Origin of the sequence: Arthrobacter sp. Bi83, assembly GCF_918698095.1 — a bacterium.
Taxonomy (GTDB): domain Bacteria; phylum Actinomycetota; class Actinomycetes; order Actinomycetales; family Micrococcaceae; genus Arthrobacter.
Window position 1 is genome coordinate 113,995 of sequence record NZ_CAKKLY010000001.1, and the last position, 55,565, is coordinate 169,559.

The 55,565-nt window shown below is 64.6% G+C and carries 54 protein-coding genes, 7 tRNA genes and 1 riboswitch (1 of these 62 running past the window's edge); of the genes, 23 read left to right on the forward strand and 38 right to left on the reverse strand.

Translation table 11 applies throughout. The features are described from left to right. The 10 genes from kdpB to LQ144_RS00565 form a co-directional block, all read left to right on the forward strand. A protein-coding gene (gene kdpB, locus LQ144_RS00520; RefSeq protein ID WP_230116620.1) for a potassium-transporting ATPase subunit KdpB crosses the window boundary here: on the forward strand, window positions 1-2,134 show its 3' portion. Its footprint begins 5 nt before the window's first position; the window shows 2,134 of its 2,139 coding nt (coding positions 6-2,139); its start codon lies off the left edge, out of view; the stop codon is at window positions 2,132-2,134. Between the two features lie 12 nt (window positions 2,135-2,146). After that, a complete protein-coding gene (locus LQ144_RS00525; protein WP_230116621.1) occupies window positions 2,147-2,746 on the forward strand; it encodes a potassium-transporting ATPase subunit C in 600 nt (199 codons plus the stop codon). A 43-nt stretch (window positions 2,747-2,789) separates the two neighbouring features. Further along, window positions 2,790-5,441, forward strand: coding sequence for a DUF4118 domain-containing protein (locus LQ144_RS00530; RefSeq protein WP_230116622.1), 2,652 nt, complete (start codon window positions 2,790-2,792; stop codon window positions 5,439-5,441). Further along, window positions 5,438-6,112: a response regulator gene (locus LQ144_RS00535; RefSeq protein WP_230116623.1), complete on the forward strand. Its 675-nt coding sequence runs from the start codon at window positions 5,438-5,440 to the stop codon at window positions 6,110-6,112. The genes LQ144_RS00530 and LQ144_RS00535 overlap by 4 nt, the downstream gene beginning before the upstream one ends. A gap of 209 nt (window positions 6,113-6,321) precedes the next feature. Continuing rightward, window positions 6,322-8,301 carry an amino acid transporter gene (locus LQ144_RS00540; protein WP_230116624.1) on the forward strand — a complete coding sequence of 660 codons (1,980 nt, stop codon included), beginning with the start codon at window positions 6,322-6,324 and terminating at the stop codon, window positions 8,299-8,301. Window positions 8,302-8,569: 268 nt separating this feature from the next. Beyond that, on the forward strand, window positions 8,570-8,935 hold the full coding sequence (locus LQ144_RS00545) for a hypothetical protein (protein WP_230116625.1): 366 nt from the start codon (window positions 8,570-8,572) through the stop codon (window positions 8,933-8,935). Between the two features lie 281 nt (window positions 8,936-9,216). Further along, complete coding sequence (locus tag LQ144_RS00550; protein WP_230116626.1) at window positions 9,217-9,567, forward strand: PadR family transcriptional regulator; 351 nt, start codon at window positions 9,217-9,219, stop codon at window positions 9,565-9,567. 2 nt (window positions 9,568-9,569) lie between these two features. Further along, window positions 9,570-9,965 carry a DUF1048 domain-containing protein gene (locus LQ144_RS00555; RefSeq protein WP_230116627.1) on the forward strand — a complete coding sequence of 132 codons (396 nt, stop codon included), beginning with the start codon at window positions 9,570-9,572 and terminating at the stop codon, window positions 9,963-9,965. After that, a complete protein-coding gene (locus LQ144_RS00560) occupies window positions 9,962-10,792 on the forward strand; it encodes an ATP-binding cassette domain-containing protein (RefSeq protein ID WP_230116628.1) in 831 nt (276 codons plus the stop codon). The genes LQ144_RS00555 and LQ144_RS00560 overlap by 4 nt, the downstream gene beginning before the upstream one ends. After that, window positions 10,789-11,553 carry an ABC transporter permease gene (locus LQ144_RS00565; RefSeq protein ID WP_230116629.1) on the forward strand — a complete coding sequence of 255 codons (765 nt, stop codon included), beginning with the start codon at window positions 10,789-10,791 and terminating at the stop codon, window positions 11,551-11,553. The genes LQ144_RS00560 and LQ144_RS00565 overlap by 4 nt, the downstream gene beginning before the upstream one ends. Window positions 11,554-11,668: 115 nt before the next feature. Here the strand turns inward: LQ144_RS00565 and LQ144_RS23035 are convergent, their stop codons facing one another. From LQ144_RS23035 to LQ144_RS00575, 3 genes are read right to left on the reverse strand one after another with little or no spacing between them, the layout of a single operon-like run. After that, window positions 11,669-12,043: a DUF6262 family protein gene (locus LQ144_RS23035; protein ID WP_354962061.1), complete on the reverse strand. Its 375-nt coding sequence runs from the start codon at window positions 12,041-12,043 to the stop codon at window positions 11,669-11,671. Beyond that, a complete protein-coding gene (locus tag LQ144_RS00570) occupies window positions 12,033-13,970 on the reverse strand; it encodes a tyrosine-type recombinase/integrase (protein ID WP_230116630.1) in 1,938 nt (645 codons plus the stop codon). Before LQ144_RS00570 ends, LQ144_RS23035 begins: the two co-directional genes overlap by 11 nt. Next, window positions 13,970-15,106: a site-specific integrase gene (locus LQ144_RS00575; protein WP_230116631.1), complete on the reverse strand. Its 1,137-nt coding sequence runs from the start codon at window positions 15,104-15,106 to the stop codon at window positions 13,970-13,972. The genes LQ144_RS00570 and LQ144_RS00575 overlap by 1 nt, the downstream gene beginning before the upstream one ends. A 198-nt stretch (window positions 15,107-15,304) precedes the next feature. On the opposite strand from LQ144_RS00575, the gene LQ144_RS00580 reads away from it, so the two are divergent. Beyond that, window positions 15,305-15,589 (forward strand): hypothetical protein, encoded by a 285-nt coding sequence (locus LQ144_RS00580; RefSeq protein WP_230116632.1) that lies wholly within the window; start codon window positions 15,305-15,307, stop codon window positions 15,587-15,589. 69 nt (window positions 15,590-15,658) lie between these two features. Continuing rightward, a complete protein-coding gene (locus tag LQ144_RS00585; protein ID WP_230116633.1) occupies window positions 15,659-16,171 on the forward strand; it encodes a hypothetical protein in 513 nt (170 codons plus the stop codon). Between the two features lie 101 nt (window positions 16,172-16,272). Here LQ144_RS00585 and LQ144_RS00590 read toward each other — a convergent pair whose 3' ends face one another. From LQ144_RS00590 to LQ144_RS00620, 7 genes are all read right to left on the reverse strand, one after another. Then, the gene (locus LQ144_RS00590; RefSeq protein WP_230116634.1) at window positions 16,273-17,157 is read right to left on the reverse strand and encodes a TIR domain-containing protein; all 885 of its coding nucleotides are present in this window, start codon (window positions 17,155-17,157) and stop codon (window positions 16,273-16,275) included. Further along, window positions 17,154-18,137, reverse strand: coding sequence for a TIR domain-containing protein (locus LQ144_RS00595; RefSeq protein WP_230116635.1), 984 nt, complete (start codon window positions 18,135-18,137; stop codon window positions 17,154-17,156). Before LQ144_RS00595 ends, LQ144_RS00590 begins: the two co-directional genes overlap by 4 nt. Before the next feature lie 331 nt (window positions 18,138-18,468). Next, on the reverse strand, window positions 18,469-19,494 hold the full coding sequence (locus tag LQ144_RS00600) for a hypothetical protein (RefSeq protein WP_230116636.1): 1,026 nt from the start codon (window positions 19,492-19,494) through the stop codon (window positions 18,469-18,471). A gap of 274 nt (window positions 19,495-19,768) precedes the next feature. After that, a complete protein-coding gene (locus LQ144_RS00605; protein WP_230116637.1) occupies window positions 19,769-20,302 on the reverse strand; it encodes an NlpC/P60 family protein in 534 nt (177 codons plus the stop codon). Further along, window positions 20,299-20,829, reverse strand: a complete 531-nt coding sequence (locus LQ144_RS00610) for a hypothetical protein (RefSeq protein ID WP_230116638.1) — start codon at window positions 20,827-20,829, stop codon at window positions 20,299-20,301. The genes LQ144_RS00605 and LQ144_RS00610 overlap by 4 nt, the downstream gene beginning before the upstream one ends. 59 nt (window positions 20,830-20,888) lie before the next feature. After that, window positions 20,889-21,212: a hypothetical protein gene (locus tag LQ144_RS00615; protein ID WP_230116639.1), complete on the reverse strand. Its 324-nt coding sequence runs from the start codon at window positions 21,210-21,212 to the stop codon at window positions 20,889-20,891. A 452-nt stretch (window positions 21,213-21,664) separates the two neighbouring features. Beyond that, complete coding sequence (locus LQ144_RS00620; protein WP_230116640.1) at window positions 21,665-22,447, reverse strand: sigma factor; 783 nt, start codon at window positions 22,445-22,447, stop codon at window positions 21,665-21,667. 311 nt (window positions 22,448-22,758) lie between these two features. Here LQ144_RS00620 and LQ144_RS00625 point away from each other — a divergent pair, with 311 nt between their 5' ends. Continuing rightward, window positions 22,759-23,082: a helix-turn-helix transcriptional regulator gene (locus LQ144_RS00625; protein WP_230116641.1), complete on the forward strand. Its 324-nt coding sequence runs from the start codon at window positions 22,759-22,761 to the stop codon at window positions 23,080-23,082. Here the strand turns inward: LQ144_RS00625 and LQ144_RS00630 are convergent. After that, window positions 23,036-23,539, reverse strand: a complete 504-nt coding sequence (locus LQ144_RS00630; RefSeq protein WP_230116642.1) for a hypothetical protein — start codon at window positions 23,537-23,539, stop codon at window positions 23,036-23,038. The two genes, LQ144_RS00625 and LQ144_RS00630, sit on opposite strands and share 47 nt — an antisense overlap. A 229-nt stretch (window positions 23,540-23,768) precedes the next feature. On the opposite strand from LQ144_RS00630, the gene LQ144_RS00635 reads away from it, so the two are divergent. Both LQ144_RS00635 and LQ144_RS00640 read left to right on the forward strand, forming a co-directional pair. Then, entirely contained in the window at window positions 23,769-24,044 is a 276-nt protein-coding gene (locus LQ144_RS00635) for a winged helix-turn-helix domain-containing protein (protein WP_230116643.1), read from the forward strand. A gap of 57 nt (window positions 24,045-24,101) precedes the next feature. Further along, complete coding sequence (locus LQ144_RS00640) at window positions 24,102-24,347, forward strand: hypothetical protein (RefSeq protein ID WP_104174899.1); 246 nt, start codon at window positions 24,102-24,104, stop codon at window positions 24,345-24,347. Window positions 24,348-24,364: 17 nt separating this feature from the next. On the opposite strand, the gene LQ144_RS00645 is transcribed toward LQ144_RS00640, so the two are convergent. Both LQ144_RS00645 and LQ144_RS00650 read right to left on the reverse strand, forming a co-directional pair. After that, window positions 24,365-25,495, reverse strand: coding sequence for a site-specific integrase (locus LQ144_RS00645; protein WP_230116644.1), 1,131 nt, complete (start codon window positions 25,493-25,495; stop codon window positions 24,365-24,367). Between the two features lie 88 nt (window positions 25,496-25,583). Then, window positions 25,584-25,665, reverse strand: a tRNA-Leu gene (locus tag LQ144_RS00650). A 205-nt stretch (window positions 25,666-25,870) separates the two neighbouring features. On the opposite strand from LQ144_RS00650, the gene LQ144_RS00655 reads away from it, so the two are divergent. Beyond that, window positions 25,871-26,476 carry a response regulator gene (locus LQ144_RS00655; protein WP_056625858.1) on the forward strand — a complete coding sequence of 202 codons (606 nt, stop codon included), beginning with the start codon at window positions 25,871-25,873 and terminating at the stop codon, window positions 26,474-26,476. A gap of 157 nt (window positions 26,477-26,633) precedes the next feature. Here the strand turns inward: LQ144_RS00655 and pyk are convergent, their stop codons facing one another. The 11 genes from pyk to hisI all read right to left on the reverse strand — a co-directional run bounded on the left by pyk (window position 26,634) and on the right by hisI (window position 42,173). Then, a complete protein-coding gene (gene pyk / locus LQ144_RS00660; RefSeq protein WP_230116645.1) occupies window positions 26,634-28,124 on the reverse strand; it encodes a pyruvate kinase in 1,491 nt (496 codons plus the stop codon). Between the two features lie 70 nt (window positions 28,125-28,194). Next, complete coding sequence (locus LQ144_RS00665; RefSeq protein ID WP_230116646.1) at window positions 28,195-29,652, reverse strand: glutamate synthase subunit beta; 1,458 nt, start codon at window positions 29,650-29,652, stop codon at window positions 28,195-28,197. Next, the gene (gene gltB / locus LQ144_RS00670) at window positions 29,645-34,261 is read right to left on the reverse strand and encodes a glutamate synthase large subunit (RefSeq protein ID WP_230116647.1); all 4,617 of its coding nucleotides are present in this window, start codon (window positions 34,259-34,261) and stop codon (window positions 29,645-29,647) included. Before gltB ends, LQ144_RS00665 begins: the two co-directional genes overlap by 8 nt. Window positions 34,262-34,526: 265 nt before the next feature. After that, window positions 34,527-35,906 (reverse strand): prolipoprotein diacylglyceryl transferase, encoded by a 1,380-nt coding sequence (lgt, locus tag LQ144_RS00675; protein ID WP_230116648.1) that lies wholly within the window; start codon window positions 35,904-35,906, stop codon window positions 34,527-34,529. A 9-nt stretch (window positions 35,907-35,915) separates the two neighbouring features. After that, window positions 35,916-36,704 (reverse strand): tryptophan synthase subunit alpha, encoded by a 789-nt coding sequence (trpA, locus tag LQ144_RS00680; RefSeq protein WP_230116781.1) that lies wholly within the window; start codon window positions 36,702-36,704, stop codon window positions 35,916-35,918. An 11-nt stretch (window positions 36,705-36,715) separates the two neighbouring features. Next, complete coding sequence (trpB, locus tag LQ144_RS00685) at window positions 36,716-38,044, reverse strand: tryptophan synthase subunit beta (RefSeq protein ID WP_230116782.1); 1,329 nt, start codon at window positions 38,042-38,044, stop codon at window positions 36,716-36,718. Between the two features lie 105 nt (window positions 38,045-38,149). Further along, window positions 38,150-38,968, reverse strand: a complete 819-nt coding sequence (trpC, locus tag LQ144_RS00690; protein WP_230116649.1) for an indole-3-glycerol phosphate synthase TrpC — start codon at window positions 38,966-38,968, stop codon at window positions 38,150-38,152. Window positions 38,969-38,970: 2 nt separating this feature from the next. Next, entirely contained in the window at window positions 38,971-39,258 is a 288-nt protein-coding gene (locus LQ144_RS00695) for an HGxxPAAW family protein (RefSeq protein ID WP_230116650.1), read from the reverse strand. A gap of 98 nt (window positions 39,259-39,356) precedes the next feature. After that, window positions 39,357-39,992, reverse strand: a complete 636-nt coding sequence (locus tag LQ144_RS00700) for a Trp biosynthesis-associated membrane protein (protein ID WP_230116651.1) — start codon at window positions 39,990-39,992, stop codon at window positions 39,357-39,359. Beyond that, on the reverse strand, window positions 39,992-41,662 hold the full coding sequence (locus LQ144_RS00705; protein ID WP_230116652.1) for an anthranilate synthase component I: 1,671 nt from the start codon (window positions 41,660-41,662) through the stop codon (window positions 39,992-39,994). The genes LQ144_RS00700 and LQ144_RS00705 overlap by 1 nt, the downstream gene beginning before the upstream one ends. A 67-nt stretch (window positions 41,663-41,729) precedes the next feature. Next, window positions 41,730-42,173, reverse strand: coding sequence for a phosphoribosyl-AMP cyclohydrolase (gene hisI, locus LQ144_RS00710; protein ID WP_230116653.1), 444 nt, complete (start codon window positions 42,171-42,173; stop codon window positions 41,730-41,732). 112 nt (window positions 42,174-42,285) lie between these two features. Here hisI and LQ144_RS00715 point away from each other — a divergent pair, with 112 nt between their 5' ends. Beyond that, window positions 42,286-42,930 (forward strand): TIGR03085 family metal-binding protein, encoded by a 645-nt coding sequence (locus LQ144_RS00715; RefSeq protein ID WP_230116654.1) that lies wholly within the window; start codon window positions 42,286-42,288, stop codon window positions 42,928-42,930. 104 nt (window positions 42,931-43,034) lie between these two features. Here the strand turns inward: LQ144_RS00715 and hisF are convergent, their stop codons facing one another. The 14 genes from hisF to LQ144_RS00785 form a co-directional block, all read right to left on the reverse strand. Continuing rightward, window positions 43,035-43,811, reverse strand: coding sequence for an imidazole glycerol phosphate synthase subunit HisF (hisF, locus tag LQ144_RS00720; RefSeq protein ID WP_230116655.1), 777 nt, complete (start codon window positions 43,809-43,811; stop codon window positions 43,035-43,037). A gap of 60 nt (window positions 43,812-43,871) precedes the next feature. Further along, window positions 43,872-44,732 carry an ATP phosphoribosyltransferase gene (hisG, locus tag LQ144_RS00725; protein WP_230116656.1) on the reverse strand — a complete coding sequence of 287 codons (861 nt, stop codon included), beginning with the start codon at window positions 44,730-44,732 and terminating at the stop codon, window positions 43,872-43,874. Window positions 44,733-44,791: 59 nt separating this feature from the next. Then, entirely contained in the window at window positions 44,792-45,055 is a 264-nt protein-coding gene (locus LQ144_RS00730) for a phosphoribosyl-ATP diphosphatase (protein WP_230116657.1), read from the reverse strand. A gap of 130 nt (window positions 45,056-45,185) precedes the next feature. Further along, entirely contained in the window at window positions 45,186-45,668 is a 483-nt protein-coding gene (ribH, locus tag LQ144_RS00735; RefSeq protein WP_230116658.1) for a 6,7-dimethyl-8-ribityllumazine synthase, read from the reverse strand. Between the two features lie 16 nt (window positions 45,669-45,684). Then, window positions 45,685-46,386 (reverse strand): GTP cyclohydrolase II, encoded by a 702-nt coding sequence (gene ribA / locus LQ144_RS00740; protein ID WP_230116659.1) that lies wholly within the window; start codon window positions 46,384-46,386, stop codon window positions 45,685-45,687. Further along, window positions 46,383-47,093 (reverse strand): 3,4-dihydroxy-2-butanone-4-phosphate synthase, encoded by a 711-nt coding sequence (gene ribB, locus LQ144_RS00745; protein WP_230116660.1) that lies wholly within the window; start codon window positions 47,091-47,093, stop codon window positions 46,383-46,385. Before ribB ends, ribA begins: the two co-directional genes overlap by 4 nt. Next, the gene (locus LQ144_RS00750) at window positions 47,090-47,728 is read right to left on the reverse strand and encodes a riboflavin synthase (RefSeq protein WP_230116661.1); all 639 of its coding nucleotides are present in this window, start codon (window positions 47,726-47,728) and stop codon (window positions 47,090-47,092) included. Before LQ144_RS00750 ends, ribB begins: the two co-directional genes overlap by 4 nt. Then, complete coding sequence (ribD, locus tag LQ144_RS00755) at window positions 47,728-48,843, reverse strand: bifunctional diaminohydroxyphosphoribosylaminopyrimidine deaminase/5-amino-6-(5-phosphoribosylamino)uracil reductase RibD (protein WP_230116783.1); 1,116 nt, start codon at window positions 48,841-48,843, stop codon at window positions 47,728-47,730. Before ribD ends, LQ144_RS00750 begins: the two co-directional genes overlap by 1 nt. 184 nt (window positions 48,844-49,027) lie before the next feature. Further along, a riboswitch (FMN riboswitch) is annotated at window positions 49,028-49,174 on the reverse strand. A gap of 155 nt (window positions 49,175-49,329) precedes the next feature. Continuing rightward, window positions 49,330-49,986: a ribulose-phosphate 3-epimerase gene (gene rpe, locus LQ144_RS00760; RefSeq protein ID WP_230116662.1), complete on the reverse strand. Its 657-nt coding sequence runs from the start codon at window positions 49,984-49,986 to the stop codon at window positions 49,330-49,332. A 41-nt stretch (window positions 49,987-50,027) separates the two neighbouring features. Continuing rightward, complete coding sequence (locus LQ144_RS00765) at window positions 50,028-51,620, reverse strand: transcription antitermination factor NusB (RefSeq protein ID WP_230116663.1); 1,593 nt, start codon at window positions 51,618-51,620, stop codon at window positions 50,028-50,030. Beyond that, window positions 51,617-52,537, reverse strand: coding sequence for a methionyl-tRNA formyltransferase (gene fmt / locus LQ144_RS00770; RefSeq protein ID WP_230116664.1), 921 nt, complete (start codon window positions 52,535-52,537; stop codon window positions 51,617-51,619). The genes LQ144_RS00765 and fmt overlap by 4 nt, the downstream gene beginning before the upstream one ends. Further along, window positions 52,534-53,136, reverse strand: a complete 603-nt coding sequence (gene def, locus LQ144_RS00775) for a peptide deformylase (RefSeq protein ID WP_230116665.1) — start codon at window positions 53,134-53,136, stop codon at window positions 52,534-52,536. The genes fmt and def overlap by 4 nt, the downstream gene beginning before the upstream one ends. 175 nt (window positions 53,137-53,311) lie before the next feature. Then, complete coding sequence (locus LQ144_RS00780; protein WP_230116666.1) at window positions 53,312-54,157, reverse strand: cytochrome; 846 nt, start codon at window positions 54,155-54,157, stop codon at window positions 53,312-53,314. Window positions 54,158-54,256: 99 nt separating this feature from the next. Then, a tRNA-Val gene (locus tag LQ144_RS00785) sits at window positions 54,257-54,328 on the reverse strand. 252 nt (window positions 54,329-54,580) lie between these two features. Between LQ144_RS00785 and LQ144_RS00790 the strand changes: the two genes are divergently transcribed. The 6 genes from LQ144_RS00790 (at window position 54,581) to LQ144_RS00815 (ending at window position 55,538) form a co-directional block, all read left to right on the forward strand. Continuing rightward, window positions 54,581-54,653 (forward strand) — tRNA-Gly (locus LQ144_RS00790). Between the two features lie 47 nt (window positions 54,654-54,700). Then, a tRNA-Cys gene (locus tag LQ144_RS00795) sits at window positions 54,701-54,771 on the forward strand. A gap of 38 nt (window positions 54,772-54,809) precedes the next feature. Beyond that, a tRNA-Val gene (locus LQ144_RS00800) sits at window positions 54,810-54,884 on the forward strand. Between the two features lie 56 nt (window positions 54,885-54,940). Next, window positions 54,941-55,013, forward strand: a tRNA-Gly gene (locus LQ144_RS00805). Between the two features lie 51 nt (window positions 55,014-55,064). Beyond that, a tRNA-Val gene (locus tag LQ144_RS00810) sits at window positions 55,065-55,136 on the forward strand. Window positions 55,137-55,298: 162 nt separating this feature from the next. Beyond that, a complete protein-coding gene (locus LQ144_RS00815; protein ID WP_230116667.1) occupies window positions 55,299-55,538 on the forward strand; it encodes an antitoxin in 240 nt (79 codons plus the stop codon). Window positions 55,539-55,565 lie beyond the last annotated feature (27 nt).

Below are 55,565 nucleotides of genomic sequence, written 5' to 3' on the forward strand. Positions count from 1 at the left end.
CCCGCAACGGGCAGATCTCCTCGTACCCACCCTCGCCGACGGCAATCCCCTCGGTACTCCGGGCGAGCACAAGCACCACACCAAGAAGCCGGCCCGGCTGACCCTAGCCTCCGTCCTGGAGGCCCTCCCATTGGCGGTCCGCAAACTCGCGCCGCGCCAGATGGTCCACTCACCGGTTATGTTCACGGTCCTGGCCGGGGCGGTGCTGTGCACTGCGATATGCATCGTCCGGCCGACGTTCTTCGGCATCGCCGTGACCGCCTGGCTGTGGCTGACCGTGCTGTTCGGAACGCTCTCGGAGGCCATCGCTGAGGGCCGCGGCAAGGCACAGGCCGACAGCCTGCGCGCCAGCCGGCAGGGCGTGATCGCCCACCGGCGCCTCGATGACGGTTCCACCGTGGACGTCGCCGGAACCGATCTGACGAAGGGCGACCTGGTGGTCTGCGAGGCAGGGGACACCATCCCCTCCGACGGCGAAATCATCGAGGGCCTGGCCAGCGTGGACGAATCCACCATCACCGGCGAATCCGCCCCGGTGATCAGGGAATCCGGCGGCGACCGCTCCTCAGTCACCGGCGGCACCAGGGTCCTGTCCGACCGGATCGTGATCCGCATCACGGCCGAACCCGGCCAGACCTTCATCGACCGGATGATCAGGCTGGTCGAGGGCGCCGTGCGGCAGAGAACCCCCAACGAAATCGCGTTGAACGTGCTGCTGGTCTCCCTGACCATCGTCTTTGTCCTGGTCACCATGGCCCTGGCCCCCTTCGCGGCGCTGGCCGGAGCGACACCGTCGCCCATCGTCCTGGTCGCGCTGCTGGTCTGCCTGATCCCGACGACCATCGGCGCCCTCGTGCCGGCCATCGGCATCGCCGGAATGGACCGGCTGGTCCAGCACAACGTCCTGGCCACCTCCGGGCGTGCCGTCGAAACCGCCGGCGACATCACCACCCTCCTGCTGGACAAGACCGGGACCATCACCTACGGCAACCGCCGGGCCGTGAACTTCCTCGCCGCCGAGGGCACCGGCAAGGAGACGCTGATCAGGATTGCCCGGCTCTCGAGCCTGGCCGACGCCACGCCGGAGGGCCGCTCCATCATCGATCTGGCCGCCGAGCAGGGAATCACCTCACCGTCGCTGGAAGAGCTGCAGCGAACCACGGACGGCTTCGACGTCGCAGAGTTCAGCGCCACCACACGGATGAGCGGCTTGGACCTGGACGGACAGATGATCCGCAAGGGGGCAGGTTCGGCCGTGACGGCCTTCGTCAAGGAATTCGGCGGGTCCGTTCCGCCGGAGATCGACGGCTACGTCCAGGCCATCTCGGCCCAGGGCGGTACCCCGCTCCTGGTCGCCCGCATTGATCCCGCCGTGCACGACGGCGCCCGGGCCCGGGTGCTGGGGGTCATTCATCTGGCCGATGTGGTCAAGCCCGGCATGCGGGACCGTTTCACCGAGCTGCGCCGGATGGGCATCAGGACCGTCATGATCACCGGCGACAACCCGGTGACCGCATCCGCCATCGCCGCCGAGGCCGGCGTGGATGACTACCTTGCCGAGGCCACACCGGAAGACAAACTCGCCGTCATCAAGAAAGAGCAGGACGCAGGACGCCTGGTGGCGATGACCGGAGACGGCACCAACGATGCCCCCGCGCTGGCAGCAGCCGACGTCGGGGTGGCCATGAACTCGGGAACCCCGGCCGCCAAGGAGGCGGCCAACATGGTGGATCTGGATTCAGACCCGACCAAGCTCATCAACATTGTTGGTATCGGAAAGCAGTTGCTCATCACGCGCGGGTCACTGACTACCTTTTCCGTCGCGAACGACGTCGCGAAGTATTTCGCCATCGTCCCCGCCCTGTTCACTGCCACGTTCCCGGGGCTGGGCCTGCTGAACATCATGGGCCTGTCCACGCCCGCCTCGGCCATCCTCTCGGCGGTGATCTTCAACGCCCTGATCATCATCGCCCTGGTCCCGCTGGCCCTGAAAGGGGTCAGGTACCGCGCCGTCTCGGCGCAGCAGGCCCTGGCCCGGAACCTGCTGATCTACGGGCTCGGCGGCCTGATCGCACCGTTCATCGGCATCAAGATCATCGACCTGTTCATCTCTCTCATCCCCGGCATCGGCTAGGAGCAACGCACCGTGAACACCTTTCTCGGCTACCTCAGGCAGGCAGGAACCGCCGTCCGGTTCCTGGCCCTGGCAACCCTTGTCCTGGGCCTGCTCTACCCGATCTCGGTCTTCGGCCTGGGCCAGGTCCTCGCCCCGGCCCAGGCCAACGGCTCGATCTTGAAGGATCCCGCCGGGCACCCGGCCGCGTCCGCCCTGATCGCCCAGACGTCCGCGGACGATCAGGGCGCCCAGGACCCGAAATGGTTCCACGCCCGCCCGTCCGCGGTGAAATGGGATCCGGCCTCATCCTCGGCCAGCAACCTCGGACCCAACGACCCGAACCTGACGAAGAATATCGAAGCCGCCAGGAAGACTGTTGCCGCTGCTGAGGGCACCGACCCGGCACGGGTGCCCGCCGACGCGGTCACCGCCAGCGGCTCCGGGCTGGACCCCTCCATCTCGGTGGCCTACGCACGCCTGCAGGTTCCCCGGGTCGCAGCGGCACACAGGCTAAGCGATGGCGACCTCCTGGCCCTGATCCAACGGAACACCACCTCTGGACTCGAAGCCTTCCTGGGCCAGCCTTCGGTGAACGTCACGACCCTGAATCTCGACCTCGCCGCCCGTTAACGGCCAGCACAAACCAACAAGCCACCAGTGAAAGAATGACGGCATGGCACGTGGAACGCTGCGGATCTTCCTCGGGGCAGCCCCCGGGGTCGGCAAGACCTTCGCCATGCTCGAAGAGGCCCACGGCCTGCAGGCTAAGGGCCACGACGTCGTCGTTGCGCTGGCGATGGACCACGGCCGCGCCGCCACCAGGGCGCTGCTGGCGGGCCTGGAAGTCGTCCCGCCCAAGGTTCTGACCTACAGGGGATCCGCGTTCGAAGAGATGGACATCGACGCGGTACTGGCCCGCCGACCAGCCACCGCGATCGTGGACGAGTACGCGCACTCCAACATCCCCGGCAGCCGCCACGATAAACGCTGGCAGGACATTGAAGAACTCCTGGGCGCCGGGATCAACGTCCACTCCACCGTGAACGTCCAGCATCTGGCCTCCCTCGGGGACGTGGTCAGCGCGATCGCCGGGGTCAAACAGGCCGAGACGGTCCCGGACGAGATCGTCCGGCGGGCGGACCAGATTGATCTGGTGGACATTTCTCCTGAACTCCTGCGCCAGCGCCTAAGCGAGGGCCTGATCTACGCCGCGGACAAGATCGATGCCGCGCTTTCGAACTACTTCAGGCTGGGCAACCTGGCTGCGCTGCGTGAACTGGCCCTGCTGTGGCTCGCGGACCGGGTGGACGAAGGGCTCTCCCGCTACCGCGCCGAGAACAACATCGACGCGACCTGGCCGGCCCGGCAGCGGATCGTCGTGGGACTGACCGGCGGCCCGGAGGGTGAGGTGCTGATCCGCCGCGCCGCCCGTGCCCTGATCCGGGTCAGCGGCGGGGACCTGCTCGCCGTCCATGTCCGGGACTCCGACGGCGTCACGAGTGAATCGCCGCAGTCGATTGAGGCGCAGCGCCAGCTCGTGGCGGACCTCGGGGGCAGCTTCCACACGGTTGCCGGCGACGACCCGGCGCAGGCGCTGCTGGACTTCGCCCGCAGCGTCAACGCCACCCAGATCGTCATCGGCGTGTCCCGGCATAAGGCCATGTCACGGTTTTTCGCCGGTGCCGGCATTGGAGCACGGGTCGTCCGGGGATCCGGGGACATTGACGTGCTTATGGTCTCCCACCCGCTCGGAGCCCAGGGGACAGGGGCCCGGCCCCGCGGGGCGCTGGGCCGGGCGCGGGTCGGAGCCGGATTCGCCCTGGCCGTGTTTCTGCCGGTCCTGCTGCAGCTGGTGCTCGGGCTGGCCCCGGAGCACAATGTGGCCACCGCCGCGCTGCTCCAGCTGACCGGTTCAGTCGCCGTGGCCCTGGTGGGTGGGCTGTGGCCGGCCGTCCTGGCCGCCCTGTGGAGCAGCCTGCTGGTGAACTACTTCTCCACCCCTCCCGTGGGCACACTGACCATCAGCGACCCCCAGAACGTTCTCGCCCTCCTGATATTCGTCGCAGTATCCGCCGCCGTGGCCCTTGTCGTGGACTATTCAGCCCGCCGCTCCAAGGAAGCAGCCCGCGCCCGAGTCGAAGCCATCACCCTCACTGAACTGGCACGCGGCGCGGTACGTTCCGCCGATTCACTGACCGCACTGCTGGAACAGGCCGTGGACGTCTTCCAGGTCCGCAGTGCAGCCCTCTTCACTGCGGCTTCCGGGGGCAACCAGGGCGCCCCCGCCGGGAGCGACGCCGCGTGGCAGCGTGTTGCCGTTGCCGGCGACAATCCCCCCGAGTCACCGACCGAAGCTGAAAATGTCGAGCCCATCGACGCCGCCACCGCGCTTGTCCTCGCGGGCCGGACCCTGCCAGCCAGCGACAGGCGCCTCCTGGGCGCATTCGCCGCCCACGTGACTGCGCTTCGGGAACGTCAGCAACTGAGCGTCAGCAGGCGCGAGAACCTCCGCCTGGCGGAGGGCAACACCATGCGCACCGCAATCCTCCGTGCCGTCTCCCACGATCTGCGCACACCCCTGACCGGGATCAAGCTTGCCGTCAGCAGCCTGCGCCAGACCGGTGTCCGTTTCACCCCTGCGGAGGAGGAAGAAATGCTGGCCACCATCGAGGACTACACCGACAGGCTGGACCAGCTCGTCGGGAACCTGCTGGATATGTCGAGGATCACCAGCGACGCAGCCAATCCGCTGCTCCGGCCACTGCGCTGGTACGAGGTCCTCCCCGCCGCCCTGCGGGGCGTCCCGGAGGGAACGGTGCGGGTGGACCTGGCACCAAACCTGCCCGAAGTCGACGCCGACGCCGGGATGCTCGAGAGGGTCATCGCCAACATCGTCGAAAACGCGCATAAATACGCACCCGACTCGGACATCGTTATCGTCGGGACCGCCGGGGGGCTGGGCAGCGCCACGATCGACGGCCGGCCAACCGGTGAGCTGCGAATCATCGACCACGGGCAAGGCATCCCCGCCGAAAGCGTCGTGGCGATGTTCAGACCCTTCCAGAGGCTTGACGACATCCCCTCCACCACCGGAGTCGGCCTCGGTCTGGCCGTGGCCAAGGGATTCCTTGAAGCCATGGGAGGCACCCTCACCGCAGAGCAGACTCCCGGCGGTGGTCTCACCATGGTCATCCGCCTGCCCCTGTCCACCGGCGCACCCTGGGAGGGCACACCGGACGCGGCAGCAGCCCGGCCACAATCAGGGCTCAAACCTTGGAATACACCGGAGCTTCATCTGCCCGGAGAGGTGAAAAACACCCCATGATCTCGGTGCTGATCGTCGATGACGAGGCGCAGATCCTGCGCACCCTGGAAATCAACCTGCGCGCCCGCGGCTACACCGTCTACACCGCCGACGACGGTGCCTCGGCCCTGCACGAAGCCGCCCGCCACCCGGTGGATGTCATCATCCTGGACCTGGGACTCCCTGACATCGACGGGGTAGAGGTCATCCGGAGACTTCGCAGCTGGACCCCGACGCCCGTCATCGTCCTCTCAGCACGCCACGGCTCGGACGACAAGGTCGGCGCCCTGGACGCCGGGGCCGATGACTACATCACCAAACCCTTCGGCCTGGAGGAACTGCTGGCCCGGCTGCGGGCCGTGTCCCGCCGCACGGCCGAAACCCAGGACATGCCACCCGTCACCACCGCGGCATTTACCGTGGACCTTGCCCGCCGCCGCGTCAGCCGGGACGACCAGGAGATCCGTTTGACACCCATCGAATGGAGCATTCTGGAAATACTCATTCGCAACCCCGAAAAGCTGGTCACCCAGCAACAGCTCCTGACACAGATCTGGGGCCCCACCTACGTCAGGGAAACGCAGTATCTGCGCGTTTACATGGCCCAGCTGCGGCGCAAACTCGAACTGGAACCGGCCACCCCCCGGCATCTGCTGACCGAAGCCGGCGTCGGCTACCGGTTCATCCCCTGACCACAAGCGTCCTTTGACGGACGCCGCGCCGGCGTCCGTCAACCTGCCTGGTCTCGGGCCGCTCCGGAGCCGAACATGCCGGGGCTCAGGGGGGCGTTAAGAATGCGTTAGGCGGGCATCAAGAAAGCGTAAAGAGCGGCGTCCCGTCGCTCGGGCGGTGTTACGGTCGGCAGTGATCGCGGCGCGGTGCGCCGCGCGGAAAGGCACAAATGACCACGTTGAGCAGGCCCCCCGCGGACCCCTCGGCCCGGCGGCCGACAGGAATGGCCTCGTTGAGGGGCTGGCTCCTGTTCGGTCTCCAGGACAGCAAGGGAACCCATCAGGGCCCCGGCGCCGTGAGCGACGCCCACCTGAAAAAACATTCGTGGTGGCAGGTCATGTGCCTTACCGGCGTGGACTACTTCTCCACCCTCGGCTACCAGCCCGCCATCGCCGCCCTGGCCGCCGGGGTAATTTCCCCGCTGGCCACCCTCGTGCTCGTCGCCGTCACCTTGCTCGGCGCCCTTCCCGTCTACCGCAGGGTCGCGGGCGAAAGCCCCCGCGGCGAGGGATCCATCGCGATGCTCGAACGCCTGATGCCGCGGTGGGGCGGAAAACTTGTCGTCCTGATCCTGCTGGGGTTCGCCGCGACGGACTTCATGATCACCATGACCCTCTCCGCAGCAGACGCCACCGCACACCTCATCCAGAACCCCATTGTTCCGGGCTGGCTGCAGGGGCAAAACGTCCTGGTCACCCTCTTTCTGCTGGCTCTGCTGGCCGCGGTGTTCCTGCGCGGCTTCAAGGAAGCCATCGGCGTCGCCGTCACCCTGGTGGTGCTCTATCTGGGCCTGAACGTCGTGGTCGTGGCCGTGACGCTCTTCGAGGTTTTCACCCATCCCTTGTCCGTCGGCGAATGGTGGCGGGCACTGTCTACCTCGCACGGTGACTGGTTCATGGTGGTCGGCATCGCACTGCTGGTCTTTCCGAAGCTCGCCCTTGGCCTGTCAGGTTTCGAGACCGGTGTTGCCGTCATGCCCCAGATCCAAGGCCGCCCGGAGGATACCGAGGAAAGCCCTGCAGGCCGGATCAAAGGCGCCCGGCGGCTGCTGACCAGCGCAGCGGTCATCATGAGCGCGTTTCTGATCACGACCAGCTTCATCACCGTCGTCCTGATCCCCGCCCAGGAGTTCGAACCCGGCGGGCAGGCCAACGGCCGTGCCCTGGCGTTCCTGGCGCACGAGTACCTTGGCGTCGGGTTCGGGACGGTCTATGACATCAGCACCATCGCCATCCTCTGGTTCGCCGGCGCCTCCGCCATGGCCGGGCTGCTCAATCTTGTCCCGCGGTACCTCCCCCGCTACGGCATGGCCCCAGGCTGGGCCAAAGCCGTCCGCCCGCTCGTCCTGGTATTCACCCTGGTCGGGTTCCTCATCACCTTCCTCTTCGATGCCGACGTCGACGCCCAGGGCGGCGCCTATGCAACCGGTGTGCTGGTACTGATGACCTCAGCGTCGGTCGCGGTGACCTTGTCGGCCCGGCGCCGGAAACAGCCCAAGCGCACAGTAGGCTTCGGGATTATCTCCGTGGTGTTCATCTACACAACCATCGCCAACATCTTTGAACGGCCAGAAGGTATCCGTATCGCCGCCGTGTTTATCCTCAGCATCATCGTGATCTCCTTGCTGTCCCGGGTTCGGCGGTCCTTCGAACTGCACGCTACCCACGTCCATCTGGACCGGGAAGCCCTGGAGTTTATGTCCGAGGTGCTGGACGGGCCACTGGCCATCATTTCCCACGAACCGCTCCGCCTGAGTGCGGAGGCCTACCGGGAGAAGCTGAGCTCGGCGGTCGAGGTCAGTCACCTGCCCGTGGACCAGCAGCAGGCACTGTTCCTGGAAGTGATTGTGGACGATTCCTCCGACTTCGAAACGGCACTCGAAGTCCGGGGCGTGGTCCGCCACGGCTACCGGATCCTGGAGGTCCACGGACCGGTGGTGCCGAACACCATTGCCTCCGTACTCCTGCACATCCGGGACGTGACCGGGCTGATGCCACACATCTACTTCCGCTGGACCGAAGGCAATCCCGTCATCAACCTTCTGCGATTCCTGTTCCTGGGTGAGGGGGAGATCGCCCCCGTCACCCGGGAAGTGCTGCGCGAAGCCGAACCTGACGTGACCAAACGCCCCTGGGTCCACGTCGGCTGACTACAGACCAGCACATGCCATCACCATGGTCCGGGGCGGCTTCGGAGTCGCCGGCCGGCCGTGAACCCACTAAAGCCGGAGTCCATTGGCCGACGTCTGGGGCCAGCACCAGCAAACCCAAGGGACAGGGCTCTCCATGGGTCATCGGACGTCTGCCGTGAACTGGGGGGATGTGGGCGCTGCCCTGTTTTTCGTGGGAACAACCGGATTGGTGATCTGGCTTGTCGTTTCCCTCATCCGTTCAACCAAGTAGAGGCGGAGCTTGCCGATGGACTGGCATCAAGGGGATGCAGAGGGTGGAGTGAGGTTCGCTGCGCCGCCTGACGCCGTGGAGGGTTACGATGGCCGCGGAGTGGAGGGCGCCGCATACCGGCCCCGGGCGGGCTATCTCTTCAGGGACGAGGCCGGAAACACTTGGTGGATTATTTTCCAGATAGCTCCTGGCCCGGGTTCCCACGGATCCAAAGTTCGTGGAGATGTCCTGGCCTGCAGCGCAGCCTACGACGAGCTCGTTCACGTGCGGGTGCTGGCTCCCGACGTGCTCCGTGTCGAAGCTGATGCTGCCTTCCGCCAGAACACACCGTTCAGCTATGAGGAAGCCGCAGAGGTTGCCGCCAGTATCCCCCCGAGCTGACACGTAGGTCCGTTCCCGTGAGGGCACTGAGGCGACGGGCCCCAGCAGGACGCTCCGGTTCAACCCGACATGACGGGCGGCCTGAGCCCGCGCCTGACGCGAAACCTGGCGGAGGTAGGTCGTCCGACCTCATGTGCCGTGCGCCTCACGCGCACGGCACTCGTTTCTTACGGCGTCGGAAACCCGCAATCCGATTTGCTGCGTCAGCCCCTTGCGCGGTCGCTACACAGTGTTACTATCTAGTGGTAGTCAGTAACACTGAGTAGCTGAGGGAGGGTTCCATGGGCAAGCAGATGACCGAGATGCTCAAGGGCACGCTTGAGGGCGTCGTTCTCGCGATCCTGGCCGTGCGGCCGGCGTACGGATATGAGATCACGGCCCGGCTGCGTGACCAGGGCTTCTCCGACATCGTCGAGGGCACCGTCTATGCGCTCCTGATCAGGATCGAACAGCGCGGCCTCGTGGACGTGGCGAAGGTCCCGTCCGAGAAGGGGCCGCCGCGCAAGGTCTACTCGCTGAACACATTGGGCGGCGAGTACCTCGAAGAGTTCTGGCGGACCTGGACCTTCCTCGCAGAACGGATCGAACAGCTCCACCACCACATCGAACACCCGCAGGAAGAAGGAGAGTAATCATGGCGGCAAAGTGGATTGAGGCCCTCACCGGGTCGCTCGAGCAGAAGAAGCACTACAAGCAGTACGTGGCCCGGATCGAGGCCCTCTCCGAACCGTACAACAGCGCCGCGAAGGCGTTCCAGCGATACTTCATGTACTACGGGGTGGTCACCGACGGTGACACCCTCATCACGATGTTCGGCGACTTCGCCGACCTCTGGGAGCGTGCCGCCGCCGACGGCACGCCGGTGCGCGCGATCGTCGGCGACGACCCGGTCGAGTTCGCCGAGACGTTCGCCCAGGCCTACTCCGGCAAGCAGTGGATCGACAAGGAGCGCAAGCGCCTGACCGACGCCATCGATCAGGCCGCCTCCGACCAGGCGGGACCGCGCCAAGGAACGGAGAACCAGATATGACCGCCAACCAGGCCCTCGAACCCGCGATCCGGGTGCAGGGCATCGAGAAGTCGTTCAAGGACCTACACGTGCTGCGGGGCGTCAACTTAGACGTGATGGCGGGGAGCATCTTCGCGCTGCTCGGCTCGAACGGTGCGGGCAAGACTACACTGGTGCGGATCCTGTCGACGCTGCTGAAGGCCGACGCGGGCACCGCCACGGTGCACGGCTTCGACGTCGCCGCGAAGCCCGGCGACGTGCGCGAATCGATCAGCCTGACCGGCCAGTTCGCCGCGGTAGATGAAGTGCTCACCGGCCGGGAGAACCTCGTGCTGATCGCCAAGCTGCGTCACCTGAAGAACCCGGATGCGATAGCGGACGACCTGCTCGCCCGCTTCTCGCTCACCGAAGCAGGCAGCCGCAAGGCATCGACATACTCGGGCGGCATGCGACGCCGGCTCGACATCGCGATGAGCCTGATCGGCAACCCACCGATCATCTTCCTCGACGAGCCGACGACGGGGCTCGACCCCCAGGGGCGCGTCGAGGTGTGGCAAACCGTCAAGGAACTCGCCAAGGGCGGCACGACCGTGCTGCTGACCACCCAGTACCTCGATGAGGCCGAGCAGCTGGCAGACCGGATCGCCATCCTGCACAAGGGCACGATCATCCAGAACGGCACCCTCACCGAACTCAAGCGACTCCTCCCGCCCGCCAAGGTCGAGTACGTCGAGAAGCAGCCCTCCCTCGAGGACGTCTTCCTCGCCCTCGTCGGTGACACCGGCGAAACCGACACCGCTGACGACCCCACCGACGGCACGGTCCCGGCAGGAAAGGACCTCCGATGACCACCCACGTCCTCAGCGACACCGGCGTCCTCACCAGCCGCTCGCTGCGCCACATCCTCCGAAGCCCCGACACGATCATCACCACAGCGGTCACCCCGATCGCACTGATGCTGCTGTTCGTATACGTCTTCGGTGGCGCGATCAACACCGGATCCGACCAGTCCTACATCAACTACATGCTCCCCGGCATCCTGCTCATCACGATTGCGTCCGGCATTGCGTACACCGCCTACCGGTTGTTCCTCGACTTGCAGGGCGGCATCTTCGACCGCTTCCAGTCCATGCCGATCGCGAGGTCGAGCGTGCTCTGGGCGCATGTGCTCACCTCCCTGGTCGCGAATCTGGTCTCGGTCGCGATCGTCATCGGCGTCGCGCTGATCATGGGGTTCCGCACCGGGGCATCCATTGGCGTCTGGCTCGCCGTCGCCGGCATCCTGATCCTGTTCACCCTCGCGCTGACCTGGCTCGCCGTGATCGCCGGGCTCTCGGCGAAGACTGTCGACGGCGCGAGTGCGTTCAGCTACCCGCTGATCTTCCTGCCGTTCATCAGCTCGGCGTTCGCGCCCACCGACTCGATGCCCGGCCCGGTCGCATGGTTCGCCGAGAACCAGCCCGTGACATCCATCGTGAACACCATCCGGGCCCTGTTCGCCCAGGAACCCGTCGGCAGTGACATCTGGATCGCCCTCGCCTGGCTTGTCGGCACTCTCGTCGTCGCCTACGCCTTCGCGACCGCCATCTACCGCCGCAAAATCAGCTGAGGCCGAACGCTGCTCGCGGCAGGGGCACTCCGCGCCGAACGATTCCGCCCGCCTCCCCCTCACGGGAAGCGGGCGGAGTCGCTGCTCACGTCAGGGAAGCCGCAAACGCATGAGGTCAGGGTCGGGCGTCGCGCAGCGCCCCATGCGCTCGTGCCAGCCGATCTTGTAGGCGGCGGTTCTCGTCCGTGAGCTGCTGGATGCGTTGGTGGGCAAGCTGAAGCCGCCGTTGCATCGATGTCTCGGACGCTCGAACAGACGACCCCGTAGGCGACGTTCTACCCGGTCGTTTCCGCTGCTGGAGCCGCTCCAACAGGTCCGGCTGGGTGTAAAGCCAAGACCGTGACACGCCCGCTGTTCTGGCCAGCTCGCTGACGCTTGCGGGTTGTGTCGTTTGGTCAAGTTGCTTGAGCGCCTCCTCTGCCCGTTGACGCGCTTTGTCTGATCGGTGGCGTGCGGCGGCCAGGAGGTGATGGGTGTTGTCAGTTCGCATCGTTGCTGCCCCCGTCCCGGGTGCTTTGGATGGTGCCGATGATGCTTTCCAGGTTGGCCGCGACGTGTCGGTTCATTTCGACGACTCGCGTTTGCCCTGCCGTTTCAGCGTGGGCGATGAGTCTTTTGGTGGAGCGCAGATGGTCGAGGTGCTCGGTCAGGAAGTCGGGGGTGGTGATGAATACCGGGCAGGTCAGGCATGCGTTGGCGTGCGGGCAGGCCTGTTGCAGTGGCAGTCCGCAGTACCCGTTGGGCAGGGCCATGGTGACCCGGCCCAGATTTTCTTTCATCCAGGCCGCGTCGTTGATCGCGTCATCGTGCCCGGGGCTGAGGATTTGGCCGTGGATGTTGATCTTCCGGGCTTGTTCCCAGTGCCGCCGCACGGTTTCGTCCTTCAGCCGGGCGTAGCGGGCGGTCATCTCGTGGGATTCATGGTCCAGCAACCGGCGGACCACTTCCTGCGGGACGTCAGCGTTGATGAGCCGTGTCGCGTAAGTGTGGCGGAGCTGATGGGCTGTGAAGCGGAACGTGCGGCCCTGTTCATCATGCAGCCCGATCGTCGTCTGCCAGGCCTGGATGAGGCCGGCGGCGGTTCCGGGGTTCCATGGCCGGTCGCCGCTTCGGGAGTTCGGAGCCGGGGCAAGGTAGCGGGCCTCCGGCATGACGGCTCGGACGGCAAGCTTTTGCTGGTTGATCGCGGCCGCGAGTTCGTCGTCGATCGGTAAGGTCGCCTCGCGGGACATCTTGTGGTTGAAGTAGCGCAAGTAGGGGGCGTTCTGGTTGTCGTTGAGGAGACAGTCGATTTCCAGCCGGTACGTATCGGCCAGGCGAAGCCCGGTGCGGATGAGTATCTGCATCATGAGCCGGTGCGGCTGCTCCAGTTGCTCGAGCGCTTTGGTGTCTTCGATTTGGGCCATGACGAACTCAGGAAGTGCCCGGGGCAGTGCTGCCGGGCGGCGGGGATGGTCGCCCATTCGGATCCCGGCAGATGGCGGCAGCGCCGGTTCCCAGTTGTTTTCGCGTACAGCGCGGAGGAACAGGGCGGTCGAGCTCAGGGAGTAGCTGCGGCTGGCGGGACCGAGGCGGAGCCGAAGCAACAGGTTGAGGTAGACCTCGATGCATTCGCGGGTGAAGTCCTGCACCGCGCCGTTGGACCCGGCGTGTTCGGTGAAGGCGTCAGCCAGGCGCTGCAGGGCTGTCATGTCGCGGTTGAGCTGGGAATAGCTCGTGCCGGTGGAGATCCGCCAGCGCATGAACCGCTTCGCGAGCAGCCTCAGCCACGGCTGCGGCATGGTGCTGAACCGCAACCTGCCCTGCTGGCCTGTCCTGCCCCTGAATCCCATGACCTCAAGCCGCCAAACATCGCGCTCGAACTCCGAGGACGCATTGGGCGGTTCCAGAAAATGTTCCAGAGCCGAGGACAGTGCTGCGTGTGTCCGGCGTACCGCCGACGGAGCATCTTGAAGTTGGGTGCTTTCCGCGCCGGAATCGGTCAGTAACGATCCGGCCTCCGTTTGTCTCAGCCTGCCGAGCAGGCTGCGGAGGTCCTGTAAGCGGAACCGTTGCCGATCCCTGGGGCTGGAAGCCAGGAGCTGGATGGCCAAGGCCAGCTCAATGCGTAGCCTGTCCGGCAAGCCGCCCAGATCCAACCTTTCAGGCCTGGTTGGTGGCCCCGATAAGGCACGGAATTTATCTAGACCGGGCTGGCCGAGTTTGTTCCATCGGTAGAGGTGCGTCTGGCAGAGCTGCTTGGTACTGAGGAACCGGGCGCACCCGCCAATGCTGCAGAGCGGGAACAGGTTTCCCGCCAGCTCAGCGTCATCGAGCACAATCACAGTGGCATCAAACCGGGGTGAAAGGGCCAGGCGCATCCGCGGTAGGGCGTCGCCCGGGCCGGTGGAACCACCGCTGAATTCACGCCGGGTCATCAGCCGTCCCCCTTTTTGTTCGGACCGAAAGTATCACCGTCGGCCTCCGGATTGTCAGGCAGCCAGCCCGCCGATGCCAGCGCCTTCCGCACGTGCCGGATGTCGAGGTGGGAATAGGTGTCGATCGTGGTCGCGACCGATGAGTGGCCCAGCAGTTTCTGGACCACCTCAGACGGGACGTTCCGGCGGAGCAGGTCGGTGGCATACGTGTGGCGGAACTGGTGCGGCGTGAAGTGAAACCCCGTGCGGGCCCTCAGCCGGGAGACCAGATCAAGGACCGCCTGATAAGTCATCGGACGGCCCACGGGCTCCGACCAAAGATTCACAAAGACATAGTCGCAATCCAGCGTTCCGTACTCGTCGAACAGGTAATCGGCAAATATCCGCACCAGACCGGCCTGGACGGGAATGTCACGGTCGCCGGTCTTGGCCCTGGCGTTGTTGGCGTTCCGCCGGGACCGCACCCTGACGATGCACGCAGCGGAGTCAATGTCCTCATGCCGAAGCCCAAGTGCTTCACCGATCCTCATCCCGGATCCAGCCAGCAAGCCGAAGAGCAACCGGTCCCGCAGGTGATCGCACGCATCAAGGACCGCCGATACCTGACCCGGGTTGAGCGTCCGCGGTGTCCGGGCCGGCGTTCTCCGCTTTAGTTCCTTCCCCGGCCGGGCCGAACCGCCAAGATGGGCAAGCAGCGGCTTCCATGCTCCACTGCGGCCACGCCGGCCTGTCAGCGGCATGAACTCGAAGGCCGCCCCATGTTGCTGATGAAACTGGTAGAACGACCCGACGGCGGATAACTTGCGGTTGATCGTCGTCGCCGAACAATGCTCCGCCCGGTTCGTCAGGTGCCGCAGTTGTCCCGACCGCTCGGCGGGAGCGAGGCTCAGCCAGTTGGCGAAGCGGCCAAGGTCCTCCAACTGCACGTCCCGCCACCGAACCTGGGACTGCTCGAGAAAGGTGAAGAAGTCCCGCAGATCGAAGGCATAAGACCTTACCGTCCCGGGCGACCGGTCCACGGCGCCCAGATGCGCAAGGAAACGGTCAACTGGAGCGACGACGTCATACGAGGGGTCGGTGACGGTCCAGGACTCCTCTCCATCGGGCTGAATCACTCGTTGAACGGACCAGGGCATGGCGGCTCCCTCCTTGGAAACAGGTTCCTATGGCGGCATCCGGTCTAACAGGTCCAATCGACTGAACCGTGAACTCGTGGACAACACTCCAGATAACGCTTCCGATAAGCCGGGCGTGACTGTCGCAGGCCGCCCGTAGGCTACGTCAAAGACATCCAGCCAAGGGCTGAAGGAAACATATGTTCTATAGTTAAGTCCGTGATCAAGGGAGGCGGCCCAGAGGAAATCGAGCGGATGGTGGCCCGATTGGACGCGGACAAGAGCCGTCCTATTGATGACCCCGCTCCGATCCGAGAGTTCCCCAAGTATGGCCGGCCCCTGGTCTACGTGAGCGGGATCTACGGCAAGGCGGTTGCCTGGACGCACACCTACGGCCTGATTGAATGGCTGGACGCTTCCGGCAAGTACCACATGGGTTGGGCGCACTCTTCAAACATAAAGCGAGTTGCCGCGGATGAGTGGAAGGGTGCCAGCGGACTCTAGGATGACCAGCTGGCCCGTAAACTTGATCCGGCCTATCTGCACTATGGGGGAAACTTGCACAGCCAACTCGTGATCGTCCTGAACTCTTCCAGCTCTACACCAGCCTGGGTAGCTCCTGTCCTGGCTGGCGCGTTCACTCTGCTCGGTGTGCTCGTCGCTAATCTCTTCAACTGGCTAGGCGACAAGCGCAAAACGAAGAGAGAAGACGAGCAACGGTGGCATGACATCATGCGCGAAGAAGCCTCCCAGCTTATTGCCGTGTCTGAGGAAGCCCTTGAAACAATGAACTCACGACGAACATCGTCCGCCAAGGAGACCCCCGATCAACGGCGGGAGATGATTTCCAAGGCCCGGACAGCAAACGGTCACTACTTGGCACTCCGTGCTATTGCACCGGAAGTGGTCATCAATGCCGGTGGAGCGGTATATGCGAATGTTCTATCTGCCACTATGGGAAAAATGAGACCCTACGCTGCCATGTCTAATCACCGCAAAGCGGCAGTGAATCTTATCGAAGCACTTCGTAAAGAGATAGGCGTGATGGATGAAAAGCCGAACAAGAATAAAGCCCTGCATAAGTAGACATTTAGCTCTAATATCTACGCTATAGTCTGGCAATAGCGAATAGGTGTATTAGAAGCCGATCGATTGACTATCACCAGCCTGACATAGCGCCAGTCCGACTAGGCGCCTGGGCCGTCTTCTGAATAGGTCAACATATAAGAAAAGTTGATCCAGTAAGGCACCTGCGCGTTGATCTCTTCTAAAGCCGCCTTGACCTCATCAGGAATCCGCAGCGCTGAATAGACCTCGTAGTGCTCTTTATCGACCCTCCTGACGTGAGCGCGGTCCCAACTGCCACGGGCTATGAGACTGTCGTTAATGATCTTCTCAAAGCGGGCTGCACGACTTCCCCCTGTCTTGAGCGTCTCGCCTTCGTGATTATCCTGATCTAGGAGTTTTTCAACGCCATCAAGAGTCGCCCGCGAGCTTTGGTCCAGTTTCAGGACCAGCTGGTGAATATCCTCCAGCCGCAGTTGCGTCGTTGACATCTCGGGCTTGTAAGCATAATCGTTCTTTTCAACGCGTGTGAATATGTCTTCCATCTTGCCCCAATGGTTCTCGAAGGCCTCGTCAAGAACGTTTTGAGCAACAGGAAAGGAGCGAGCTTTATTGAGAGAATCAACAAGCTTCTTGAATTCAGACTTCCGCCCCTGGGGTTTCTTGAGCTGCCGAAGCTGGAAATTCTTAAGTGGGCTTGTAAGATCCGCTAACTCGAGGTCGATGAGGATGGGGACAACGTTGCTGTCTCCCTCGACCGACTTCCAAAGTGCTCCGGCCTCGTAGTTGATCCACGATCGGTCTTGGTTCTCTGCAGTCGTGACAATGATGCCGTATTTTGTGTCGGAGAGCTGATGGTGGATTTCAGCCATGGAGAGCGTGCCCGAATCGATATCCATGTCACTAACCCACGGCTGAAGATCCTGCAGTACGTGCGGGAGCCAGCTCCGCAGCTGGATCGCGAAGTCTTTGGATTTCTCGCCGGACCAGCTAATGAAAACCTTCAACTTGTCACTGCCCCTTCGGAGACGCCGGCGACTGCCGGGTCGACGTTGAAGACAATCCGTTCGTCAGCTTTTCGGCTTCCGAAGACCTTGACGGAGATCGAGGAACGGTCAGCTTCATCCAAGGGAATTGGCGTCGTCACAGTAATCAGACCGCTCTTTGCCACGGATACGGATGAACCTCGTAGCTGAAGATTTTGATTGAGGTGTCGACTGATTGTGTTGCTGATGGTCTCTGGAAGGGGCGACGCTGGTACGTATACTGAGTCCCGAGCTGTGGCCGCCCTGTAGTTCAAGTAGTGGGGGTCGTCGGGACGGTGCAGCAAACCAGTCCGCATAAGCACAGCTTCCACGTCCATAGTTCTTTCCGCGAACTCGCCGAACTGAAGCATAAGAGTTTTGACTGATTGCAGAACCTCATCAAGTTTTTGCTCCTGCATGCGTTCTCGTGACGCCTGAGTCGGCCTGTCAGCCGGCGCAGCTTCCCACTCTTCGGCCTCCTTGATTGCAACTTCCAAGTCCGGCCACCACTTATCAAAGGCTGCATCCAACTGCGCAGTGTCTCGCGGTGCTGCCAGAGCGCTGTTTATCGAATGCACAATGACCTTGATGTCCTGCTCGGTCGCGAGATGTGCCTGGTAGTTCGAAAGCGGCGGCTTTAGCGAGGCAATGCCATCGAAACCGACAAGAAGCGGAATCGCACTGGCGTTGGCACCTTTGACGGCCTTGGATAGCGCACCAGCCTCAAAGTTGAGCCACGTTTCATGCTGGTTTTCTGGCGTGACACAGATGATCCCGAAGTTGGTTGATTCGAGCGCGTCGCTGATTTGTGAGATTGAAAGCTTTCCTGACTCGATACTCTTCGCGCTCATCCAGGGCTGAACCTGGTTGATAACTTGAGGAAGCCACTCGTCGAGCGCCTTGGCGACAATGAGACTTCGCTCTTTCGACCAGCTAATAAAAACCTTCAAGACATACCCCATGCTCGTTGTGACTCTTTCGGGTAAGGCTACCAACGCCGGACCTAGTTCAGCTCGTCCCCCTACACGTGTCCCGACCAGAAACGTGCCGCCAGATTATGTGATCAGGCCGCCAGGTCTGGTTCGGATAAAGTTCCGCAACCCGCTATTTGAGATCAGCTGTTTCCATCGGCGTCAGCTTCTCCGCGTTGAGGCCCGCGTGCTTTACCACAAAGCCGATGACCATGCGGTCGGGCTTTACGGACTGGGAGCCGGCGAGGACTCAAAGGTGCAAACCGGTTCGTCATCCCAGGATTCGATCGAACTTGCGCCGCCGTCGACAAGTTGCTGAGGATCAGTCGTCGAAAGGTGAGATTCCGTGCCTAAAGCTCCAATTTCCAGGCGAAAAGCTGTTCGTGTAAACACCATCGACGACACCTTGCTGGCCAACATTGCTATCGCTGTCTCGATTCAGGACAGCTTGAACTCTGAGGGACTTCTTAGCATGCAAGACTTCGAGTGCCACATCCACTTTTAGCTCGGCGGCGCTATTAAAGAGTCGGACGTGTTCGAGCTTAATACCTGCCACTGTCAGTCCCAACGGCACCGCACGGGGTGCTCTCAAAACGACTCCATCGCTCGGCCTCTGGAATCTGAAGTGTGTTTGGCCCGTAGGGACGCTGCCTTCTTCTTGAGGGGGTGACACTGCGATGTCGAACTTCTCGTTGCCTACGGTTAGCCGCCCTCTCATGCCGTGAGCTGGCAACGTCACGATGTTGACGTCGTTGTGCTCCACATAGAGCCGCATCTGTCCCCCAACGTGCACTCGCGCCTCATTACCACGCGGTGTTTCAGGGTAGTAATCGGCACGTAGACCAACATGCAGGACCAGAACCTGCGGCAAACGGACGGCCGGTATCAACATGCGAAGCAGCTCATCGCGTCGAGCACTTCTAGTCCCCGTACCCTCTCGCATCGGCACCTCTAGGGAAGGATTCGCGCTGCCTGTCTTTACTACGTAGGGGGCCCGGTCGGACGCAACCGCCAGAGCAACCACATGGTCTCGCCCTTCACCAACCTGGACATTCAAATGCCGTACCAGTTCAGGCGGTGTGTGATCGAACTGCGGGACTATTTGGGACCACCAGTCCAGGATGTCCGTGTCCGAAACATCGTGCACGGCGCCGGTCTTTTCATCGATTCCGATGATGTATATCACCGGGTCACCGCCTGCTCGGTTGAGGCTTCCGGCCAGTTGGCGCGCTTTCTTCTCCTGCGGCCAGCTCCTCTTGCATTCAATCAGATCGTGCTCGACATTCTGACCTGCACGGAGCTGGTCTACAGCGGAAATTACTCTGGCTTCAAGATCGATGGCACGCATGGACTCAACGCTATCCAACGGCAGCGAGAACCTCTCTCAAGCGTTGAACGAGGCCGTTGTGTGTCCTTGATTTGACGCCTCGTCAAGGAATAGCACTCCACGAGTGCGTTCGTGACGCCGGGGCAGGCTTGATCCGCTGGTCCCCGTTGTGGCAGCTGAGATCGTTGGTGGCGTGCGACATCCCTGAAGACGGGTACGGGTCCCGCTCCCAAGCATCGGTTCCGGCCCTCAGCTCACCAGAGAATGCAGGAGGGGGCGGCGGCGGTCGCAACTTCTACCTGTACGTTAGTAGATCGAAGTATGCCGTATCTGAATTCCAGGCGATCGGGTGCAGCAGCGTCCCCACAGAGGGGTTGAGTGCGCTGTACATCATGCCTCCGCCGGCGTAGATGCCAACATGGCCCCAGTTGTCCGGCCCCTGCGCGTTTTGCACTACCAAGTCTCCTGGCTGCGGATTGTTCGTCCGCACCCCAACCCTCCATTGCTCCACCCTTGGGACGCTGATTCCGGCTTGCCGATAGATCCACTGGACGAAGCCGGAGCAGTCCCACGCTTTGAACGCCGTGCCGCCCCACACATAGGACCCACCGACGCCGGCTTGGGTAAACCGCACGATATTCTTTCGAATCTGGCTCAGACCTGCCGATGCCGTTGAAAGCGTTGAGGCAGTCGGCGTATCGACGCAAGGAGCAGGTTTCGCTCCGCCGGCGAGCGCATCAACGATGGCCGATGCTTCCGGCTCCCATCGCGCGTACAGCTCAGGAAACGCCGAGACCTGAACAGCCTGGGCAGCCTGGCCTTTGCTCATGGATTGCCATCCAAGAATGTCCAGTAGCCCGCGAGGGCTCCCCTGATGGGACCAGACGGTCCGCCATAGAAGGCCCGGACGTTATAGATGGGATCCATCAGCTCTCCGACACTCCCCCATCCGGCAGCTGGACGTTGCTGGGCCGTGCCAAGGGAGTCGTGGTCGCTTCCAACACCGTCGTGGGGATAGTTGAGTGACCCGGGGACGTTCACGTTGGCCAGCACTCTGAGGCTGGATTCCTGCAGAGCCATCATGATTGCGATGATCTGCCCATCTCGCGGCACACCCAACTGTTTGCCGACTGAAATGTAGTCCCCCGCGAGGCTCAATTGCCGGGCCGTCAGGTTGACCGGCGCCTGTGTGCTATTGCCAATGTCCAAGGCACCACCCGCGTCGGCGCCTAGCTGACCGCTCAACCCGGCGGACGAGCAGATCGAGCCGGTGTTCGTTGCGTTGGCGCCTAGCACCGCAACGGCCGCGCAGAGCGCAAAAGCACCTGCGAGGATCCCTGTCGTAGTCGCGGCCACTAGAGACCGGAGGATTATCCGGCGCCTTGCCAGGACAGCCAACATCGCCGGAGCCGGCATTAGTAGACGATCCTGTTCGGCATGGCGTAGAAGCCGACCATAATGCAATGATCCGCAGGGGCACTGGCAGCTGGCGGACAGTTGATCATGACGCTGACCGGAGTCGAATACGAGTTGCGGGCAGAAACCGACTGATCCACGACGCGAAGAGAAACGGTGCACACGTGCAATCCCGCCCAAGGCGCCGGTCGCTCTCGCACCCTGGCCAGCTCACTGTCACACACCATGGATTCGACCCCCGCCGAACGGTACGCCTGCTGCCCGGCCAGATACTGATAGGTCCCGGCATTGATCCCAGTCGCTTCGAACTCCTGGACAAACACGGCCAGAGGATTGGACCGATCGGGGAGCACATGCCACCAGTTTCGGAGCCCGGAGTACACCTCGGAGTACGACGCCCTACGCGTGTCCCATGTGTAAATCGCAGTGGCCGCCGCCGAGGCCACTCTGCGGAAGTCAGTTGTGCGAGGCACGCCATAAGTGTCGGGTCCTTCAACGGCGGGAGCCGTCGTCGAAGGACCCGACTGCGGCCCACCAGATGGGGCCACCGATACCTGGGGAGTGGGCGCCGTCGACGGCGCTGGACCGGGCTCAGGTGCGGGAGTCAGGTTAGGCCGCGTCAAAGCGAACAACACGGTCGCCACACTCAAAACCACGAACGCTAGGAACAACCATCGCCGTTGGCTGCTCGAGCCAGGCAATGCAATTCTCCGGGTCAACGACATTCCAGCCTCCTCGCCAGTTCATTGCAGACTGAGCCGTTGAGGACATGACTTTAGCGGGCAGGTCGCCTTCCACCCCGGAGAATCCGCCAGGACGTCTGATACAGCCTTCGGGCGAAGCCGATCTGCACGGCCACGTAGCGCTCAGTGACGCCGAGTTCAGTAGCCAACGTCGCCAAAGCCCTGGCCCGCTCTGGTCCTCGCAGATCGGGACGAACAATGGTTGCCGCAGTACGGCGCAGCACAGTTGTGGGCAGGCAATCTGCCGCACGCTGGCATACGTCCGCGATAGTGCGGATCTCCGCCGGCTCAACCTCCAGTGCGTTTTGAACAGTCCTCGCTGTTTGGCGCACCACGGTCGCAGCATGCCATCGGCGGCGGTCCTGCGGCGACGGCGGACCGTACTGGCGGGGCCCGGTCAGACTGTCAACGGCGAGGTCCCAAACTTGCCCCGGCACGCTTGCCCGCGTCAGTTCGATAATCGTTCGCGCCCACTCCTGATCGATGATTTTCTCAGCACTTCGATCCACGCCGCCTATACCGAGAATCGCGAGCGCATCGAGCGACGCCGGATCGTCTGCATCCCCGGGCTCGATGAGCAACGGGAACGTCTGATGGCTCAGTTCCCTGCGGATGTGCGCGGCGCACACGTTGGCGCACACTCCCTGGACCCAGGCCCCGAAGGGAACACCTGGGAGTTGCCGATAATGGCCACGGGTGACGCCATCCCACACCGCTACCCGGATGTCCTGCATAACGTCGTCCACGTCGCAGGCGCGGCCGATCCGGGACAGATGCGAAACGACATATCGGCGCACACCGTCAACGGCGACCATGATCTGATCCACCGGGACTGCCAGCACTGCCGGCGCTGGCGGCCTGCGCAAGGAAACATCAACGGTAACTGCACTTGGTTCGTCATGTTGGGCCTGATTTGCTCTGGCTTCGACTCGCACGGGTCTTCACCGCTTCGACTAAACGCTTCCAATAAGTCCGGTGGCGGCACGCCCGACACCTCAAGAATGGCCGCTAAACCACGGCCGACCACGAATGCAATAAGGCTATGCAAACTATTCTCAAGGATAATTAAAGTATCGTCAAGACGACGGGTCTTACTTTTCTTCGAGCTGTAGATAAGAATGGTTCCATGCCAAGGATTACCCAGCCTCACGACGACGCCTGGTCAGTTGACGTCGAGGCCGCCGTCGCGACCTTTGGCAACCGTTCACGGAATGAGATCCTTCGCTACCTTTCGGCGCACGGGCCGGCCTCCCGTGGGGACATTGCGGCATCAGTCAGCGCCGGCGAACCTAGTGTGGCCAAGCACCTGCTGGCATTGGAGGAGTCCGGCGCCATCGTCGTCGATGTCGAACCAGGCCGTCGCCACGGCCGATCGCCGCGCTATTCAGCCAACCCGGCAAGGATCAAGGAGTTGCTGGCGGCTCATCATGACTATCTTCTGGAGGGCTAGCCGCCGCCTGCTCCCCGCCCGGGTGGCGTCCAATATCCTTGTTGAGATATTCAGATATGGCCTGCAAGGTCTCCGGTGATACGTCCCCAAGGGTTCGGGCGGCGAAGGTCTTCACACGGGCCGCACGCAGGGACTTGACGAACTCGAGCTGGGAATCAATGCGTTGGGGCAAGGCTGCATCATCGCCGGACAGATAGGACGGGTCTACCTTGAAGATGTCACAGAGGCCAGCCAGCAAAACCGGATCGCTAACCAGGCGGCCAGTCCCTTCTTTCATGTAGAACCAGCGCGCGCGGGACAATTTGATGCCCCTCCGGGCAAGGTCTGCTTGCACTTCCCTGAACGTCACCGGTTTCCCGCGCTCTGCAACTACAACGTCGAGCAGCAGATTCAAACGACGGGCGAGCTGGGACTGAGGCGACATCCCCGCACCGTGCCCTGTCTCGTCAATCCGCATAACCGCCCCTTGATCAGCCACTTCAGCACCGGCAGTCCAAGTCAGGTACTGCCCCCGCCCTACCGCCCAGTATTCCGCGAGACATGCGCGTCGGCAATCAGGGTCCCGGTGCCTTAGAAGATTCATGGGCAAAAACAGGCCCTTCCATCATGACCTCAGCAGGGGTACCCTGCTGCTGTAGACCCGTCTACAGCAACACGCTCCCTTCATTCCTTAGGTTCCGGTCTCCATGTCGAACATCCTGATGAACCGAACGCGAAGCCAAATTGTCCGCTTCTTACTCAAGAACGGTCCATCAACGTGCAGCGAAATCGGAGCCGAGCTGCAGGCATCGCCGTCGACCATCCGCAGGCAGCTCAACTTCCTCGGAAACGCCGGTCTCGTCCAGAGATCCTCGAACCAGTTCGCGGCTTCTCCCGAGCAAGTGCAACGCCAGACCCATGACTTTGCAGCGACTTTCGGCAACGCGGTCATGCAGCCGGATGGACCAGCTCCGATGAACTAGGGCAGGACTCAGCACGGAGCACTGCCGCAGCGAAATTCACGAAAGGATCGAAGAAGCATGAAACTCGAATTCTTCGAGCCGGCCGAGGCTGCCTCGGTCCTCAAGTGCTCAGAGGCATGGCTCCGCGAAGGGGCCGCCAAGGGAGAGTTCCCGCATTCCGTCTGGGGCAAAGGAAAGATCGTCTTTACGTCTGTCCACTTGAAAGAGATTGCCCAGCTGCGCGAAGTCCGGTCAACGAGTGCATCCCCGGCCTCCGTCAGAATGATCGGTACCCGGGCCCAGGCACGCCAGAAATACTCCTAGTTTGGCGACTGCCGCAGCTACCCACGCCAGACAACGGCTGAACGCTCGACGGCGTCAGCGGCATCTTGAAGGGCTTGTGGCATCAAGTGGCCGTACACCTGCTCCGTTGTACGAGTGGACGCATGCCCCAGGCGCCTGGAGATAGTGAACAGAGAAACGCCGTCCTGGATCAACCAGGACGCGTGGGTGTGGCGCAGATCGTGAATCCGCGGCGACTTGGTCAGCCCACGGGCCTGCGCCGCCTTGACCGCCGGAACCCAATAGTGATGCCAATACAGCTTGTGAATGATCCGCTCACCCTTAGGCGTCGTAAACAAAAGATCCGAACCAGGCCGGCTGGCCACCAGCGGAATGAGCACCTCCACCAAATGCGGGTTCAAGGAAACCGTCCTCTTGCCGGCGCCCGTCTTGGTCGCACCGATGTAGTACTCGGAATCAGCGCCCCGTTTCCACGCCTTATTGATCCGCATTGTTGCTGGCTTGGACATCAGGTCCACGTCAGCCACGGTCACGGCAGTGGCCTCGCCAAAGCGGGTTCCGGTCATGACCAGGAACTCGGTGAAAGCCCTGTACCGCTCCCCCATACCTTCAAGGATCATCCCGAATTCGGCGTGCGTCAGGAACCGGGCCTCGTCCTCTGCCTTTTCGCCCGACGGGAGCTGAACATGTCGGCAAGGATTGTCCTTCCGATAGCGCAGCATTACGGCCGTCTCCATGGCCGCGAAGATCAGGCCATGGTTGTTCTTGATGGTCTTCGGAGACCTGCCCTTCTTCTGCATGGTCTTGATCCAGTAGGTCAGGTGCCGGTAGTCCAGCTTGTCCACTGGGATGTGGCCGATGACGTCCGCGATGTGCAGCTTCAACATCGTCTGGTACGTGTGGACCGTCCCGACGGACGGGCGCACCAGAAGGTCGATGTGTTCCTGGATCACCGCCGCCACAGTGGGTGATTTGGTCTGGTTCTTGACCATCGCATGCTGGGCGATTTCGAAGGACTGGTTGTTCGCGTCGAGGAGGCGCTTCAGCGTCTGGGCTTCGGCGGACGTAGCGAGGGTAATCCCCTCTTGCTTGCGCGTCTCGGGATTCCGCCAGCGGACCGTAAAGGACGTCGATCCATCCGATTTTTTTCGTTCCCAAACGCTGGCCATGCCCAAAATTCTAGGCTTCGTGTGCACAAAAAACGAGCTTTTGTGCACACTCCGGGGTCCAAAACCCCGCTGACCTGCGGAAACACTGTGCCCGAGGTGGGACTCGAACCCACACACCTTTCGATACCGCATTTTGAGTGCGGCGCGTCTGCCAATTCCGCCACTCGGGCGCGGAGTACACGGAGTAACAATCGTAGGCCCACAGGGTGTTGTGAGCAACGCAGCCACTTCCAGTGCGCGGATTTACTCTACATGCAGATAGGCTGAATTCCAGAATCGCGCCAGTGCCGCCGCAACAAGCCATGCAGATCCAAGTACAAACCCGGGCGCAACTAAGATAGTCATGTTCCCGCCGTACCTTTTCAAGGAGATCCCGTGTCAGAACCGACGGAGTCAAACACCACGTCCCAGCCGGCGCGCCGCGTAATTGTCGCCGAAGACGAAACCCTCATCCGCCTGGACATCATCGAGATCCTGCGCGGCGAGGGCTACGACGTCATTGGCGAGGCCGACAACGGCGAGAAGGCCGTGCAGCTGGCCGAGGAGCTCAAGCCCGACCTCGTCCTCATGGACGTCAAGATGCCCGTCATGGACGGCATCACCGCAGCCGAGAAGATCGTCAAGGCTCGCATCGCCCCCGTGGTGCTGCTGACCGCCTTCAGCCAGAAGGAACTCGTGGAGCGCGCCCGCGACGCCGGCGCTATGGCTTACGTGGTCAAGCCCTTCACGCCGGCCGACCTCATCCCCGCCCTGGAGATCGCCCTCTCCCGCCACGAGGAGATCAAGGCCCTCGAAAACGAGGTCACGGACCTCCAGGAGCAGTTTGCCACCCGCAAGCTCGTGGAGCGCGCCAAGAGCCTTCTCACCACCAAGATGGGCCTGACGGAGCCGGAAGCCTTCCGCTGGATCCAGAAAACCTCCATGGACCGCCGCCTGAGCATGCGCGAAGTGGCCGAGACCATCATCAACCAGGTCAACTAACACCGAGACCAAGCAACCAAGGAGGGTCCCCGCCAATCGGCAGGGACCCTCCTTTTGTTCCCAGAAGAACCTTTTCGTTCTCAACGAAAAAGGGAGGGTCCGCGCCCAACGGCGGGGACCCTCCCTTTTGGTCTCAGCTACCCAGCAGGACCTGGAACTAGCTCTTCTTCTTCTTTTCCGGCCAGGGGCCGAGCTTCTCGCGGTTGGTCGTCCCCTCGCCCAGGCGTGAGGTGTCGGCGAGGTCGCCCACCTTGTGGACCTTCAGCGAGTTGGTGGAACCGGCCTTTCCGGGAGGGGAACCGGCAGCGATGACCACAAGGTCACCATCTTCCACGAGCTCCATGTCCAGCAGGCTGCGGTCAACCTGTGCCGTCATTTCATCCGTGTGGCCCACCATGGCCACCAGCACCGGCTGGATGCCCCAGGTCAGCGCCAGCTGGTTCCACACGTGCTCCACCGGAGTGAACGCGAAGACCGGCTTGATCGGGCGGAGGCGGGACAGGCGGCGTGCGGAGTCACCAGACTGGGTGAAAGTACAGATGTACTTGGCGTCCAGCTGATCGGCGATTTCGACGGCGGCACGGGTGATGGCGCCACCGCGGGTCTTGGGCTTGGTGCCCAGCGGGGGGACGCGCTCCAGGCCGTGCTCCTCGGTGGACTCGATGATCCGTGCCATGACCTTGACGGTCTCGATCGGGTACTTGCCCACGCTGGTCTCACCGGAGAGCATGACCGCATCGGCGCCGTCGAGCACCGCGTTGGCGCAGTCGGAAGCCTCAGCGCGGGTGGGGCGCGGGTTGTCGATCATGGACTCGAGGACCTGCGTGGCCACGATGACCGGCTTGGCCCAGCGCCGTGCCAGTTCGATGGCGCGCTTCTGAACGATCGGCACTTCCTCCAGCGGAAGCTCCACGCCAAGGTCGCCACGGGCCACCATGATGGCGTCGAACGCGTCGATGATTTCGTGGAGCTGCTCCACGGCCTGCGGCTTCTCGATCTTGGCGATCACCGGAACGCGGCGGCCTTCTTCGTCCATGATCTCGTGGACGCGCTTGATGTCCGTGGCGTCACGCACGAAGGACAGGGCAACCATGTCCACGCCGCGGCGCATCGCCCAGCGCAGGTCGTCCTCGTCCTTCACGCTCAGCGCGGGGACGTTGACGGCAACGCCCGGCAGGTTGATGCCCTTGTTGTTGGACACCATGCCGCCCACGGTCACCTGGGCGACAACCTTGACGTTGTCCACTTCGATGGCGCGCAGCGCGACCTTGCCGTCATCGATCAGCAGCGCGTCGCCCACGTTGACGTCCTCGGTGAGGCTCTTCAGCGTGGTGGAGCAGATGTCCTTGGTGCCGGGCACGTCCTCGGTGGTGATCGTGAAGATATCACCGACAGCCAGCTCATGGGGGCCGTCCACAAAGCGGCCGAGACGGATCTTCGGTCCCTGGAGGTCGGCCATGATGGCAACGGCCTTGCCGAGATCCGCCGCAGCCTTACGGACGTTCTCGTAGGTGTTGTCATGCACGGAGTAATCGCCGTGGCTCATGTTCATCCGGGCTACGTCAACGCCGGCTTCCAGCACCGCGAGGGTGTTTTCATAGCTGGCAATCGCCGGTCCGAATGTGGCCACAATCTTTGCGCGTCTCATATACCTACCCTATTGGTCTCTTGCATTGGTTAAGTTGTCGTGGAGGTGAACTTTCACCTCCGAGGCATCGCTAGAGGACGGCGATGGCGCGGTCCGTCGGGGCCACGGGAGCCGGAAGGATTGTGCTCCCCATCAGGAACTTGTCCACCGCGGCTGCGCAGGCACGGCCTTCGGCGATGGCCCACACAATGAGCGACTGGCCGCGTCCGGCATCGCCGGCCACGAACACGCCCTCGGTGTTGGTCATGTAATAGCCGTCGCGGGACACGTTGCCGCGGCCGTCGAATTCAGCGCTGACCTGCTCGGTGATGCCGGCAGGCTCGGCACCGGTGAAGCCCAGGGAGAGGAACACCAGGTCCGCGGGGATGATCCGCTCGGTGCCGGCCTTGGGCAGCCGCTTGCCGTCAACGAACTCGGTTTCGGCGACCTTGACGCCGGTCAGCTTGCCGTTTTCACCGACAAATTCCACGGTGGAGGCGAGGTACGTGCGCTCACCGCCTTCTTCGTGGGCGCTGGCAACTTCGAAAAGCGTGGGAAAAGTCGGCCAGGGCTGGTGGCCCGCCCGTTCCGCCGGGGGCTGCTTGCCGATGGCCAGGGTGGTCACCGACGCGGCGCCGTGGCGGTGCGCGGTGCCGAGGCAGTCAGCGCCGGTGTCACCGCCGCCAAGGATCACCACATGCTTGCCCTTGGCGTGGATCTGGTTTTCCACCGACTCCCCCGCCACTACGCGGTTGGCCGGCACGAGGTAGTCCATCGCGAAGTGGACACCGTCAAGCTCGCGGCCCGGGATGTTCAGGTCGCGCGGCACGGTGGCGCCGGTGGCAATGACCACTGAGTCGTAACGGCGGCGCAGCTGCTCCCACGTCACGTCCGTGCCGACGGCGACGCCGGTACGGAAGCGGGTGCCTTCAGCCTTCATCTGCTCAAGCCGGCGGTCCACCTGCTCTTTTTCCATCTTGAAATCGGGGATGCCGTAGCGCAGCAGTCCCCCGATCTTGTCGTCGCGTTCGTAGACTGCCACGGTGTGGCCCACGCGCGTCAGCTGCTGGGCGACCGCCAGACCTGCCGGGCCGGAGCCGACGACGGCGACCGTCTTGCCGGTGAGGCGCGTGGGAGGCAGCGGGTTGACCCAGCCGTTGTCGAAGGCCTCATCGATGATGGAAACCTCCACCTGCTTGATGGTCACGGCGGGCTGGTTGATGCCCAGCACGCAGGACGCCTCGCAGGGAGCCGGGCACAGGCGGCCGGTGAACTCGGGGAAATTGTTGGTGGCGTGCAGCCGCTCAATCGCTTCCTCGCCCTTGTCCCGCCACATGAGGTCGTTCCACTCGGGGATCAGGTTCCCGAGCGGGCAGCCCTGGTGGCAGAACGGCACGCCGCAATCCATGCAGCGGCCGGCCTGGCTCTTGAGGACACCCTTTTCCTGGGCCTCATAGACTTCCTTCCAGTCCATGATGCGGACGGGAACGGGGCGGCGTGGCTGGGTTTCACGCTGGCGTACTTTCAGAAATCCGCGTGGGTCAGCCACCGGTCACCTCCAGGATTCGAGACCAAACTTCTTCGCCGTCGGGGTCCAGGCCCTCTTCGATGGCGTCAAGACGGGTTTGCAGCACGGCCGCGTAGTCGCGCGGCAGCACCTTGGTAATGCGGGCAGCGGTGTCATCGAAGTTCTCGAGCAGGCGCGCCGCGAGCTGCGAGTCGGTTTCCTCGACGTGCTTGACGAGGAGGCCGTGCACGATGTCGCGGTCCTCGGCGTCCAGGTCGCGGAGCTGCAGCTCGCCGGACTCCAGCGCCTGCTTGTTCACGCGGGTGGTCCGCAGGTCCAGAACGTAGGCCGTGCCGCCGGACATGCCGGCGCCGAAGTTGCGCCCGGTCCGTCCGATGATGAGCGTCTGGCCGCCGGTCATGTACTCGCAGCCGTGGTCGCCGATGCCCTCGACTACCGCCGTGGCGCCGGAGTTCCGGACCAGGAAGCGTTCGCCCACCTGGCCGCGCAGGAACATTTCGCCGCTCGTGGCGCCGTAGCCGATCACGTTTCCGGCGATCACGTTGCTCTCCGCATTGAACACGTTGGTGCGGTCCGGGCGGACGATGATCCGGCCGCCGGAGAGGCCCTTGCCGACGTAGTCATTGGAATCGCCGTACATGCGCAGCGTGATGCCGGCAGGCAGGAAGGCGCCCAGCGACTGGCCGGCCGTTCCCGTGAGCGTGATGTCGATAGTGTCCGTGGCCAGCACGTCCGTGCTGAACGTCTTGGTGACCACGTGGCCGAGCATGGTGCCCACCGAACGGTCGGTGTTGATGACATCCACGGCAATCTTCACCGGGGCGCGGTCGCTCAGCGCTTCCGCTGCCATGGCGATGAGCCGCTGGTCGAAGTGCTTGTCCAGCTCGTGGTTCTGGCCGGTCAGGTTCCGCAGCGGGGCGTCGTCGTCGAACTCCAGCCCGTGCAGGATCGGATCAAGGTCCAGGCCCTCGGCCTTCCAGTGGTTGATCGCCTCGCGGGTGTCCAGCATTTCTGCGTGGCCAATCGCTTCCTCGATGCTCCGGAAGCCAAGTTCCGCGAGGATTTCGCGGACTTCCTCTGCCAGGAACTCGAAGAAGTTGACCACGAACTCGGGCTTGCCGCTGAAGCGGGCCCGCAGCTCGGGGTTCTGCGTGGCAACGCCCACCGGGCACGTGTCCAGGTGGCAGACGCGCATCATGATGCAGCCTTCGACCACCAGCGGGGCCGTGGCGAAGCCGAATTCCTCGCCGCCGAGCAGGGCAGCAATCACGACGTCGCGGCCGGTCTTGAGCTGGCCGTCCACCTGCACCACCACGCGGTCGCGCAGGCCGTTGAGCATGAGCGTCTGCTGGGTCTCTGCGAGCCCCAGCTCCCACGGGACACCGGCGTGCTTGAGCGAGTTCAGCGGCGAGGCGCCGGTTCCGCCGTCGTGTCCGGAAACGAGCACGACGTCGGCCTTCGCCTTCGTCACACCGGCGGCAACTGTGCCGATGCCCACCTCGGAGACGAGCTTGACGTGCACGCGGGCCGAAGGATTGGCGCGCTTGGCATCGTAGATGAGCTGCGCAAGGTCCTCGATGGAGTAAATGTCGTGGTGCGGGGGCGGGGAAATCAGTCCGACGCCGGGGGTCGAGTGGCGGGTCCGGGCAACCCAGGGGTAAACCTTCTGGGCCATCAGCTGGCCGCCTTCGCCGGGCTTGGCGCCCTGAGCCATCTTGATCTGGATGTCGTCAGCGTTGGTCAGATACAGGCTCGTGACACCGAACCGGCCGGATGCGATCTGCTTGACGGCGGAGCGGCGCTCGGGATCGAGCAGGCGGTCCACGTCCTCGCCGCCTTCACCGGTGTTGGACTTGCCGCCCAGGCGGTTCATCGCGATCGCGAGCGTTTCGTGGGCTTCCTTGGAGATGGAGCCGTAGCTCATGGCACCCGTGGAGAACCGCTTGACGATGCTGGAGACCGGCTCCACTTCCTCGAGCGGCACTGCGGGACGGGCGCCGTCCTTGAACTTAAGGAGACCGCGCAGGGTCATCAGGTTCTCGGACTGGTCGTCCACGCCCTTGGTGTAGGACTTGAAGATGTCGTAGCGGCGCTCACGCGTGGCGTGCTGCAGCCGGAAGACCGTCTCCGGGTTGAAGAGGTGCGGCTCGCCGTCGCGGCGCCACTGGTATTCGCCGCCGCCGAGCAGCGGGCGGTGCGGCTGCTCAATGCCGCCCTCGGGGTAGGCCATCTGGTGCCGTGCGGACACTTCGGCCGCGATGACGTCCAGGCCCACGCCGCCCAGCTGGGAGTGCGTGCCTGAGAAGAATTCGTCCACGAGCTCCTGGCCCAGGCCGAGCGCTTCGAAGGTCTGCGCACCGGTGTAGGAGGCCACGGTGGAGATACCCATCTTGGACATGATCTTCAGGACGCCCTTGCCGAGCCCCTTGATGAGGTTGTAGACGCCATCCTGCGCGGTGACGCCAACGACGTCGCCTGCTGTGATGAGCTGCTCCACGGACTCCATGGCCAGGTACGGGTTGACGGCCGAGGCGCCGTAGCCCACGAGCACTGCCACATGGTGCGTCTCGCGGACGTCGCCGGCCTCGACCACGAGGGCCGTCTTGGTGCGGTTGGCGCTGCGCAGCAGGTGGTGGTGCACGGCGCTGACCAGCAGCAGCGAAGGAATGGGCGCCCACTGGGCGTTGGAGTCACGGTCGGACAGCACCACGTACTGCACACCGCGGTTGATGGCGCCCGAAACCTGCTCGCAGATCTCGGTCAGCCGGGCACGCAGGGCGTTCTCGCCGCCCTCGGGCCGGTAGAGGCCGCGAACCTTCATGGCGACCTTGTCGCCGTCAGCATTCTCGATGTTGGCGATCTTCGCCAGCTGGTCGTTGTTGATGACCGGGAACGGCAGCGAAACCTGCGGCTGGCGGACCTGCTTGGTGTCGAGCAGGTTGCCGTTGGGGCCGATGGCGCACGTCAGCGACGTGACCAGCTCTTCACGAATCGCGTCCAGCGGCGGGTTGGTGACCTGCGCGAAGGACTGCACAAAGTAATCGAACAGCAGCCGGGGGCGCTTGGACAGGACGGCAACCGGCGTATCGGAGCCCATGGCACCCAGCGGCTCGGCCCCCGTGCGTGCCATCGGGCCGAGCAGGATCTTGAGCTCTTCGGTGGTGTAGCCAAAGGTCCGCTGGCGGATGTTCACGGACGCGGCCGTGTGCACCACGTGCTCGCGCTCGGGGAGCTCGTTGAGGTCGATCAGGTTGTCCTTGACCCATTCGGCCCAGGGGTTCGCCGCGGCGACCTCGGCCTTGACCTCTTCGTCGTCGATGATCCGGCCGGCTTCGGTGTCCACCAGGAACATCTTGCCGGGGGAAACGCGGCCCTTCTTGACCACCTTGGAGGGTTCGACGTCGATGACGCCCACCTCGGAGGCGAAGACGACCAGGCCGTCCTCGGTGATCCAGTAGCGGCCGGGGCGCAGTCCGTTGCGGTCCAGCGTGGCCCCGACGAGGTTGCCGTCGGTGAACGACACAGCGGCCGGTCCGTCCCACGGCTCCATCAACAGGGAGTGGTACTCGTAGAACGCACGGCGTGCCGGATCCATGGTGGCGTGGTTTTCCCACGCCTCCGGGATCATCATCATGATCGAGTGCGTGATGGGGCGGCCGGAGAGCCAGAGCAGCTCCGCCACCTCATCGAAGGACGCCGAGTCAGAGGCACCGGGGGTGCAGATCGGGAACAGTTCTTCCGGGGAATCCCCCAGCAGCGGGTTGGCCAGCTGGGACTGGCGGGCGCGCATCCAGTTCCGGTTGCCCTTGACGGTGTTGATTTCACCATTGTGGGCGATGGTGCGGAACGGCTGTGCGAGTGGCCAGGACGGGAAGGTGTTGGTGGAGAAGCGGGAGTGGACGATCGCGAGCTTGGTCTTGAAGCGCTTGTCGGAGAGGTCCGGGTAGAACGGCTCCAGCTGGGCCGTGGTCAGCATGCCCTTGTAGACGATGGTCCGTGAGGACAGCGACGGGAAGTAGACGCCAAACTTGTTTTGGGCGCGCTTGCGGATCCGCCAGGCGCGGGAATCGAGTTCGTTGCGGTCCAGCTGCTCGCCGGTGGAGGAGGCGAAGAACGGCTGCGAGAAGTACGGCATGCAGGCGCGGGCCATGGCGCCGACCAGGTCGGCCACGATCGGCACTTCGCGCCAGCCGAGGACGGTGAGGCCCTCGTCAGCGGCGAGGCCATCGATGCCTGCCTTGGCGGCATCGGCCTCACGCTGCTCGGCGGGGAGGAAGGCGGTGCCCACGACATACTGCCCGGGTGCCGGGAGTTCGAATTCGGTGACGGCGCGGAAGAACTCGTCCGGTACCTGCATCAGCAGCCCGGCGCCGTCGCCCGTTCCCTCGTCGGCGCCAACGGCTCCGCGGTGCTCGAGGTTGCGCAGGGCCGTGAGCGCGGCATCAACGATGTCGTAGCCGGGCTCCCCGCGCAGGGTGGCGATAATCGCAAGACCGCAGGCGTCCTTCTCCTGCTCCGGGTTGTAGAGCCCGGCTGCCTCGGGGAGCGCCGCAAACCGTTTAAACGGTGACATGGCGGCGTCCGGCTGGTTCGGTTCGGACCAGCTGGGGCTGTGAAGAGTTTGGGTCATGGGAGACGTCCTTCCTCCTGATCGTGCGTATGGAAGGGACAACGTTGGCCCCACTCAGAGCGCCGGTGTGATGGGCACAACAAAGTGTTAGTTACTGGAAATTGTAGGGCAGGGAAGACTGCTGAACTAACAGTTACGCAGGCTCTCCGCCCGGGCTTGACCGGTCAGCAGCTCTATGCTGCCCGGCATGGGCCCTGATGCCACGACGCTGTGGTGTTGGGCGCTCCAAGCGGTGGCTCTGGCTGCCCTCGGTGCCGGCGCTGAACTAGCGGGTGCCGTCAGCTTTCGGCGCAGGTCCGGTGGCAGCAGCACCGGATTTTCCGGTGTCCGGCGAGTCCTTGGCGGACGTGTTGCCGCCAGTGGCTGCCGGCACTGCTTCCGTTGGGGCAGAAGCGTGGCCTGGACCGTTTTGGTTATCTGGGAGATTATCACGCGATTCACTATCTGAGACAACGGCGTCCGCATCACGGACGGTATCGGCTGCTGCACGACGGCCGCTTGCCTTCTCCGGCGAGGTCCCGCCGTCGTCCGTTTTCCCGGTGACAGCCGGCGCTACCGACGCACCGACCGTCTCTTTAGCGGGGCCCACGTCGCCGTCCGCCGTCTCGCCGACGGGTCTGTCACCGCCCGTTTCGTCGGCGGACTTGTCGGCGGCCGTTTTAACGGCGGCCTTGTCGCCGGCCGTTTCGACGGCGGACTCAGTGCCGGGCCCGGCAACGGGCTCACGGCCGGGGAGGTAGACGCTCTGCTGGTCGCCCTTCCTGCGCAGGCCCAGCACGATGAACACGGCCAGAGCAGCGATGAACACGAAGATGCTGGTCCAGACATTGAGCCGTGTGGTGATGCCGAAGAGGCTGATCTGTTCGGCATCATCGATGCGCATGGCTTCAATCCACACCCGGCCCAGTGTGTAGTACATGGCGTAGACCCAGAAGAGCCGGCCGCGGCGGAAGTGGAACCGCCGGTCCAGCGCCAGAAGGATGAGCACACCCACGAGGTTCCAGAGCGACTCGTACAGGAAGGTGGGGTGGAACAGCGTGTCCGCAGGGAATCCGGACGGGAAGTTGGGGTTGTCGGAGTCAACCTGGAGACCCCAGGGCAGCGTGGTGGGGCCGCCGAAGAGCTCCTGGTTGAAGTAGTTGCCCCAGCGGCCAACGGCCTGCGCGAGCAGCAGTCCCGGCGCCGCGGCGTCCAGGAACGCCGTGAGCTTGACGCCCGCCCGGCGGCAGCCGATCCAGGCGCCGAAGGCGCCCAGCACCACGGCACCCCAGATGCCCAGGCCGCCGCGCTGGATTTGCGGGATCAGGGACAGGTCCCCCGTGCCGTCAAAACCCGGCCCGAAGTAGGCGTCCGGGGAGGAGAACACGTGATAGAGCCGGCCGCCGATGATGCCGAACGGGATGGCCCAAATGACGATGTCCCACACGCTGCCTTCGGGAGCTCCGCGCTTTGCCCACCGCACCGACGTCAGCCACAGGCCGACGATGATGCCCGCGAGGATGCACAGGGCGTAGGCATGGATGCGCAGCGTGCCCCACGGCAGTGGAATGTCGAAGCCGGACCAGTCGGGGCTCGGAATGCTCGTCGGGACGAAGCCCGCCGGCACCATATTCGCCAGCGCGGCCGCGGAGTGGAACATCTGCATGATGGAGGGCTACTTCCTGGTCAGTCCGGCGCTAAGGTCTTTGGTCAGGCTGGCCACGGCGTCCACGCCGCCGTCGCGGATGGCGGACACGAGGGCTGTTCCCACGATCACACCGTCGGCATAGGCGGCAATTTCCGCCACCTGGTCCGCGTTCGATACGCCGAGGCCCACGCAAACACGCTCCGCGCCGGCCTCTTTGGCCGCGGCCACCACGCCCTTGGCTGCCGTGCTCACGGACGACCGGGCACCGGTGACACCCATGATGGAGACGGCGTAGACGAAACCCCGGCTGGCCTCGACGGTGCGCCGCATGCGCTCGGTCGAGGACGAGGGGGCCACAAGGAACACCCGGTCCAGCCCGTACTTGTCGGAGGCTTCCATCCAGTCCGCGGCTTCGTCCGGGATGAGGTCCGGAGTGATCAGGCCCGCTCCCCCGGCTTCGGCGAGGCGGCGGGAAAATTCGTCCACGCCCATCCGGATCACGGGGTTCCAGTAGGTCATAACCAGGACGGCAGCGTCGGTTTCGGCCGTGATGCCTGCCACGACGTCGAAGACCTGGCGGACGTGGAACCCGTTGGCGAGGGCTTCCGTGGTGGCGGCCTGGATGACCGGGCCGTCCATTACCGGATCCGAGTACGGAATGCCGATCTCGATGAGGTCAGCGCCGTTGCGTGCCAGGGCTATGCCGGCGGCGATGGTTTCCTCGACGCTGGGGTAGCCGGCGGGCAGGTAGCCGATGAGGGCCGCCCGTCCTTCCGCGCGGGCCTTGTCAATGGCGATTGCCGATTTGCTGGTCATCTGCGCGGTGCTCACAGCTGTTCCCCTTCCTTGCCGATAGCGGCCTCTGCGGAATCCTTCTCCAGGAGGTCGAACCATTCGGCTGCTGTTGCCACGTCCTTGTCGCCCCGGCCGGACAGGTTGACGATCACGATCTTGTCCGATGCGTTGCCCGCTGCGGCCTCCTCAGCGGCCAGCCGCTGCCCCACCTTGATGGCGCCGGCAAGGGCGTGCGAGGACTCGATGGCCGGAATGATGCCTTCGGTGCGGCACAGGAGCCGGAAGGCCTCCATGGCTTCGCTGTCCGTGATGGGCTCGTAGCTGACCCGTCCGATGTCGGCGAGGTACGAGTGCTCCGGGCCGACGCCCGGGTAGTCCAGTCCGGCGGAGATGGAGTGCGATTCGATAGTCTGGCCGTCGTCGTCCTGCATGAGGTACGACCGCGCACCGTGCAGCACGCCGGGCCGGCCGAGCGTGATGGTCGCCGCGTGGCGGCCGGTTTCCACGCCGTCGCCGCCGGCCTCGAAGCCGTAGATCTTAACGGAGGCGTCGTCGAGGAAGCCGTGGAAGATGCCGATGGCGTTGGAGCCGCCGCCGATGCAGGCGCAGACCGCGTCCGGCAGGCGGCCGGTCTGGTCGAGGATCTGCGCGCGGGCTTCCTCACCGATGACCTCGTGGAAGTAACGGACCATCGCGGGGAACGGGTGGGCGCCCGCTGCGGTGCCGAGCAGGTAGTGGGTGTTTCCGACGTTGGCCACCCAGTCGCGGAGCGCCTCGTTGATGGCGTCCTTGAGGGTCTGCGACCCGTTCGTGACAGGAATGACGGTGGCTCCCAGGAGCTCCATCCGGGCCACGTTCAAGGCCTGCCGGCGGCAGTCTTCCGCGCCCATGTAGACGACGCATTCCAAGCCCAGCAGCGCGGCGGCCGTGGCGCTGGCCACGCCGTGCTGGCCGGCACCGGTCTCGGCGATGACACGCGTCTTGCCCATGCGCTTGGCAAGCAGCGCCTGGCCCAGCACGTTGTTGATCTTGTGCGAGCCGGTGTGGTTGAGGTCTTCGCGCTTGAGGAAGATGCGCACTCCCCCGGCGTGCTCGGCGAACCGCTTGGCCTCGGTCAGAAGCGAGGGCCGCCCGGAATAGTTCTTGTTTAGATCGGCGATCTGCGCGGTGAATTCGGGGTCCGCCTTGGCTTTTTCGAACGTGTCTTCCAGTTCGTCCAGGGCCGCAATCAGTGATTCAGGCATCCATCGGCCCCCGTAGGAACCGAAGTAGGGTCCCGGGGCGTGGCGCAGCGATGCGCCTCCCTGCAGGAATGCGTCCACCGAGCCTTCGTCAGAGCCGGCTGTCGGCGCTTCGGCCATCAGTCTCACCATCCTGTTCACTTTTGACTAATTGATGTCAGGCGGCATCCGGTGTGCAGCCTATTGCGGGCTGTTTCCCGGATGGCGCCACGGTTAGGGCGAAGCTCAGACGCGGGCAGCGATCGCTGCTGCCCCGGCTGCGGCGAACTCCGCGATGCGTTCGCGCGGTGTGGCGTCACTGACGAGCGCCTCTCCCACGAGGATGGCGTTGGCGCCGTTTGCCGCGTAGTGGGCGACGTCGTCGGCTCCCCGCACGCCGGACTCCGCCACCACGACCGCGCCGGCCGGAATGCTTCCGGCCAGTGAGGCAAAAAGGGACCGGTCGACGTCGAGCGTCTTGAGGTTGCGCACGTTGACACCGATGATCCGGGCGTCGGCATCCACGGCCCGCTCGATCTCCTCCGGCGTGTGCGTCTCCACCAGGACATTCATGCCAAGTTCCCGGCTGAGCGCACTAAATTCACGCAGCTGCTGATCGGACAAAGCGGCCACGATCAGCAGGACAAGGTCCGCACCGTGGGCGCGTGCCTCCCAGATCTGGTACTCGTCCAGGGTGAAATCCTTGCGGAGCAGCGGGACGTCCACGCGGGCCCGGACCGCATCCAGGTCCGCCAGCGAGCCGTTGAAGCGGCGCTGTTCGGTCAGCACGCTGATCACGGCGGCGCCGCCGTCGGCATAAAGCGCCGCCAGCGAGGCCGGGTCCACGATGTTCGCGAGGTCGCCCTTTGACGGGCTGCGGCGCTTGATCTCGGCAATGACCTTGAGCTGATCGCGGGTGGCCGACGGCCCGTCGAGGGCTGCCCATGCGTCGCGCGCCGGAGCCGCTGCCAGGGCGCGGTCCTTGAGTTCCGCGAGGGACACGAGGCGCTTGCGGCCGTCCATGTCCTCCCTGACACCGGCATTGATGTCGTCGAGAACCGTCACGGTTAGTGGCCGGTGCCCTTGATCTTGCTGCCGCCCACGCCGTAGCCCGCCTTGCGCATGATGAAACCGGCCAGCAGGCCGAGCACCATGACCGCGGCACCTGCCACGAAGATGGGGGTGCTGGCGATGACAAACGCGATGGCGGCGATGAGGGCGCCGATCAGCATGACGATCACGCAGGTCCACGCGGCCGGGCTGTTGCCGTGGCCCAGGTCAATGCTGTGGTCGATGCCGTGGTGCGTCTTTCCGGGCGCCGCGGGCTTAGTACCGGAAACAGTGGCTTTGCTCATGTGAATCTCCTCAGGATCAATACTGCTTACATTCTGCCATTTTTTGGCGCGGCCTTAGTCATCGGCAGGCACGCCGCGTGGCTCCGTGACCATCCGGCTCAGGTGGGATCGTCGCCGCGCGAGAGCCGGTCCCAGCTGTCGATCTCGTCGACAGGGCCGGTCTGGGCGCCACGGCTGCCTGGTGCGGCGGTGTCGTACTTGGTCCGCGCCTTCCAGCGCCGTCCCGCCGGGACAACCAGTAGCCCGCCAAGCGCGAGAAGGGAACCGGCGACGACGGCGAGGACGGGAAACGCCGTGACGCCCACCTCCGCGCTGCTCCCGCTGATGCCGGTGGCAGCGGCGATGGAACCCTGTGCGGCCGCCAGCGGGTCCGCGAGTACGGTCGCCGCAGCGGTGACGATCCCGACGGCCGCCAGCACGATGATGGCCGTAATGATCCAGCGGGCGATCCTGCCGGCGATGGACGCGGCGAGGCCGCCGGCCAGCGCGACGAGGGCAAGCGCGGTCACCGTGGTGGCTGCCTTGCTCCCCTGGACCTGGAGTCCGTTCTGTTCCGCGGCGCCCTGTCCCAGTTGCTGCGGGTCAAGATGGACAGTCAGCCAGGTCTGGGTGGTGGTGCCGAAGACCGCCAGCGCCAGTACGGCAATGAGCAGGACCACGGTGGATTTCCGCGCCCATGCCGGAGTGCTGCTGCGGGCTTTGGTCTTGGCGGCGGACTCTGCCGGAACCGCCATCAGGACTCTGTTCCGGCTTCTGCGCCGGCTTTCGGGCCGGTTTCCGTCCCGGCCGTCCGGCCGGTTTCCTTCCCCGCCTTCCGGCCGGTTTCCTTCCCGGCCTTCCGGCCGGTGGCGTCAGCCGCGGAGGCAGAGTCCGGCGCGATGTTGTGCAGCGAGCCCGCCGTGTGGACTGCACGGAGCGGAGCGGCCGCCTTGTTGACAGTTTCCAGCGCCTCGGTGGGATTGACTGAGTCCGCCACGATGCCGCCGCCGGCCTGGACATAGGCCCGCCCTTCGCGCAGCAGCGCCGAGCGGATGGCAATGGCCATGTCCATGTCCCCGGCGAAGTCGAGGTATCCCACCACGCCGCCGTAGATTCCGCGCCGGTGCGGCTCAAGCTCATCGAGCAGGCGCAGGGCGCGGGGTTTCGGGGCGCCGGACAGTGTTCCGGCCGGGAAGGTTGCCTTCAGGACGTCGTACGCCTTCGCGGTGGGGGCGAGCCGTCCCACGACCGTGGAGACGAGGTGCATGATGTGGCTGAAGCGTTCCACCTCCATGAACTGCGTCACGTCCACGGACCCCGCCACGCAAACCTTGGAGAGGTCGTTTCTGGAGAGGTCCACCAGCATCAGGTGTTCCGCCCGTTCCTTTTCGTCCGCCAGGAGTTCTTCGGCGAGGGCCTTGTCCGTTTCCACGGTCTTGCCGCGCGGGCGGGACCCGGCAATGGGGTGCGTTATGACGTCGTCGCCGGTGACCGTCACCAACGCCTCGGGCGACGAACCGACGATCGAGTACTCCCGGCCGTCCGCGTCCTCGAGGCTGAAGATGTACATGTAGGGGCTCGGGTTCGTGTTGCGGAGCACCCGGTAGACGTCAAGCGGGGATGCGCCGCACTCCATCTCGAAGCGGCGGGAGATGACCACCTGGAAGACTTCCCCGTCAACGATCGCCTCCTTCCCGCGGTCCAGGGCAGCGAGGTAGGCAGGCTCGTCCCACCGTTCCTGGACACTGGACGCGAAGTCGAGGGCCGCGGGCTCCAGCACTGACACGGGCTGGGTCACGGGAGTACTGACGCGGGCCAGCAGTTCCTTCACGCGAGTGACGGCATCCTGCCAGGCTTCGTCTACGCGGTCGGGGCTGTTGTCGAAGTTGATCGCGTTCGCGATCAGCAGCACCGTGCCGTCCATGTTGTCGTGGACGGCCATGTCCGTGACGAGGTTCAGCGCCATTTCGGGCAGCTGAAGATCGTCTTCGGGAGGGCTGGTCAGCCTTTCCCAGTGCCGGACGGTCTCCCAGCCGAGGAAGCCCACAAGCCCCGAGGTGAACGGAGGCAGTCCGTCGAACCGGTCGGTGCGCAGGGCATCGATCGTGTCCCGGATGGCGTCGACCGGGTTGCCGTCAACGGGAACACCGGTGGGCGGTTGGCCAAGCCAGTGTGCCTGCCCGTCCTTGGTGGTCAGTGTGGCGCGGGACCGTGCGCCGATGAAGGAGTACCTGGACCAGGCGCCGCCGACGGCCGCCGATTCCATCAGGAAGGTGCCCGGCTGGCCCTGTGCCAGTTTCCGGTAGAGGCCGATGGGCGTTTCGGCGTCGGCCAGCACCTTGAGCCGGACAGGGATGACACGGCTGTGGCCGGCAAGTTCCCGGAATTCTTCCAGGCCCGGGCTGATGATTCCAAGGTCCTGCATGGCTATTGGTTCTCCGTCTGTTCTTGGGTTGTGCCTGATTCGATGGACCTGGTGAGTGCAACGCGGGCTATTCGGCCGTTCCGGTCACGACGTCGAGGCCGCGGCCGTCGAAGCACGTGCGTGTTCCGGTGTGGCAGGCTGCGCCGACCTGATCGACGCGCACGAGGAGGGCATCGCCGTCGCAGTCGAGGGCCACCGATTTGACCCACTGCACGTGGCCCGAGGTGTCTCCCTTGCGCCAGTACTCCTGGCGGGACCGGGAGTAGAAGGTCACCCGGCCGGTGGTCATCGTGCGGCTCAGGGCTTCGTCGTCCATCCAGCCGAGCATGAGCACCTCGTCGGTGTCGTGCTGCTGCACGATCGCGGCCACCAGTCCGGCGCCGTCCCGCTTCAGGGCAGCGGCGATTTCGGCGGGAAGCGGGCTTGCGGACGGGCGGTCGCCGGCAGCAGTGCCGACGGCGGCGGCAGGGGCTGAACCGGGTGTGGGGCTGGGGGCGGGCTGCTCAGACATCAGGTCAAGTCTAGTGCCTCACCACATGGCCCCGATCAGTGTGAAGAACAGCACAAATTGGCGAATCGATTCGCTGCGCAACTGCCCCGGCGACGTGCTAGTTTCACAAGTGATGCATTTCGTCGACCCGTCCCGAGAAGTCCTGGCCGAAACCCTGCTGGCGGCCGGCCCTGAGTCCCCCACGCTTTGCCGTGGCTGGAAGACCAGGGACCTGGCAGCACACCTGTATCTGCGCGAGCGGAAGGCCGCTGTGGGCCTCGGCCTGATCATCAAGGGCCTGTCCAGGGCTTCCGACAAAGCCACGGCCAAGCTGGCTTCGAAGCTCAAGACGGCCGACGATTACAGCAAACTGGTGAACTCGTTCCGCGCCGGACCGCCTGCTTTGTCGCCGATGAAGATCAAGGCGCTGGACGAAAGCTCCAACCTGATCGAATACTTCGTCCACACGGAGGACATTCGGCGTGCCGTGGACCGCTGGGCACCGCGTGCCCTCGACGAGGAGTATTCAGAGGCCCTGTGGGATGAACTCATCAAGCGGGCTGCCATCCTTTACCGCGGCGTGGACCTCGGCATCGTTCTCGTCCGGCCCTCCGGCCCCCGGCATGTCGCGAAACGCGCGCCGGTCTCCGTAGCCATCGTCGGCGAGCCCGGCGAACTGCTGATGCACGCCCACGGCCGCACCCGCCATGCTCTGGTGACCTTCGAGGGCCAGCCGGACGCCGTCGCGCTTCTTCAGTCAGCCGAAGTCGGGCTGTAAGTGTCACCGAGTTAGCCTGTCGAACCACCGCTGATTAAGCCTGCCGAAATCAGGTGTCAAAAGTCTGGTTTCGACAGGCTCAACCAGCTGGTCTGCCGGCTTTCCTAGCGGACTTCGAAACCGGCTTCGCGGATGGCCGCCTTGACCTGCGACATCATGTCGTCCGGGCCCCAGTGGAAGATCGAGGCGGCCAGCACGGCGTCCGCACCGGCCTCGACGGCGGGCGGGAAGTGCGCGGGTTCGCCGGCACCGCCGGAGGCGATGATGGGGACCCTGACGGCGGCCCTGACGAGCCGGATCAGCTCGAGGTCGAAGCCGTCCTTCGTGCCGTCGGCGTCGATCGAGTTGAGCAGGATTTCCCCGACTCCCCGGTCGGCAGCTTCCGTCGCCCAGGCGACGGCGTCGATTCCGGTGCCTTGGCGGCCGCCGTGGGTGGTGACTTCAAAGCCCGACGCCGTGGGCTCGGATCCGGGGCGGGTGCGCCGTGCGTCCACGGACAGCACCAGCACCTGGGAGCCAAAGTGCTTGGTGATTTCGTCGATGACGTCGGGGCGTGCCACGGCAGCGGTGTTGATGGACGCCTTGTCCGCACCGAAGCGGAGCAGCTTGTCCACTTCGGCAACCCCGCGGACGCCACCGCCCACGGTGAGCGGGATGAACACTTCCTCTGCGGTGCGCCGGACGACGTCGAACGTCGTTTCCCGGTTGCCCGACGACGCCGTCACGTCCAGGAAGGTGAGCTCGTCCGCGCCGGCGTTGTCGTAGCGGTGGGCCAGTTCGACGGGGTCTCCGGCGTCGCGGAGTCCTTCGAAGTTGATGCCCTTGACCACACGGCCGGCATCAACGTCCAGGCACGGAATGACGCGTACGGCTACAGCCATGACTTCTCCTGTTGTCCTGCAGAATGCTGTTAATGAAGGGCCCGCGTTTGCGGAGGCGGCTCAGATGCGGCAGGCGTGGATGCTGCTGACCAGGATGGCGCGGGCGCCGAGGTCGTACAGCTCGTCCATGATCCGGTTGGTTTCCTTCTTGGGGACCATGGAGCGGACGGCAACCCACTCGGAATCACGCAACGGCGAGACCGTGGGCGACTCGAGGCCGGGGGTGAGCGCGGCGGCTTCCTCTACGAGGTCCTTGCGGATGTCGTAATCCATGAGCACGTACTGGCGCGCCACCAGGACGCCCTGGAGGCGGCGGATCAGGACCTCGATCTCTTTCGAGGTGCCGTTCGCGGCGCCTCCCTGCCCGGTGCGGCGGATCAGGACGGCTTCGGACTTGAGAATGGGATCCCCGAAGATCTCCATGCCGGCGGCCTTGAGCGTGTTGCCGGTTTCGACGACGTCGGCGATCGCGTCCGCCACGCCGAGGCGGACAGAGGATTCCACGGCACCGTCGAGGCGGACGACTTTGGCCTTGATGCCGCGGTCTGCCAGGTAGTCGCGCAGCAGGCCGTCGTAGCTAGTGGCCAGCCGCTTGCCTTCGAGTTCGGACACGTCGGAGAAATCGCCTACCGGACCGGCGAAGCGGAAGGTGGACGCCGCGAATCCCAGCGGAAGCAGTTCCTCTGCCTCCACCTGTGCGTCCAGAAGGAGGTCGCGGCCGGTGATGCCGACGTCAAGCGTTCCCTGGCCCACGTACACGGCGATGTCCCGGGGGCGGAGGAAGAAGAATTCGATCTCGTTGTCAGGGTCCACCATGACCAGCTCGCGGGTATCGCGGCGCTGGCGGTAGCCCGCCTCGGAGAGCATCGCAGACGCGGCTTCGGACAGGGATCCCTTATTGGGTACAGCTACTCGCAGCATGGTAGGTCTTTCTGGGGTTGGAAGTTTTCAGTTCAGGCAAGCGGGCCACGCGGACGCGGCTACAGATGCTTGTAAACGTCTTCCAGGCTCAGGCCCTTGGCCAGCATCAGGACCTGCAGGTGGTACAGGAGCTGCGAGATCTCATCGGCCGCGGCGTCGTCGGACTCGTACTCTGCCGCCATCCAGACTTCGGCGGCTTCCTCCACGACTTTCTTGCCAATGCCGTGGACTCCGGACTCCAATTCGGCGACGGTGCGGGAGCCCTCCGGACGGGTGGCTGCCTTCTCACTCAGTTCTGCGAACAGCGTCTCGAAATTCTTCACGCCCTCCAGACTACTTGCTCCGGGCCGGACCCCGCCTGTCGGGCCGTTGCATGACGGCGGGGATGTGAGCGAATACACACGCTGGGTGCGTCCGCCCCATCCCCGCTGTCTCGACTGGCCCTGCGGTTACTCAGTACTGCTTGAGCAGCAGCGCGGTGGTCAGCGCAGCTGTGACGGCCTCGTGGCCCTTGTCCTCCGAGGAGTCCGGCAGTCCCGCCCGGTCCAGGCCCTGCTCCTCGGTGTCGCAGGTCAGCACGCCGAACCCGACCGGAACGCCGGTGGTGACGCTGACGTCGGTGAGCCCTGACGTCGCCGCCTGGCAGACGTAGTCGAAGTGGGGCGTTCCGCCGCGGATGACGACGCCGAGGGCAACGACGGCGTCAAAATGCGGTGCCAGCCGCGCTGCGGCTACGGGAAGCTCAAAGCTGCCGGGCACCCGGAGAACGGTGGGTTCGCTGATGCCCGCGTCCTTGGCTGCGCGGAGCGCGCCGTCCAAGAGTCCGTCCATGATCTGGGTGTGCCAGCTGGCGGCCACGATGGCCAGCTTCAGCTGCGAGGTTTCCGCCGGGTTGAGGGTGGTGAGGTCGATCTGTGGTGCGCCGTGTCCGCTCATGGGTGGTGTTGATCCTTCAGTCTTGTTCGTGGTCAAAAGTGCCTGAGCCGTTGCCAGGTACAGTCGCGGCCTGCCCATCCAGGGTGAGCATGTGGTCCATCCGGTCCTTCTTGGTCTGAAGGTAGCGGATGTTCTGTTCCCGTGAGGGCACCTCGGTGGGAACCATCTCCACCACCTTGACGCCGGCCTTGGCCAGTCGGTTCTGCTTGTCCGGGTTGTTGCTCAGCAGCCTGATCTCGTGGAGTCCCATCTCGGCCAGGATCTGCGCTGCGGCGTTGTAGCACCTGGCGTCCACGGGCAGCCCGAGCTGCTCATTGGCCTCGACCGTATCGAAGCCGGCCTCCTGCAGGGCGTAAGCCTTGATCTTGTTGGCCAGTCCGATGCCGCGGCCCTCCTGGCCGCGCAGGTACAGGAGCGTACCGCCGTTTGCCTCGATCATTTCCAGGGCATAGGCGAGCTGCTCGCCGCAGTCGCAGCGGTAGGACCCGAAGACGTCGCCGGTGAGGCATTCGGAGTGCAGCCGGACGAGGGGAGCCTTGCCGTCCCTGGGAGGGTTGGGAGAGCTCACAGCGAGGTGCTCCGCGCCAGTGATCAGATCGGTCCAGGCCTGCGTCACGAGGTTCCCGAACGCCCCGGGCAGCTGCACCACAGGACCGCCGCTTACCGGATGCGGCACCCGGCCGTTGCTACTGGTCTCCGCTGCTTGAGTTGCGGTCATCGTCTTTCCCCTTCTCCGGCCGGACTGGCTTCCGGACTGCTCCCCTGTGAAGATACACGGTCGTTTACCTCAAGGTATGCCACGAGGTCCTCGATCGAAATCAAGGGGCAACCGTGTTCCGCGGCGAAAACCCGCAGGCCATCCAGCCGCATCATTTCACCGTCGTCGTACACAACTTCTGCGATCACGCCCACAGGCTCCAGTCCGGCGAGCCGGCACAAGTCCACGGCCGCTTCGGTGTGGCCGGGGCGTTCACGCACTCCCCCCTTAACGGCCCGCAGCGGGAAAATATGCCCGGGGCGTGTCAGCGACTCCGGTTGGCTGCCGGGGTCCGCGAGGACCCTGGCGGTCAGCGCCCGGTCCGTGGCAGAGATGCCCGTGCTGACGCCGGCGGCGGCATCACAGGAGACCGTGTATGCGGTGCCCTTCGCATCCTGGTTGACCTCCACCATGGGCGGCAGGTCCAGGGCATCCGCGCGGGGACCCGCGAGCGGAACACAGATGACGCCCGAGCTGTAACGGATGGTCCAGCCCATCAGGGCCGGGGTGGCGTGCTGGGCCGCGAAGATGATGTCGCCTTCGTTTTCGCGGTCCTCGTTGTCAACCACCAGCACGGGCCGGCCGGCCGCCATTGCCCGGACAGCGTCCCCGATCGGATCAAGCGTCAGCGTGCCGGTGGCAGCCGAATCGAGTTTTGCCGCGCTCACTTCTGGTCCTCCGTAACCGTTGCCGTGCCGCTGAACGCCAGCAGCCGTTCGGTGTACTTTGCCAGTACGTCCACTTCGAGGTTCACTTTTCCGCCGGCCGGCTTGGCGCCCAGTCCGGTATCGGCCAGGGTGGTCGGGATAAGGCCCACCTCGAACCAGGGAGCGGTTTCCTGGGCCGGGCTGACAGCCGTGACCGTGAGGGAGACGCCGTCGATGGCGATGGATCCCTTCTCCGCGATGTAGCGCGCCAGCCGCAGCGGCACTCCGAACCGGAGCCGTTCCCAGTTCCCTTGGGCCTCGCGTTCGAGGAGTTCGCCGACCCCGTCCACATGGCCCTGGACCACATGGCCGTCAAGGCGGCCGCCTGCCGGCACGCAGCGTTCAAGGTTGACGGCGTCGCCCGCGGTGAGTTCGCCGATGGTGCTGCGGATGAGGGTCTCCCCCATGACGTCGACGCTGAAGTCCTTGCCGTCAATCTCGGTCGCGGTGAGGCAGACCCCGTTGACGGCGATCGAACCGCCCAGCGGCAAACCGTCGGCGGTGCCGGGGGCGTGCAGGCGCAACGTTGCGCTCACATCCCCATTACGGTCCACGGACAGGACCTTCCCCTGCTCGGCAATAATTCCGGTGAACATCAGTAGCCTCCCATGGCTGTGCCCGCTGCTGTGCGGGCAGGTAGTGAATTGGTTGACGTGGAGTGCGCCGCTGCCGGCGCAGGGCTTTGGGTGGCATGCGGTCCTGCCGGACCTTCCGGACGCAGGTGCAGCCGAAGGTCCCTGCCCAGCTTCTGGACTGCTCCGCCGGAGGCTGCATCCCATTCCCAGCGCTGGGCATCGGCAAGGGTGCCGATTCCGAGGCCGCTGAGCGCAGCGATTCCCGATCCGAGCAGCGTGGGCGCCAGGTACACGATCAGTTCGTCCACCAGGCCATCCGTCAGGAAGGCGCTCAGGATCTTGGATCCGCCCTCCACCATGACGTGACGCGCGCCTGCCGCAAACAGCAGGGACAGTGCCTCGCCGGGCTCACGGGTGGGCAAATGGAGGATTTTGCCGTCGTCGCCGCGCACGGCGGCGTCGTCGGGAACGTCGCGAAGACCCATCACGGCCCGCAGGGGCTGTTCGCCGGAGGCATCGCCGTTGGCATCCCTCGCCGTGAGCCGCGGGTTGTCCACGAGGACTGTCTGGGTGCCGACGAGGATGGCGTCGATCCGGCGCCGGATGGCGTGGTTGTCCGCCAGAGACTCCGGGCTGGAGATCCACTGGCTAGTGCCGTCTTCAGCAGCGATCCGGCTGTCCAGCGTCTGGGCGATGTGCAGTGTCACGAAGGGGCGCTTGGCCTCGACAGCCTGGAACCAGCGCCGGTTCAGCTCCAGCGCGCGGTCCGCTGCCAGTCCGCTCCGCACGCCGACCCCTGCGGAGCGCAGGGTGGCTGCCCCACCGGCCGCTGGATCGTGGGGGTCGTCGACGGCGTACACGACATTCGCTATTCCGGCATCAATGATCGCCTGCGCGCAGGGTCCCGTGCGTCCCACATGGTTGCAGGGTTCCAGGGTGACCACCATGGTGGATCCGCTGAGATCCACTCCTGTGCTGACCGCTGCCGCTATGGCGTCGGCCTCGGCGTGCGCCGTTCCGGCCCCGCGGTGGTAGCCGGTCACCAGGTGACGGCCGTCAGGGCCGACGACGACGGCACCCACCAGGGGGTTGGCGCCCCGCGGCCCCTGCAGGGCAGCTTCCAGGGCGATGTCCATGGCGGCGGTTTCGGCGGCGCTGAAAGCGTGGATCGGCTGGCCGCTCACGTGGAAACCGCCGGATCCGGCCACACGGTACGAATGTCCATGCGTCTGTGTCGTTCCTTCCCTCTCGAACCGCGATGGCTCCGGGGGTATACGACAGTGCAATGCTGCGGCGTCAGTAGACGCCACAGATACAGCCGTACGTGCTTCTCTCATCCAGACTTTAACTGTCGGTACCGGAATTTCACCAGTTCAACCGTCCGCCGGGCTTTCCGAGGAAAAACCGGCTCGCGGGTCGCGGACTGTCACCGCCGGTTCGGACTTACACCGACCCCGGAGCACGTATTGTGTGTTGCTATTCTGACACAACCCGGAGCATGCTCCGGGTATTCCCTGCCATGGACCGTCACGGAATCCGTAACGTCGGCAGCGCCCGGTGGACGCACGCCGAACCGCGTTGCCGTCCGGGCCCGCCGGCCAAAGCCGTCGAACACCGTCGAGCTAGAGCGAGCCGGCCTTTCGCAGGCGGTCGATGGCCCCGGCCGGATCAGCGGCGCCGTAGACGGCCGAGCCCGCGACGAAAACGTTCGCTCCGGCCTCAGCGGCACGGAGGATCGTCTCCTCGGTGATGCCGCCGTCAACCTGGAGCGCAACGTTCACGCCGGAGCCTTCGATGGCGGCGCGGGCGCGGCGGATCTTGGGAAGCGTGAGGTCCAGGAAAGCCTGGCCGCCGAATCCAGGTTCCACTGTCATGATCAGCAGCATGTCCAGTTCCGGGAGCATCTCCAGGTAGGGTTCCACCGCGGTGGCCGGCCGCAGTGCCAGGCCTGCTCTCGATCCGCGGGCGCGCAACTCCCGCGCCAGCTTAACCGGGGCGATGGACGCCTCCGCATGGAACGTCACGGAGGCGATGCCGGCATCCGCGTATTCCGGCGCCCAGCGGTCGGCGTCCGAAATCATCAGGTGCGCGTCCAGGGGAACCGGGCTGACCGCCTGAATCCGCTGCACCACCGGCAGCCCGATGGTCAGATTGGGGACAAAGTGGTTGTCCATCACGTCCACGTGCACCGAATCAGCGTTGCTGATTCTCTTCAACTCGGCTTCAAGGTTGACGAAGTCGGCGGAGAGGATGCTGGGGTTGATGCAGCACTGCGGCATGCGGGTCCTTTCGCGGGTGGCAAATCAGGGCTTGTTGTGGATCAGCGCTTCTTGTGGATCAGGGCCAGGAACATGGCATCTGTGCGGTGAATGTGCGGCCAGAGCTGGGCCGTGAGTTCGTGGCCCGCGTCAAGATGTCCGGTCAGGCTCACGGCATCGAGCGCGTTTCCGGCGTCCAGCAGTTCGAGGTCGTCGCGCTTGCGGAGTGCATCGCTGACCACCGCCGTGGTCTCGGCCGGGTGCGGCGAGCACGTCACATAGGCCACCACCCCGCCGGGCTTTACGGCGTCCAGTGCCGATTTGAGCAGTTCCCGCTGCAGGGGGCCGAGATCGACCAGGTCCTTGGGCGTGCGCCGCCACCGGGACTCAGGCCTGCGGCGCAGGGCACCGAGCCCGGTGCAGGGTACGTCCACGAGCACCCGGTCAAAGCGTTCCGGCTGCTCGCTGCCTACTTCCCTGCCGTCGCCGGTCCGGACGTGCCAGATGTCGTTGGGGACGGCGGCCAGCGCCTGCCGGACCAGTTTGGCGCGGTGGGGTGCGGGTTCGTTGGCCAGGAGGGTGGCGCCACGCTCGTTGGCCAGGGCGCCGAGCAGTGCAGCCTTGCCGCCGGGGCCGGCGCACAGGTCCAGCCAGGCTTCGCCCTCCCCCGCCACGCTGATCGCGGCAGGGCTGCCAAGGTCAGTACCGCCAAGGTCCACGGCAGCCAGTGCGCGGGCGACCAGCTGCGAGCCGACGTCCTGGACGCGTGTGGTTCCTTCCCGTACCGAGGAGAGCCGGCCGAGGTCCCCGCCGCTGGAAAGCGCGGAGCCTTCGACGAGTTCGCCCGGTGCAGCGCCGTTTTCGAGGGCCTCGTCCAGGCTGCCCAGTCCGGGCAGCGCTACCAGATTGACCACAGGGGCAGCATTGTCCGCCTCAAGGAGGTCGTTGATTTCGGTGACCGGTCGGCCATGCGCCACGAGAGACTGCCTGAACGCACGCACGATCCATTCCGGGTGGGCGTAGCGGACAGAGGCTACCTTGGTGGCGTCCTGCTCGTCGCTGAGCAGGACTTCCAGCCATTCCTCCAAAGTCCGGGCTGAGACCTTGCGCAGCACGGCATTGATCAGGGTGGACGGACCGGCGCCGATCACTGCGCGGGCCAGCCCCACCGTCTGGTCCAGCGCCGCATGGGCGGGAACGCGCATGGCCAGCAACTGGTGCGTGCCGATGCGCAGGGCATCCAGGACAGCCGGGTCCAGCTGGTCCAGGGGCCGGTCCACGCAGCGTGCCAGAACGGCGTCGTAGGTGCCCTGGCCACGCAGCGCGCCGTAGCTCAGTTCGGTGGCGAAGCCGGCGTCGCGCTTGTCCAGCCCGTGGTGCCGGATCCTCGACGGCAGCACGAGGTTGGCGTAGGCGTCCTCGGAGGCAACCGCGCGCAGCACTTCAAAGGCCACCAGCCGGGCCGGATCAGCGCGCCGGGTGCGCTGGGACGGTGCATTCTCGGTGTAATTGCGTTGCGGGCCGCGGTTCCGTTCCCTGCCCTGGGCGTTCCGGAGACTGCCGTCCCGGCCCCGCTGGACGCCGCCCTGGCCGCCCTGTCCTGCACGCTGGGGGCCTTTTCCACGGCCGCTGCCGCTTGTCCCGGACTCGCTCATTCGAACACCACGCTTTCAAGTGAAGCCTGTCCGCGCGCCCAGTCAGCGGCGGTCATCATTTTCTTGCCCGCAGGCTGGACCCGGGTCAGCTCGACCGGGTGCGAGCCGGTTCCCACCAGCACGCTCTTCCCGTTGAGCGCCAGTGCCCCGGGCTCCAGCGCCGGAGCCTCGGGGCGCAGCAGCACGGGTTCGAGTTTCAGCCGCTGGCCGTCCAGGGTGGTCCAGGCGCCGGGCTCCGGGGTGACCCCGCGCGCCCGCCTCCCGACGGCAAGGGCAGGCTGCTGCCAGTGCAGCCGGCCGTCATCGAGTCCAAGCTTGGGAGCCAGCGAAACCTGGCCCTGCTGCGGGAGGGCCACGGCCTTCCCGGCATCCACCGCGGAGAGCGTCTGGGTCAGCAACACGGCGCCGCTGTGGGACAGCCTGTCCAGCAGTGCTCCCGCGGTGTCATCCGGACGGACCGCTTCGGTGAGCGTCCCGAACACGGGGCCGGTGTCCAGCCCCTCCTCCAGAAGGAAGGTGACGGCCCCGGTGACGTCGTCCCCGGCGATGACAGAGCGCTGCACGGGCGCAGCGCCGCGCCAGGCCGGCAGCAGGGAGAAGTGGAGGTTGATCCAGCCGTGGCGCGGAATATCCAGTGCGGCTCGCGGCACCAGGCCGCCGTAAGCGACGATGGCCGCCACATCAGGGCGGACGGCAGCAATCCTGGCGGTGACCTCGGCATCAACCTTGGCAGCGTGAATGATTTCAATGCCCAACTCTGCGGCGCGCGCTGCGACGGGTGACGGCGTGAGCACGCGTTTGCGGCCTATCGGCGCATCCGGCCGTGTCAGCACCGCAACGACGTCGAACCCGGCGTCTACCAGCGCATTCAGCGACGGGACGGCTACTGCCGGTGTTCCCGCGAAGAGGACCTTCATCCGGCGGCGCCGAAGCTGCCGGCACCGGACGTTCCGGCTCCGAAGCTGCCGCCCCCGAAACTGGAGCCGACCGTTTTGGCGCGCTTCGCCGTCGTCCGTTCGGTGATGGAGTCGTAGTTGGCGTTGCGGATGGAGCGGAGCGCAGCCTTGCGGTCCTCGCCTTCGAGGCGGTCCGTAAAAAGTATGCCGTCAAGATGGTCGGTTTCGTGCTGGAAACAGCGGGCGAGCATCCCTTCCGCATCGACCGCGACGGGGTTCCCGTGCAGGTCCACGCCGGTGACCCGGGTGGCACGGTGGCGGCGGACGGGGAAGCCCAACCCGGGAATGGAGAGGCAGCCTTCCACTTCGTCGGGTTGGAAGTCCTCGCTGTTTTCCAGCACGGGGTTGATGACATGACCTTCGAGCCCGCCGATCCGGTAAGTGAAAACCCTGAGGCTGACGCCGATCTGCGGCGCGGCGAGGCCTGCACCTTCCACGTCCTCCATGGTTTCGGTCATATCGGCAACGAGCCTTGCCAGCTCGGGCCCGAATTCCGTGACAGGGTCGGCGACCGTGCGGAGCACGGGATCGCCGATGATACGGATATTCAGAATTGCCATCTGCAGTCATTTCCTCACGGTGGACGGTAACGGATCCAGACCAGTTTAGTTGCTGCCGCCCCGCCGGCACCCCTGGTGGTTACGGCTGCTGACGTGGATGAACAGTGCTAGGCGTGCTGAAATGCGCCCGTGGTGAACTCCGTGCTCATGCCAGCATGGATCAGGTAAACACCGGTCAGGCAAACACCGGCGGCGCCACCGGCAGCAGTGCAGGCCCGGCGCTGAGGGTGTCGGCGGACATTTCCCAGACGCGCCGAAGCGCGCAGAACTTCCACCAGTGGTGCCGCAGCACCTCGGGATTCGCCCGGACGGGGCGCACCTCCGTCTCACCGATGGCGACTGCCAGCAGTACCGGAGCCTCACCGTGCCGCCAGGGTTCCCACTCCCCCGCCTCTGCGTCCACCAGGCTTTCCTCCGCCTTCATTCCGGCGACGAGCTGCATGACCACCTTGTCATCCAGCGGCTTGACCTGGCCGTCCCGCGTGGTCCCCTTGGTCTTGTAGTCAATGAGGCAGGTCCGTCCGTTGATCTTGGCCACGAGGTCCAGCGTTCCGGCGTACCCAACCGTCGCGTTCCAAACCGTGATCTCCGGCGCCACGGGCTCCACGCGGAACAGCTCCCACCACTCATCAAAGCGGGCAGCGAAGGCTTCTTCGCCATTGGACGCCAGTGCCTCGCGGGTTTCCTGCATCCGGTGGGGCTTGCCCAAGGCACGGAGCGCCACCTGTTCGCAGTAGTTGTGCACCCGGTCGCCGCGCCGGGCTGCGTCGTCACGGTACGTTTCTGCGGCCTTGGCCGCGCGGTTCACCGCCTGCCGGACCTTGGCCGGACTGCCCAGGATCTCGGGAAGGGAGGGATCCTTGGCGAGGCTGCTGGCGCCCATGTAGCCAAACCAGCCGTCCAGCCCATGGGGCTGCTGGCCGATGACTGTGGTGATGGAGGGCACCGAGAACGCTTCCGTGGTGGAGCGCGCGTACATCCGGCCGTATTCCGTGGCGTGGGCGAGAAGTGGATCAGTCATGGCGAGACTCTTTCACAGGGGGCTGACAGTTAAGTCGGGAAACAGAAAAGTCCGTCCCGCCCAGATTGATTTCCCTGGGCGGAACGGACCATTCATCGGTGGGCGATACTGGGTTCGAACCAGTGACCTCTTCGGTGTGAACGAAGCGCGCTACCACTGCGCCAATCGCCCCGATGCATTTGAATGCTAGCCCACGATGCGGGGTTTACGGAAATCGGGTGGGCGGCGGCGTACAGCGACCCAACAGAGACGCTTGAATTACACCTCTGTAATTCAAGAATTCGCCTAGAATTCAAGGAAGTACGGGGGTCTGCGCCAGCGTCGGGGAGGTCGATTTGGAGATTCCCTGAACCTCCTATAGAGTTTTTACTCGTTGGAACGCGAGGAAATGCCGCTCAAGGCAAGGAATCGAAGCTCCGAAATGCGGACGTAGCTCAGCTGGTAGAGCACCACCTTGCCAAGGTGGATGTCGCGAGTTCGAATCTCGTCGTCCGCTCGCAGGACACTGTCACGGCAATGATTCTTAAGAATCGATGCTTACACGGTGGGTTGGCCGAGAGGCGAGGCAGCGGCCTGCAAAGCCGTATACACGGGTTCGAATCCCGTACCCACCTCGGTGAAAACCATGGTTTCCGGTCTAACCGGATTCAATGGGCGATTGGCGCAGCGGTAGCGCGCTTCCCTGACACGGAAGAGGTCACTGGTTCGATCCCAGTATCGCCCACCAGAGCAAGGAAACTTGCTCGTTGTTGAACGCCCGGCCTGCCGGGACGTACTTCATGCGCGGACGTAGCTCAGCTGGTAGAGCACCACCTTGCCAAGGTGGATGTCGCGAGTTCGAATCTCGTCGTCCGCTCTCTGGAATCCTTTCGGATTCGAACCCAGGATTTACCGGTTTTCCGGTTCCGGGCGATTGGCGCAGCGGTAGCGCGCTTCCCTGACACGGAAGAGGTCACTGGTTCGATCCCAGTATCGCCCACACAGCAAGCAGCTCTCCGGAGCTGCTTTTTTCTTGCCCTCACGCAGCGGGACCCTCACCGGTTTGACAAATTTTGTCAACTGATTCTTGGCATAGAACCGACGCAGGGCTAGGATCGATTGCGGAGGAGCGATCTGGCTCCGCGATTGAAGGGAGGTGCTCGTGGGACTAATTGACGATCTAAAGGGCAAAGCTCAGGGTCTGATCCGCGGCAACGAGCAGGCCATCAAGGACGGCATCGAAAAAGCGGGCGACTTTGTCGACTCGAAGACGGGCGGCAAGTACGCCGGCCATGTAGATAAGGTCCAGGATGGCGCTTCCACCTACGTTGACAACGCAGACGGTACGCCGAACGAGGCCCCGGCGGGCCAGGTAGTGCCGCCGGTCGAGAAGGCTCCGTAACAAGGATTTGCCCGGGCATTGCCCCGA

Excerpts from the sequence above, each read along its gene's own strand:
- LQ144_RS00560 (WP_230116628.1), top strand. The coding sequence starts at position 9,962 with ATGACCGCCAACCAGGCCCTCGAACCCGCGATCCGGGTGCAGGGCATC.
- LQ144_RS00620 (WP_230116640.1), bottom strand. The coding sequence starts at position 22,447 with ATGGTCGCCGTTGACGGTGTGCGCCGATATGTCGTTTCGCATCTGTCC.
- gltB (WP_230116647.1), bottom strand. The coding sequence starts at position 34,261 with ATGACCCAAACTCTTCACAGCCCCAGCTGGTCCGAACCGAACCAGCCG.
- LQ144_RS00605 (WP_230116637.1), bottom strand. The coding sequence starts at position 20,302 with ATGAGCAAAGGCCAGGCTGCCCAGGCTGTTCAGGTCTCGGCGTTTCCT.
- trpB (WP_230116782.1), bottom strand. The coding sequence starts at position 38,044 with ATGGCCGAAGCGCCGACAGCCGGCTCTGACGAAGGCTCGGTGGACGCA.
- LQ144_RS00600 (WP_230116636.1), bottom strand. The coding sequence starts at position 19,494 with ATGCGTGCCATCGATCTTGAAGCCAGAGTAATTTCCGCTGTAGACCAG.
- LQ144_RS00555 (WP_230116627.1), top strand. The coding sequence starts at position 9,570 with ATGGCGGCAAAGTGGATTGAGGCCCTCACCGGGTCGCTCGAGCAGAAG.
- pyk (WP_230116645.1), bottom strand. The coding sequence starts at position 28,124 with ATGAGACGCGCAAAGATTGTGGCCACATTCGGACCGGCGATTGCCAGC.
- LQ144_RS00630 (WP_230116642.1), bottom strand. The coding sequence starts at position 23,539 with ATGCGGATTGACGAGACAGGGCACGGTGCGGGGATGTCGCCTCAGTCC.
- LQ144_RS00700 (WP_230116651.1), bottom strand. The coding sequence starts at position 39,992 with ATGGCGGTTCCGGCAGAGTCCGCCGCCAAGACCAAAGCCCGCAGCAGC.
- trpA (WP_230116781.1), bottom strand. The coding sequence starts at position 36,704 with ATGACCAGCAAATCGGCAATCGCCATTGACAAGGCCCGCGCGGAAGGA.
- LQ144_RS00535 (WP_230116623.1), top strand. The coding sequence starts at position 5,438 with ATGATCTCGGTGCTGATCGTCGATGACGAGGCGCAGATCCTGCGCACC.
- LQ144_RS00765 (WP_230116663.1), bottom strand. The coding sequence starts at position 51,620 with ATGAGCGAGTCCGGGACAAGCGGCAGCGGCCGTGGAAAAGGCCCCCAG.
- LQ144_RS00695 (WP_230116650.1), bottom strand. The coding sequence starts at position 39,258 with ATGAGCAAAGCCACTGTTTCCGGTACTAAGCCCGCGGCGCCCGGAAAG.
- LQ144_RS00595 (WP_230116635.1), bottom strand. The coding sequence starts at position 18,137 with ATGGGGTATGTCTTGAAGGTTTTTATTAGCTGGTCGAAAGAGCGAAGT.
- LQ144_RS00575 (WP_230116631.1), bottom strand. The coding sequence starts at position 15,106 with ATGCCCTGGTCCGTTCAACGAGTGATTCAGCCCGATGGAGAGGAGTCC.
- LQ144_RS00780 (WP_230116666.1), bottom strand. The coding sequence starts at position 54,157 with ATGACTGATCCACTTCTCGCCCACGCCACGGAATACGGCCGGATGTAC.
- LQ144_RS00645 (WP_230116644.1), bottom strand. The coding sequence starts at position 25,495 with ATGGCCAGCGTTTGGGAACGAAAAAAATCGGATGGATCGACGTCCTTT.
- LQ144_RS00705 (WP_230116652.1), bottom strand. The coding sequence starts at position 41,662 with ATGCAGGACCTTGGAATCATCAGCCCGGGCCTGGAAGAATTCCGGGAA.
- LQ144_RS00640 (WP_104174899.1), top strand. The coding sequence starts at position 24,102 with ATGAAACTCGAATTCTTCGAGCCGGCCGAGGCTGCCTCGGTCCTCAAG.
- LQ144_RS00570 (WP_230116630.1), bottom strand. The coding sequence starts at position 13,970 with ATGACCCGGCGTGAATTCAGCGGTGGTTCCACCGGCCCGGGCGACGCC.
- hisF (WP_230116655.1), bottom strand. The coding sequence starts at position 43,811 with ATGGCTGTAGCCGTACGCGTCATTCCGTGCCTGGACGTTGATGCCGGC.
- hisG (WP_230116656.1), bottom strand. The coding sequence starts at position 44,732 with ATGCTGCGAGTAGCTGTACCCAATAAGGGATCCCTGTCCGAAGCCGCG.
- LQ144_RS00750 (WP_230116661.1), bottom strand. The coding sequence starts at position 47,728 with ATGTTCACCGGAATTATTGCCGAGCAGGGGAAGGTCCTGTCCGTGGAC.
- LQ144_RS00530 (WP_230116622.1), top strand. The coding sequence starts at position 2,790 with ATGGCACGTGGAACGCTGCGGATCTTCCTCGGGGCAGCCCCCGGGGTC.
- LQ144_RS00635 (WP_230116643.1), top strand. The coding sequence starts at position 23,769 with ATGTCGAACATCCTGATGAACCGAACGCGAAGCCAAATTGTCCGCTTC.
- LQ144_RS00625 (WP_230116641.1), top strand. The coding sequence starts at position 22,759 with ATGCCAAGGATTACCCAGCCTCACGACGACGCCTGGTCAGTTGACGTC.
- def (WP_230116665.1), bottom strand. The coding sequence starts at position 53,136 with ATGGCAATTCTGAATATCCGTATCATCGGCGATCCCGTGCTCCGCACG.
- LQ144_RS00540 (WP_230116624.1), top strand. The coding sequence starts at position 6,322 with ATGACCACGTTGAGCAGGCCCCCCGCGGACCCCTCGGCCCGGCGGCCG.
- rpe (WP_230116662.1), bottom strand. The coding sequence starts at position 49,986 with ATGCCGCAGTGCTGCATCAACCCCAGCATCCTCTCCGCCGACTTCGTC.
- ribA (WP_230116659.1), bottom strand. The coding sequence starts at position 46,386 with ATGACCGCAACTCAAGCAGCGGAGACCAGTAGCAACGGCCGGGTGCCG.
- lgt (WP_230116648.1), bottom strand. The coding sequence starts at position 35,906 with ATGCAGATGTTCCACTCCGCGGCCGCGCTGGCGAATATGGTGCCGGCG.
- LQ144_RS00565 (WP_230116629.1), top strand. The coding sequence starts at position 10,789 with ATGACCACCCACGTCCTCAGCGACACCGGCGTCCTCACCAGCCGCTCG.
- ribH (WP_230116658.1), bottom strand. The coding sequence starts at position 45,668 with ATGAGCGGACACGGCGCACCACAGATCGACCTCACCACCCTCAACCCG.
- LQ144_RS00550 (WP_230116626.1), top strand. The coding sequence starts at position 9,217 with ATGGGCAAGCAGATGACCGAGATGCTCAAGGGCACGCTTGAGGGCGTC.
- ribD (WP_230116783.1), bottom strand. The coding sequence starts at position 48,843 with ATGGACATCGCCCTGGAAGCTGCCCTGCAGGGGCCGCGGGGCGCCAAC.
- LQ144_RS00715 (WP_230116654.1), top strand. The coding sequence starts at position 42,286 with ATGCATTTCGTCGACCCGTCCCGAGAAGTCCTGGCCGAAACCCTGCTG.
- LQ144_RS00545 (WP_230116625.1), top strand. The coding sequence starts at position 8,570 with ATGGACTGGCATCAAGGGGATGCAGAGGGTGGAGTGAGGTTCGCTGCG.
- fmt (WP_230116664.1), bottom strand. The coding sequence starts at position 52,537 with ATGAAGGTCCTCTTCGCGGGAACACCGGCAGTAGCCGTCCCGTCGCTG.
- LQ144_RS23035 (WP_354962061.1), bottom strand. The coding sequence starts at position 12,043 with ATGCGAACTGACAACACCCATCACCTCCTGGCCGCCGCACGCCACCGA.
- hisI (WP_230116653.1), bottom strand. The coding sequence starts at position 42,173 with ATGTCTGAGCAGCCCGCCCCCAGCCCCACACCCGGTTCAGCCCCTGCC.